This window comes from Pseudomonas sp. NEEL19, from assembly GCF_028751975.1.
GTDB lineage: Bacteria > Pseudomonadota > Gammaproteobacteria > Pseudomonadales > Pseudomonadaceae > Aquipseudomonas > Aquipseudomonas juntendi.
Window position 1 is genome coordinate 4332699 of record NZ_CP081491.1, and the last position, 54681, is coordinate 4387379.

The 54681-nt window shown below is 64.1% G+C and carries 57 protein-coding genes and 1 pseudogene (2 of these 58 running past the window's edge); 31 read left to right on the forward strand and 27 right to left on the reverse strand.

Annotated elements, in window-relative coordinates; all coding sequences use genetic code 11:
• The 5 genes in view from K4A76_RS19250 to K4A76_RS19270 are tightly spaced (at most 4 nt apart) and all read right to left on the reverse strand, a layout consistent with a single transcriptional unit that may run on beyond the window.
• A protein-coding gene (locus K4A76_RS19250; RefSeq protein ID WP_274410945.1) for a FecR family protein crosses the window boundary here: on the reverse strand, positions 1 to 609 show its 5' portion. The gene continues 375 nt to the left of window position 1, outside the view; 609 of the gene's 984 nt are visible here — the first part of the coding sequence; its start codon is at positions 607 to 609; its stop codon lies beyond the left edge, outside the window.
• Positions 606 to 1181, reverse strand: coding sequence for an RNA polymerase sigma factor (locus K4A76_RS19255; protein WP_110679666.1), 576 nt, complete (start codon positions 1179 to 1181; stop codon positions 606 to 608). Before K4A76_RS19255 ends, K4A76_RS19250 begins: the two co-directional genes overlap by 4 nt.
• Positions 1182 to 1185: 4 nt before the next feature.
• Positions 1186 to 1512, reverse strand: a complete 327-nt coding sequence (locus K4A76_RS19260) for a DUF3325 domain-containing protein (protein ID WP_110679667.1) — start codon at positions 1510 to 1512, stop codon at positions 1186 to 1188.
• A complete protein-coding gene (locus K4A76_RS19265) occupies positions 1512 to 3089 on the reverse strand; it encodes a PepSY-associated TM helix domain-containing protein (protein WP_274410946.1) in 1578 nt (525 codons plus the stop codon). The genes K4A76_RS19260 and K4A76_RS19265 overlap by 1 nt, the downstream gene beginning before the upstream one ends.
• The gene (locus tag K4A76_RS19270) at positions 3086 to 3391 is read right to left on the reverse strand and encodes a DUF3649 domain-containing protein (RefSeq protein WP_054913287.1); all 306 of its coding nucleotides are present in this window, start codon (positions 3389 to 3391) and stop codon (positions 3086 to 3088) included. The genes K4A76_RS19265 and K4A76_RS19270 overlap by 4 nt, the downstream gene beginning before the upstream one ends.
• Positions 3392 to 3625: 234 nt before the next feature.
• Here K4A76_RS19270 and K4A76_RS19275 point away from each other — a divergent pair, with 234 nt between their 5' ends.
• Positions 3626 to 3973 (forward strand): HPF/RaiA family ribosome-associated protein, encoded by a 348-nt coding sequence (locus K4A76_RS19275; protein WP_274410947.1) that lies wholly within the window; start codon positions 3626 to 3628, stop codon positions 3971 to 3973.
• 59 nt (positions 3974 to 4032) lie between these two features.
• Here K4A76_RS19275 and K4A76_RS19280 read toward each other — a convergent pair whose 3' ends face one another.
• On the reverse strand, positions 4033 to 4440 hold the full coding sequence (locus K4A76_RS19280; RefSeq protein ID WP_054905432.1) for a response regulator: 408 nt from the start codon (positions 4438 to 4440) through the stop codon (positions 4033 to 4035).
• A 22-nt stretch (positions 4441 to 4462) separates the two neighbouring features.
• Positions 4463 to 4633 carry a Flp family type IVb pilin gene (locus K4A76_RS19285; protein WP_054913291.1) on the reverse strand — a complete coding sequence of 57 codons (171 nt, stop codon included), beginning with the start codon at positions 4631 to 4633 and terminating at the stop codon, positions 4463 to 4465.
• Between the two features lie 294 nt (positions 4634 to 4927).
• Between K4A76_RS19285 and cpaB the strand changes: the two genes are divergently transcribed.
• The 8 genes from cpaB to K4A76_RS19325 are packed head-to-tail and all read left to right on the forward strand — an operon-like array spanning position 4928 to position 12373.
• Positions 4928 to 5881, forward strand: coding sequence for a Flp pilus assembly protein CpaB (gene cpaB / locus K4A76_RS19290; protein ID WP_274410948.1), 954 nt, complete (start codon positions 4928 to 4930; stop codon positions 5879 to 5881).
• 18 nt (positions 5882 to 5899) lie between these two features.
• Positions 5900 to 7174 (forward strand): type II and III secretion system protein family protein, encoded by a 1275-nt coding sequence (locus K4A76_RS19295; RefSeq protein WP_274410949.1) that lies wholly within the window; start codon positions 5900 to 5902, stop codon positions 7172 to 7174.
• Positions 7171 to 8361: a pilus assembly protein gene (locus tag K4A76_RS19300; RefSeq protein WP_274410950.1), complete on the forward strand. Its 1191-nt coding sequence runs from the start codon at positions 7171 to 7173 to the stop codon at positions 8359 to 8361. Before K4A76_RS19295 ends, K4A76_RS19300 begins: the two co-directional genes overlap by 4 nt.
• The gene (locus K4A76_RS19305) at positions 8358 to 9614 is read left to right on the forward strand and encodes a CpaF family protein (protein WP_274410951.1); all 1257 of its coding nucleotides are present in this window, start codon (positions 8358 to 8360) and stop codon (positions 9612 to 9614) included. The genes K4A76_RS19300 and K4A76_RS19305 overlap by 4 nt, the downstream gene beginning before the upstream one ends.
• Positions 9611 to 10492 (forward strand): type II secretion system F family protein, encoded by an 882-nt coding sequence (locus K4A76_RS19310; protein WP_274410952.1) that lies wholly within the window; start codon positions 9611 to 9613, stop codon positions 10490 to 10492. Before K4A76_RS19305 ends, K4A76_RS19310 begins: the two co-directional genes overlap by 4 nt.
• A gap of 2 nt (positions 10493 to 10494) precedes the next feature.
• Entirely contained in the window at positions 10495 to 11382 is an 888-nt protein-coding gene (locus K4A76_RS19315) for a type II secretion system F family protein (RefSeq protein ID WP_029885795.1), read from the forward strand.
• Positions 11383 to 11392: 10 nt separating this feature from the next.
• Positions 11393 to 12094, forward strand: a complete 702-nt coding sequence (locus tag K4A76_RS19320; protein WP_115294730.1) for a tetratricopeptide repeat protein — start codon at positions 11393 to 11395, stop codon at positions 12092 to 12094.
• Positions 12095 to 12109: 15 nt separating this feature from the next.
• Entirely contained in the window at positions 12110 to 12373 is a 264-nt protein-coding gene (locus K4A76_RS19325) for a DUF3613 domain-containing protein (RefSeq protein WP_236186222.1), read from the forward strand.
• 25 nt (positions 12374 to 12398) lie between these two features.
• On the opposite strand, the gene K4A76_RS19330 is transcribed toward K4A76_RS19325, so the two are convergent.
• On the reverse strand, positions 12399 to 12821 hold the full coding sequence (locus tag K4A76_RS19330; protein ID WP_274410953.1) for a prepilin peptidase: 423 nt from the start codon (positions 12819 to 12821) through the stop codon (positions 12399 to 12401).
• Positions 12822 to 12896: 75 nt separating this feature from the next.
• On the opposite strand from K4A76_RS19330, the gene K4A76_RS19335 reads away from it, so the two are divergent.
• On the forward strand, positions 12897 to 13340 hold the full coding sequence (locus K4A76_RS19335; RefSeq protein WP_054913939.1) for a TadE/TadG family type IV pilus assembly protein: 444 nt from the start codon (positions 12897 to 12899) through the stop codon (positions 13338 to 13340).
• Complete coding sequence (locus K4A76_RS19340) at positions 13337 to 15982, forward strand: PAS domain-containing sensor histidine kinase (protein ID WP_274410954.1); 2646 nt, start codon at positions 13337 to 13339, stop codon at positions 15980 to 15982. Before K4A76_RS19335 ends, K4A76_RS19340 begins: the two co-directional genes overlap by 4 nt.
• Here K4A76_RS19340 and K4A76_RS19345 read toward each other — a convergent pair.
• Positions 15967 to 17919, reverse strand: coding sequence for a pilus assembly protein TadG-related protein (locus K4A76_RS19345; protein ID WP_274410955.1), 1953 nt, complete (start codon positions 17917 to 17919; stop codon positions 15967 to 15969). The genes K4A76_RS19340 and K4A76_RS19345 overlap by 16 nt on opposite strands.
• A 141-nt stretch (positions 17920 to 18060) precedes the next feature.
• On the opposite strand from K4A76_RS19345, the gene K4A76_RS19350 reads away from it, so the two are divergent.
• Positions 18061 to 18351: a DUF3509 domain-containing protein gene (locus K4A76_RS19350; RefSeq protein WP_009684480.1), complete on the forward strand. Its 291-nt coding sequence runs from the start codon at positions 18061 to 18063 to the stop codon at positions 18349 to 18351.
• Between the two features lie 3 nt (positions 18352 to 18354).
• On the opposite strand, the gene K4A76_RS19355 is transcribed toward K4A76_RS19350, so the two are convergent.
• A complete protein-coding gene (locus K4A76_RS19355; protein WP_009681701.1) occupies positions 18355 to 18825 on the reverse strand; it encodes a phosphate-starvation-inducible protein PsiE in 471 nt (156 codons plus the stop codon).
• 538 nt (positions 18826 to 19363) lie between these two features.
• Here K4A76_RS19355 and K4A76_RS19360 point away from each other — a divergent pair.
• The 3 genes and pseudogenes from K4A76_RS19360 to K4A76_RS19370 form a co-directional block, all read left to right on the forward strand.
• A pseudogene (locus tag K4A76_RS19360) lies at positions 19364 to 19540 on the forward strand (DUF3077 domain-containing protein); the annotation flags it as partial.
• Between the two features lie 389 nt (positions 19541 to 19929).
• Positions 19930 to 20925, forward strand: a complete 996-nt coding sequence (locus K4A76_RS19365; protein ID WP_029887815.1) for an IS110 family transposase — start codon at positions 19930 to 19932, stop codon at positions 20923 to 20925.
• 334 nt (positions 20926 to 21259) lie between these two features.
• Complete coding sequence (locus K4A76_RS19370; protein WP_009681698.1) at positions 21260 to 21523, forward strand: YebG family protein; 264 nt, start codon at positions 21260 to 21262, stop codon at positions 21521 to 21523.
• Positions 21524 to 21588: 65 nt separating this feature from the next.
• Here K4A76_RS19370 and K4A76_RS19375 read toward each other — a convergent pair whose 3' ends face one another.
• A complete protein-coding gene (locus tag K4A76_RS19375; protein ID WP_009682681.1) occupies positions 21589 to 22608 on the reverse strand; it encodes a Leu/Phe/Val dehydrogenase in 1020 nt (339 codons plus the stop codon).
• Between the two features lie 123 nt (positions 22609 to 22731).
• Here K4A76_RS19375 and K4A76_RS19380 point away from each other — a divergent pair, with 123 nt between their 5' ends.
• Positions 22732 to 23538 carry a SirB1 family protein gene (locus K4A76_RS19380; RefSeq protein WP_274410956.1) on the forward strand — a complete coding sequence of 269 codons (807 nt, stop codon included), beginning with the start codon at positions 22732 to 22734 and terminating at the stop codon, positions 23536 to 23538.
• On the opposite strand, the gene maiA is transcribed toward K4A76_RS19380, so the two are convergent.
• The 3 genes from maiA to hmgA are packed head-to-tail and all read right to left on the reverse strand — an operon-like array spanning position 23532 to position 26773.
• Positions 23532 to 24164, reverse strand: a complete 633-nt coding sequence (gene maiA, locus K4A76_RS19385) for a maleylacetoacetate isomerase (RefSeq protein ID WP_274410957.1) — start codon at positions 24162 to 24164, stop codon at positions 23532 to 23534. The two genes, K4A76_RS19380 and maiA, sit on opposite strands and share 7 nt — an antisense overlap.
• Positions 24165 to 24175: 11 nt before the next feature.
• Positions 24176 to 25468 carry a fumarylacetoacetase gene (gene fahA / locus K4A76_RS19390; protein WP_274410958.1) on the reverse strand — a complete coding sequence of 431 codons (1293 nt, stop codon included), beginning with the start codon at positions 25466 to 25468 and terminating at the stop codon, positions 24176 to 24178.
• Positions 25469 to 25471: 3 nt separating this feature from the next.
• On the reverse strand, positions 25472 to 26773 hold the full coding sequence (hmgA, locus tag K4A76_RS19395; protein WP_274410959.1) for a homogentisate 1,2-dioxygenase: 1302 nt from the start codon (positions 26771 to 26773) through the stop codon (positions 25472 to 25474).
• Positions 26774 to 26946: 173 nt separating this feature from the next.
• On the opposite strand from hmgA, the gene K4A76_RS19400 reads away from it, so the two are divergent.
• Positions 26947 to 27729: an IclR family transcriptional regulator gene (locus tag K4A76_RS19400; RefSeq protein WP_161892857.1), complete on the forward strand. Its 783-nt coding sequence runs from the start codon at positions 26947 to 26949 to the stop codon at positions 27727 to 27729.
• Positions 27730 to 30070: 2341 nt separating this feature from the next.
• Here K4A76_RS19400 and K4A76_RS19405 read toward each other — a convergent pair.
• From K4A76_RS19405 to K4A76_RS19420, 4 genes are all read right to left on the reverse strand, one after another.
• Positions 30071 to 30982: an SDR family oxidoreductase gene (locus K4A76_RS19405; RefSeq protein ID WP_009682675.1), complete on the reverse strand. Its 912-nt coding sequence runs from the start codon at positions 30980 to 30982 to the stop codon at positions 30071 to 30073.
• A 114-nt stretch (positions 30983 to 31096) separates the two neighbouring features.
• The gene (locus tag K4A76_RS19410; protein WP_054913570.1) at positions 31097 to 32002 is read right to left on the reverse strand and encodes an alpha/beta fold hydrolase; all 906 of its coding nucleotides are present in this window, start codon (positions 32000 to 32002) and stop codon (positions 31097 to 31099) included.
• A gap of 176 nt (positions 32003 to 32178) precedes the next feature.
• Positions 32179 to 32865 (reverse strand): LrgB family protein, encoded by a 687-nt coding sequence (locus tag K4A76_RS19415; protein ID WP_054906051.1) that lies wholly within the window; start codon positions 32863 to 32865, stop codon positions 32179 to 32181.
• Positions 32855 to 33241, reverse strand: coding sequence for a CidA/LrgA family protein (locus K4A76_RS19420; protein WP_274410960.1), 387 nt, complete (start codon positions 33239 to 33241; stop codon positions 32855 to 32857). Before K4A76_RS19420 ends, K4A76_RS19415 begins: the two co-directional genes overlap by 11 nt.
• Positions 33242 to 33337: 96 nt before the next feature.
• Here K4A76_RS19420 and K4A76_RS19425 point away from each other — a divergent pair, with 96 nt between their 5' ends.
• Positions 33338 to 34234 (forward strand): LysR family transcriptional regulator, encoded by an 897-nt coding sequence (locus K4A76_RS19425; RefSeq protein ID WP_029886899.1) that lies wholly within the window; start codon positions 33338 to 33340, stop codon positions 34232 to 34234.
• A gap of 69 nt (positions 34235 to 34303) precedes the next feature.
• Here the strand turns inward: K4A76_RS19425 and K4A76_RS19430 are convergent, their stop codons facing one another.
• Entirely contained in the window at positions 34304 to 34759 is a 456-nt protein-coding gene (locus K4A76_RS19430) for a flavodoxin (RefSeq protein WP_274410961.1), read from the reverse strand.
• Positions 34760 to 34886: 127 nt separating this feature from the next.
• Between K4A76_RS19430 and K4A76_RS19435 the strand changes: the two genes are divergently transcribed.
• Both K4A76_RS19435 and K4A76_RS19440 read left to right on the forward strand, forming a co-directional pair.
• Positions 34887 to 35315 carry a PAS domain S-box protein gene (locus K4A76_RS19435; protein WP_009682668.1) on the forward strand — a complete coding sequence of 143 codons (429 nt, stop codon included), beginning with the start codon at positions 34887 to 34889 and terminating at the stop codon, positions 35313 to 35315.
• Between the two features lie 59 nt (positions 35316 to 35374).
• On the forward strand, positions 35375 to 35992 hold the full coding sequence (locus K4A76_RS19440; RefSeq protein ID WP_274410962.1) for a hypothetical protein: 618 nt from the start codon (positions 35375 to 35377) through the stop codon (positions 35990 to 35992).
• Here K4A76_RS19440 and K4A76_RS19445 read toward each other — a convergent pair.
• Positions 35977 to 36897, reverse strand: a complete 921-nt coding sequence (locus K4A76_RS19445; RefSeq protein WP_274410963.1) for a MerR family transcriptional regulator — start codon at positions 36895 to 36897, stop codon at positions 35977 to 35979. The genes K4A76_RS19440 and K4A76_RS19445 overlap by 16 nt on opposite strands.
• 215 nt (positions 36898 to 37112) lie before the next feature.
• Between K4A76_RS19445 and K4A76_RS19450 the strand changes: the two genes are divergently transcribed.
• Genes K4A76_RS19450 through K4A76_RS19465 form a run of 4 tightly spaced genes read left to right on the forward strand, consistent with a single transcriptional unit; the run spans position 37113 to position 39083 of the window.
• Positions 37113 to 37673: an antibiotic biosynthesis monooxygenase gene (locus K4A76_RS19450; RefSeq protein ID WP_274410964.1), complete on the forward strand. Its 561-nt coding sequence runs from the start codon at positions 37113 to 37115 to the stop codon at positions 37671 to 37673.
• A 33-nt stretch (positions 37674 to 37706) separates the two neighbouring features.
• Positions 37707 to 38444, forward strand: coding sequence for a dihydromonapterin reductase (gene folM / locus K4A76_RS19455; RefSeq protein ID WP_009682663.1), 738 nt, complete (start codon positions 37707 to 37709; stop codon positions 38442 to 38444).
• Between the two features lie 8 nt (positions 38445 to 38452).
• On the forward strand, positions 38453 to 38749 hold the full coding sequence (locus K4A76_RS19460) for a DUF1244 domain-containing protein (RefSeq protein ID WP_009682662.1): 297 nt from the start codon (positions 38453 to 38455) through the stop codon (positions 38747 to 38749).
• Positions 38742 to 39083, forward strand: coding sequence for a HopJ type III effector protein (locus tag K4A76_RS19465; protein ID WP_009682661.1), 342 nt, complete (start codon positions 38742 to 38744; stop codon positions 39081 to 39083). Before K4A76_RS19460 ends, K4A76_RS19465 begins: the two co-directional genes overlap by 8 nt.
• Before the next feature lie 118 nt (positions 39084 to 39201).
• Here K4A76_RS19465 and fabV read toward each other — a convergent pair whose 3' ends face one another.
• Positions 39202 to 40413, reverse strand: coding sequence for an enoyl-ACP reductase FabV (gene fabV / locus K4A76_RS19470; RefSeq protein ID WP_029886896.1), 1212 nt, complete (start codon positions 40411 to 40413; stop codon positions 39202 to 39204).
• 251 nt (positions 40414 to 40664) lie between these two features.
• On the opposite strand from fabV, the gene K4A76_RS19475 reads away from it, so the two are divergent.
• Positions 40665 to 41843 (forward strand): acetyl-CoA C-acetyltransferase, encoded by a 1179-nt coding sequence (locus tag K4A76_RS19475; protein WP_009682659.1) that lies wholly within the window; start codon positions 40665 to 40667, stop codon positions 41841 to 41843.
• A 133-nt stretch (positions 41844 to 41976) separates the two neighbouring features.
• Here K4A76_RS19475 and K4A76_RS19480 read toward each other — a convergent pair whose 3' ends face one another.
• A complete protein-coding gene (locus K4A76_RS19480; protein WP_274410965.1) occupies positions 41977 to 42801 on the reverse strand; it encodes a 5-methyltetrahydropteroyltriglutamate--homocysteine methyltransferase in 825 nt (274 codons plus the stop codon).
• A 224-nt stretch (positions 42802 to 43025) separates the two neighbouring features.
• On the opposite strand from K4A76_RS19480, the gene K4A76_RS19485 reads away from it, so the two are divergent.
• On the forward strand, positions 43026 to 44513 hold the full coding sequence (locus K4A76_RS19485; protein ID WP_054913842.1) for a methylenetetrahydrofolate reductase C-terminal domain-containing protein: 1488 nt from the start codon (positions 43026 to 43028) through the stop codon (positions 44511 to 44513).
• Here the strand turns inward: K4A76_RS19485 and yjiA are convergent.
• From yjiA to K4A76_RS19500, 3 genes are all read right to left on the reverse strand, one after another.
• Positions 44473 to 45450 (reverse strand): GTPase, encoded by a 978-nt coding sequence (gene yjiA, locus K4A76_RS19490; protein WP_054906238.1) that lies wholly within the window; start codon positions 45448 to 45450, stop codon positions 44473 to 44475. The genes K4A76_RS19485 and yjiA overlap by 41 nt on opposite strands.
• A 196-nt stretch (positions 45451 to 45646) precedes the next feature.
• Positions 45647 to 45844, reverse strand: coding sequence for a YbdD/YjiX family protein (locus tag K4A76_RS19495; RefSeq protein ID WP_009682654.1), 198 nt, complete (start codon positions 45842 to 45844; stop codon positions 45647 to 45649).
• 13 nt (positions 45845 to 45857) lie between these two features.
• Positions 45858 to 47924, reverse strand: coding sequence for a carbon starvation CstA family protein (locus K4A76_RS19500; protein WP_009682653.1), 2067 nt, complete (start codon positions 47922 to 47924; stop codon positions 45858 to 45860).
• Positions 47925 to 48090: 166 nt separating this feature from the next.
• Between K4A76_RS19500 and K4A76_RS19505 the strand changes: the two genes are divergently transcribed.
• On the forward strand, positions 48091 to 48474 hold the full coding sequence (locus K4A76_RS19505; RefSeq protein ID WP_274410966.1) for a PilZ domain-containing protein: 384 nt from the start codon (positions 48091 to 48093) through the stop codon (positions 48472 to 48474).
• 242 nt (positions 48475 to 48716) lie between these two features.
• The gene (locus K4A76_RS19510) at positions 48717 to 50237 is read left to right on the forward strand and encodes a nucleobase:cation symporter-2 family protein (RefSeq protein ID WP_274410967.1); all 1521 of its coding nucleotides are present in this window, start codon (positions 48717 to 48719) and stop codon (positions 50235 to 50237) included.
• A 192-nt stretch (positions 50238 to 50429) separates the two neighbouring features.
• On the opposite strand, the gene radA is transcribed toward K4A76_RS19510, so the two are convergent.
• Complete coding sequence (gene radA / locus K4A76_RS19515) at positions 50430 to 51800, reverse strand: DNA repair protein RadA (protein WP_009681282.1); 1371 nt, start codon at positions 51798 to 51800, stop codon at positions 50430 to 50432.
• Positions 51801 to 51976: 176 nt separating this feature from the next.
• Here radA and mscL point away from each other — a divergent pair, with 176 nt between their 5' ends.
• The gene (gene mscL / locus K4A76_RS19520) at positions 51977 to 52396 is read left to right on the forward strand and encodes a large-conductance mechanosensitive channel protein MscL (protein ID WP_029888025.1); all 420 of its coding nucleotides are present in this window, start codon (positions 51977 to 51979) and stop codon (positions 52394 to 52396) included.
• A gap of 195 nt (positions 52397 to 52591) precedes the next feature.
• Here mscL and K4A76_RS19525 read toward each other — a convergent pair whose 3' ends face one another.
• Complete coding sequence (locus tag K4A76_RS19525; protein ID WP_009681280.1) at positions 52592 to 53368, reverse strand: ferredoxin--NADP reductase; 777 nt, start codon at positions 53366 to 53368, stop codon at positions 52592 to 52594.
• Positions 53369 to 53580: 212 nt separating this feature from the next.
• On the opposite strand from K4A76_RS19525, the gene K4A76_RS19530 reads away from it, so the two are divergent.
• Positions 53581 to 54288, forward strand: a complete 708-nt coding sequence (locus K4A76_RS19530; protein ID WP_274410968.1) for an autoinducer binding domain-containing protein — start codon at positions 53581 to 53583, stop codon at positions 54286 to 54288.
• 96 nt (positions 54289 to 54384) lie between these two features.
• Positions 54385 to 54681 carry the start of a methyltransferase gene (locus K4A76_RS19535; RefSeq protein ID WP_274410969.1) on the forward strand. The gene runs 828 nt beyond the window's last position, so the window shows 297 of its 1125 coding nt (coding positions 1-297); its start codon is at positions 54385 to 54387; its stop codon lies beyond the right edge, outside the window.

The window sequence follows — 54681 nt, forward strand, 5'->3', positions numbered from 1 at the left end:
GCCGTCCCCCTGCTCACGCACCTCGAACTGGGTACCGAGTACCCGCACTTCACCGCCGTTGGCTTCGACCAGGAATGGCTCGCCGGTATGCGTGACCTGGAAGAACGCCGCGCCATGCAGCAAGCGCACGCGACGCTTGCCATGGGCAAAATCGACCGCAATTGCAGTGCCCGCATCCAGGGTCACCTGCGAGTTGTCCTGCAGGGTAACCTGGCGAATCTGCCCGGCACTGCTGTAGTCGGCCTGCAGGTCCTGCAGCCAGTAGCCTGGGTGCCAGCCCCCGGCGACCCCAATGGCCAGCACCAGGCAGGCCGCCAGCCCGATTGCCGCCAGGCGCGCGCGGCCGGGGCGCCTGGCAGCCGGGCGGGCCATGGCGGCCAGGTAGGGCTGCAGGCTGGCATGCTCTTCGGCAGCCAGCCGCGACGCCGCCACACCACTGTTGCGCCACAGCGCCTGGGCCTGTTCGTACGCGGCGCGGTGCCCGGGCTCGGCCAGCAGCCAGCGTTTGAACGAGGCCCCCTGGGCCACTGCAGGTTGCTCGCTGATGCGGCTGAGCCAGCGCAAAGCGGCCTGCGCCTGCGCCTCGGTGATCGGCGGTATAGGACTCATCGGCAGGCTCTCCCAGGCCGGCGCGGGGTGGACGCGGGCTCGGCAACACTTGCCTTGCACGCTTCCAGGGCGCGCATCATATGCTTTTCCACCGCGCTCTGGGACAGCTGCATGGCCTTGGCGATCTCGCCGTACTTGCAGCCGTGAATGCGGTTGAGCAGGAAGATCTGCCGGGTGCGCTCGGGCAAGGCGCGCAAGGCAGCCTCGATACGCTGCAGGTCGTGGTCCACTTCCACGGCCTGCTCCGGCGCATGCGTCATGCTCGCCTCGTCCACCGCCAGCGCGGCTTCGGCAATGCGTTCGCGGCTGCCCTCACTGCGCAGGTGGTCGATGGCCAGGTTGCCGGCACAGCGCAGCAGGTAAGTATCCAGCGCCTCGACTTTCACCTCGGGGCGACGCCAGAAGCGCAGGAACAACTCCTGGACCAGGTCCGACGCCGTGGCGCGGCAGCCCACGCGCCGGCTGACCAGTGCCTCCATGCGTGCACGCTGGGCCTGGAACACCTGGACAAAACGCGCACGCCCGCCTGCGCTGTCGGCATTCGGCCCGAGCGTATCGCCCTGCTCGCTCATGCTGTCACGCCGCCCAAACGGCCAGCACCGGGCCCAGCAGCACACTGCCGGCAGCCAGGCCCAGCAACAGCCGCGGTTGGTACGGCAGGGCGAAGACCCACACGGTGACCGCCGCCATCATCACCGCCACCCACTCCACCAGGCCATGGGCCCAGCCACGCAGGTGCACACTGAACACCAGCGAGAGCACCAGCAACGACCAGCCCGCCACGCGCAACAGGCGCAGTTGGCCGGGGTGCGGCTTGCGCCCGAGCAGGCCGGTAAAATGTTTGTCCATGGCCAGGCACAAGGCAACGAAGCCTGCGTAGGCGAGCAATGCGTTCCCCAGCATCAGCGTGCCTGCGCCGCTTCGGCGCGCGGCTTGTCTGCCGCCCGCGCCGCGCGCTTGGCCAGCGGCGCGGGGCTGCGCAGCATCTTGCCGGCCAGCCAGGCCAGGAACAGCCCGGTACCCAGCGCGGTCAGGTCCAGGCCTGCCATGGCCCAGTCACCTGCCGCCAGCGAATGGTTCAGCCCACGGTCGGTGGTCAGCCCATTGAGCAGCGGCAGCAAGGCGAAGGCCAATGCGCCCAGCGCCAGCTGCTCGCCCCAGGCCCGGCGCCCACTGCGCAGTACGGCATGGGCCAGGGACAGGCCCCAGACGATGAAGAAGACATTCACCTCCCAATCGGCACGGCCGGCGGCAGCGGCCGGGATCAGCCGGTTGGCCCAGAAGAAGCCCGCCACTGCCAGCAGCAGGCCGCTCATGCTGGCGATATTGAGCACCTCGACCAGGCGCAGCTCGCCGGGCATGTGCGCGCGCTGGGCATGTTTGAGCTGGCGCTTGCCCAGCCACATCACCAAGCCTGTGCCAATCACCGCAGTACCGGCAATGCCAAAGCAGAAATACAACCAGCGCAGCCAGGGCCCGGCAAAGTTGCCCATGTGCAGGCCGGCAAAGCTGAAGGACGTCATCATGGCCCCGCTCTCCGGCTTGCCCTGGCTCAGCAGCGTGCCGCTGGCGCCATCGAACGTCCAGTTGGCGCTGCGCCGGTAGGGCACATGGTCGGCCGCCGATTGGGTGAAGGTGACACGGGCATTGCGGTCGCCCGGGTTCTGCACCTGGATGTTGCCAATGCGTGCCTCGGGTTGCAGCGCCTGCACCTTGGCATACAGGCTGGGCAGCGCGACCAGCGGCGTGGCCACCTGGGCCGCCTTGGGTGCATCGTTGCGCCCGAACAGGTCATTGAAGTACTTGCCGGTGTCGTTGCCATAGCTGGCCATGATCCCCGCCGGCATCACCATGTACATGAACAGCACCAGGCTGCTGTAGCTGATCATCAGGTGGAACGGCAGCACCAGCACGCCGATCGCGTTGTGCCCATCCAGCCACGAGCGCTGGCCCTTGCCGGGGCGGAAGGTGAAGAACTCCTTGAAGAGCTTCTTGTGGGTAATGATGCCGGTGACCAGCCCCAGCAGCATGATGAAGGCGCAGAAGGTCGACAGCCAGCGGCCATAGGGGTACGGCATCTGCAGCTGGAAGTGGAAGCGGTAGAAGAACTCGCCACCGCGGCTGTCGCGTGCCTCTACCGGTTGCCCGGTCTGGGTATCGAGGGTCTTGCTGACAAAGCCGCGCGGCCCGCCGTTGGGGTCGCGATAGCCCACGCTCAAGCCCGCTTCGCGGGCGTTGGGCAAGCGGATGAACCAGGTGCCCGAATGCCCGGCATTGTCCTGCAGGTAACGCTGTGCCAGGGCCAGGCTATGGGCCGGGTCCAGTGCATGGCTGCGCACCTCAGGCTGCGACCAGTGGCTGATCTCTTCCTTGAAATACGACAGCGTGCCGGTAAGGAAAATGGCGAACAACAGCCAGCCGAAGATCAGGCCGGTCCAGGTATGCAACCAGGCCATGGCCTGGCGGAAGCCGTCTTTCATGAGGTTTTCATCCAGTAGGCAATGCCACTGATCACGCCCAGCAGCAGGCTTGGCGCCAGCACGCCCAGCCACGCGCGCCAGGCACTGCGGCAGGCGAAGCACCAGATGAACGCCAGCAGGTAGAAAACGAACGAGAGCATCAGGCCGATCAGCGTGGCGTCGACCTTGGGCAACGGTGCCACCACGGCGATGCAGACGCTGGCCGCAGACGCCAGCAGGTAGCCGCCCAGCAGCGCAGCCAGGCTGCGTGAGGCCACGGCCAGGCGGTAGCTGAGCGGAAGGCCGGCGGTTTTGCGCGTCATGGCGAAGGTCCGGGCGTGTTCGGGGCTGCAATACTAATGATTTCAATTCTCACAAGCAAAGCTTCAACGACAAGCTGCCGGTGCGCGCAGATATGCAACAAGAAATTTATTTTCCGAAAGGGCTTGAATTCATCCCGCGGTTGCCTGACCTTAAAGTCAAGAGGCGCAGAATTTCCAACGGTCTCAAGGACCTGGCCGCGCCTCCATGCGAGCAAGCTGAATAAGGATTGAATCATGCAAATCCAGGTCAACAGCAGCAACCATTTCGAAGGCAACGCCCGGCTCGACCAGTGGGTCCGCAGTACACTGGAAAGCTCACTTGAACGTTACGAGGACGACCTCACCCGCATCGAGGTGCACCTGCGCGACGAAAATGGCGCCAAGCCCGGACTGCATGACAAACGCTGCCAGATGGAGGCTCGCCCCAAAGGCCACCAACCGATTTCCGTAACCCACACGGCCGCTTCGCTGGACCAGGCAGTGGATGGTGCCGCCACCAAGTTGAACCACGCGCTGGAGCACTTCTACGGCAAGCTGCGCAGCAAGCGCGGCGCCCTGGAACTGAATGACCCCGACGCCTGATCGCAACAACCGAAACGCCCGGCCAAGTGCCGGGCGTTTTCGTTCCCGCCCGGGTCAATTCAATTGACGACGCGCAGGCGTGATACGGGGAACAGGTTGTCCAGGGTTTCCAGCAAACGGGCCTGGTAGATCGGCTTGCGGAAGAAGTCCAGTACCTGCAATTGAACCAGTTCGCTGACGTCATCCAGGTCGGCTTGTGCCGACATGACGATCACCGGCAAATGCAGGCGGGCGGTATGCTCGCGCAGGCGCTTGATCAAGCCGATGCCACTTTCGCCCGGCATGCGCACATCAGTGATCACCAAGGCTACGTCGGGGTGACAGGTCAGCTGGTGCAAGGCCGCCTTCACCGAGGTGGCGGTCAGGCAGGCGAAGCCTTCGTTTTCGAGCAGCTCCGCCAATTCCAGCAGAACGTCCTGCTCGTCATCCACCAGGAGGATCTGCTGACGCGCGCAAGCGTTCTGCATGCCGCTGGCTCCCTTTCAGGTCTCAAAGCGCATCCTTGATAGTCGTGAACGTTGCGTTCACGGCCGAGGAAATATCCCCGACGAAAGCCGCCAGCACCACTGCAACCATGGTTGCGATGACGGCGTATTCGATACCGGATGCACCGTCCTTGCGATGCAGGAAATTCATGCAGTGCAGAATGAACAGTTTCATGCTTCAGCTCCTTGCGGCATGGATGCCGGCGGCGGTGGTATCAAAATGACACCGATCTGCCATCAAAGAATTGCCAAGCCGGTGCGAACTGCAAATGTATTAAAGGGTTAATCAGAAAGTATTAGCCCGCCTTGGTTAACCACCCGCCACTCGCTAACTCTTTGTTTTCACGTGACCTGCTCGGCACCCTGAAAAAAACTGCCCGGGCTCATGGCAAATGGCGATGGCTGCGCTAACTTGCTATAGCGAAATAGTGACTTTTCGCCATCATCCAACGCGTGCAGGGAGGCCGAGATGAGCAGCCGCTTGACCCTATTCCTGGCCGCGTTTTTCTTGCTGGCGGCGCTGTTGGCAGGCTACTGGGGCGTGGTGCTCAGCCGTCCGCCGGTCGCCCCTGTCGCCGCCGCGCCTACCGTTGCACCGCCGAGCGTGGCCACAGCGCCAGCGCCCAGCGCGCCAGTGGAAGCGCCGCGCACGGCGGTAGTCGTGCTGCGCAAGGCCGTGCCAGCCAATACCCCACTCACTGAAGACGATGTGCTGGTCGAGCGCCTGCAGGTCGCCCCCGCCGGTGCTTATCAACAGGTCGCCCAGGTGATCGGCCGCAGCAGCGCCCGGCCCCTGGCGGCAGGCACCTGGCTGGAAGAAGCCAGCTTTCAGGCCGGCGGGCCGCTGGCACGGATGATCCGCGCGCACGAGCGGGCGGTGGCACTGGGCGTGGATGAAGTGGTCGGTGCCGCTGGCCAACTGCGCCCGGGTGACTACGTTGACGTGCTGCTGTTCCTGCGCGAAGAGCCCAACAACCCGCAAGCCTCGGCCCAGGTGGTACTGCCGGCCCTGCGTGTGCTGAGCGTCGGCGAGCAAACGGGGTTGGCCAACGATGGCCGCCCGGCGCAGAGCGCCGAGGAGCAAAAGGCCCGCCGCGACCAGAGCGGCCTGGGCAACGGCGCAGGCACCCGCACGGTGGCAGTGGCCGTGCCCGAGGCCATGGCCAGCCGCTTGATGCTGGCCGCCCAGGCCGGCACCTTGCGCCTGGCAGTGCGCAGCGCCGATGAACAGCGCCTGCCGCGCTACTGGAGCGAGGCCGATGCGATACCGCAAGTGGAGGCCGCCAACCGCGCGCTCTACCGCTTCAGCCAGCTGTCCCAGGCGCCGGTGGCCAGTGTGGCGAGCCCGGCGCCCAGCCATGCCGCGCCCGCCATGCACATCATCCGTGGTGCCACGGCTGAAGCAAGCGCCAACAACCCCTGAACCGGCAAGGATGCAGTGATGCGAAGTCCCTTCTTCAGACAAGCATGTTGGACCGGGATGCTGGCCGCGCTGTTGCCCCAGGCGCAGGCGGCACCCAAAGGCTGCGAAGCGTTCGACCAACTGCCTGCGATCATCGAGATCGACCAGGGCCTGCAGCAGGAACTGCGCTTGCCGGTGGCGATCGAGCGGGTTGCGGTCGGCGAGCCGAAGGTGGCCGATGTCCAGGCCAGCGGTGAGCGCGGTGTGGTGATTACCGCAGTGGGCCAGGGTAATACCAGCCTGATGATGTGGACAGCCTGCACGCCGTCACCGCACAAGGCGATGGTGTTCGTCCGCGGGCGGGCCAGCGCCGATATGGCCCAGGACAGCTTCCTGCCGTCGCAGGACACGCAACTGCCCAGCCAGGTGCAAGCCGATATCCGGTTTGTCGAAGTGCGCCGCAGCAAATACAAGGAGGCAGGGGCGCGGCTGTTTTTCAAGGGGTCGAACAATAGCCTGATTGGCTCGCCTGGTACGGTGCCAAATACCGTAGTGCGCCCTGATTATGTGCCTGGCGCCCAGACAGGTGAGAACCCTATCGCATATGCGGATGTGCGCCCCGGTATTCCACTCGACAATAGCGTCTTCAACATCGTCTGGGGCGGTGGCAGCAGCCGCTTCCTGGCCATGATCAATGCCTTGGAGAACAGCGGCTTCGCCTACACCCTGGCGCGCCCGAGCCTGACCGTGCTCAGTGGCCAGACGGCCAGCTTTCTGGCCGGTGGCGAAATTCCGATCCCTGTTCCCAGTGCCGGCAGTGACAACGTCTCGATCGAGTACAAGGAGTTCGGCGTACGCCTGGCACTGACCCCGACGGTTATCAGCCAAGGCCGGATCACCCTCAAGGTTGCCCCCGAAGTCAGCGAGCTGGACTACAGCAACGTGGTGACCATCGCCGGTACTCAGGTCCCGGGGCTGACGGTACGGCGCACCGACACCAGCATCGCCCTGGCCGATGGTGAAAGCTTCATCATCAGCGGCCTGGTCAGCAACAACACCCGTTCAGCGGTAGACCGGCTGCCCGGCCTGGGCAGCCTGCCGATACTGGGGGCGTTCTTCCGCAATTCGACCATGCGCCGCGACGAAACCGAACTGCTGATGATCGTCACCCCGCACCTGGTGCAACCCTTGGCGGTCAATGCAAAGCTGCCGCCCTTGCCGGGCGAGCACCTGCGCAACTACGACCCCAGCTGGGGCCGCCTGTTCTTCCTGGAGAACGGCAACTTCGATGGCAAGGGCGGGCTGTCGCAATGAACGAGAGCCTGAACCCGACCTTCCTCGCCATCACCCGCACCGAAGAGGACCTGCACTGGCTGCAGGGCGCCTTGGCTCCGCAAGGCCAGGTGATCGGTGCCAACGGTGGCAGCCTCGACGAGCTGCTGGCCCTGGTCAATGCCACCTTCAGCAACCTGATGTTCATCGGCCTGGACCGCGAGCAACTGATCAACCAGTGCGCCTTGATCGAGGGCGTGCTGGAGGCCAAGCCAATGCTGGCGATCGTCGCCCTCGGCGATGGCCTGGATAACCAGCTGGTGCTGCATGCCATGCGCGCTGGCGCCCGCGACTTCGTCGCCTATGGCTCGCGCGCCAGCGAAGTGGCCGGGCTGGTGCGGCGCCTGGGCAAACGCATGCCGGCGGTGGCCAGCAACCCCAGCCTGGGCGGGCTGACGGTGCTGTTCGGGGTGCAAAGCGGTGCCGACGGCGCATTGCTCACTACCCACCTTGCCCGTGTGGTGCAGCAGAGCGGCCAGCAAACCCTGCTGCTGGACCTGGGCCTGCCGCGTGGCGACAGCCTGACGCTGCTGGGCCTGGAGGCATCGTTCTACTTCGGTGACGCCCTGCGCCACCTGCGCCGCCTCGACACCACACTGATCGACAGCGCATTCACCCGCGACAACACAGGCCTGCGCCTGCTGACCTATGCCGAAACCGATGAGCCACTGCAACACACCAGCGCTGCCGAGTTGTACATGCTGCTCAGCGCCCTGCGCCAGCACTTCCAGCACATCATCGTCAACCTCGCCGGGCATGCCGACAGCGAAGCCCTGCGCACGTTGGTCAGCCACTGCGACAAACTGATCATCTACACCGACCAGAACATTCTCGAGTGCCGGCGCAACCTGGAGGTACTCGACCTGTGGCGTGATCATGGCATCAAGCTGGAACACGCCAGCCTGTTGGTGGACCGCTACCTGAGCAACGTTGCCCCCGACGCCGACACCTTGGCCAAGCGCTACGCGCTGCCTTTGCTCAGGGCCCTGCCCTACAGCCCTGAAGTGCGCCTGAACGTGAAAAACCAGGGCCTGAGCCTGTTCGAACTGGCCCCCCGTGAGCCGCTTACGCAAGCCTTGCGCAGCCTGGGCGAACGCCTGGCCCGGCGCTCGGAAAACCTCGCACCGCCGGCCGTCACCTGGCTGCGCCGGCTTTGGGGCAGCAAATGAACAACGATCAACCGTTTGGTGGCCCGCAACCAGCCGCGGGCGACCCCTACGCGCTCAAGCGCGCACTGCACCGCTTTGCCATCGATGCCATCGAGGACAGCGGCCGCAACCTGCTGGAGGGCGCACGGCCGGCGCTGACCCAGTTCGTGCTGGAGCAGGTTGGTGACTACGTTGCGCGCCTGCGCCTGGCGCTGTCGCGGTATGAAATGGAGCGGCTGGCCGAAGAGCTGGTGGACGAGTTGACCGGCTTCGGCCCGCTGGAAGTATTGCTGCGTGACCCCAGCGTCACCGAAATTCTGGTCAATGGCCCCCATCGGGTGTTCGTCGAGCGGGCCGGCCTGTTGCAGCAGACCGACCTGCGGTTCATCGACGCCCACCATGTAGAGCGGGTGATGCAACGCATCCTCGCCCCGCTCGGGCGACGCCTGGACGAGTCCTCGCCCATGGTCGACGCCCGCATGCCCGACGGCAGCCGGGTCAATGCGATCATTCCGCCCGTGGCGCTGGACGGCCCGTGCCTGTCGATCCGCAAATTCCGCCAGGACATGCTCAAGAGTGCCGACCTGCTGGCCACCCGCGCTATCGACCAGCCTATCTTCGACTTTTTCGAACGCGCCGTGGGCAAGCGCTGCAACATTCTGGTCAGCGGCGGCACCGGCACCGGCAAGACCACCCTGCTGAACATCCTCAGCCAGATGATCGCCCCTCGCGAGCGCCTGGTCACCATCGAAGACGTTGCCGAACTGCAACTGCACCACCCCCACGTGGTGCGCCTGGAAACCCGCCCGCCCAATGCCGAAGGGCACGGCGAGATCAAGGCCAGCGAGCTGATCCGCAACGCCCTGCGCATGCGCCCGGACCGCATTATCCTCGGCGAAATCCGCGGCAGCGAAGTGCTCGATGTGCTGACCGCAATGAACACGGGCCATGATGGCTCGATGAGTACCGTGCACGCCAACAGTGCACCGGACGCACTCTTGCGCCTGGAGACACTGGTCGGCCTGAGTGGCCGGCAAGTTGCCGAAAAGACCTTGCGGCAAATGGTCTGTGCAGCGCTGGACGTGGTGATCCAGCTGACCCGCCTGCCCGATGGCCGACGCTGCGTCAGCGAGGTGCTGGAGGTGGTTGGCGTGCGCGATGAGGTGTACGTCACCAACACCTTGTTCCGCCTGGACCGCCGGGGCGGTGACAGCTTCCTGCGCGAGGCGCTCCACCCGGCCGGCAGCAAGCTCAAGGCAGAGGGCCTGATGTGACCGGCCCGCTGCTGCTGGCGCTGTGCCCGCTGTTGCTGGGCCTGGCCCTGCTGCTGTTGCGCCGCGGCCTGTACAAGCGGCACGAAGAGCGCATCCTGCAACGCCTTGGGCGCGCGTTCAGCATTGTGCGCAATGGTGCGGCACGGCGCAGTTGGCTCGACCCGCTGCTGCAACGCGCCGGTTTGACGACTGTCGAGCTGCACCCCCAGCGCTGGCTGCTGGCCTGGCTGGGGCTGGTGCTGTTGGCGCTGGTCGCGCTTGGCTGGGTCGCTGCGCTGATGCTGCTGACCGGCCTGCCGGCCATTGCCTACCTGCTCATCAGCTGGCAGAGCCGTCGGCACATGCGGCACGTCGTCGAGCAACTGCCCGGCCTGCTGGACTACAGCGTGCGCAGCCTCAAGGCCGGGCGCACGCTCAATGACGCGGTACTGGGCGCTATCGACAGCAGCCGCGAGCCATTGCGCACTACGCTGGCGAGGGTCCGGCGCAATGTGCAACTGGGCGTGCCGCTGGAGGACGCCATGACCGAACTGGCCGAGTTGCACCAGCAAGACGAATTGCGGCTGTTCGCCCTGGGCTTGCGCATCAACCAGCGCCATGGCGGCAACGCCAGCGAACTGATGGAGAACCTCATCAAGCTGATCCGCGAGCGCGAGCAAGGGGCCCGCCAGCTCAAGGCCATGACCGGCGAAACGCGCATCACGGCCATCATTCTCGGGGCGTTGCCACTGGCGATGGTCGGTTACTTCCTGCTGGCCAACCCCCACTACCTGCTGGCCATGTGGCGTGACAGCAGCGGCCAACTGATGCTGTTGCTGGCCTTCGCCTTGCAGGTACTCGGCTGCCTGGTGTTGTGGCGCATGATGAGGAGCTTGTGAACATGGCCATGCTGATCTGCGCCCTGTGCCTGCTGATCGCCGCCGGCCTGTTTGCCCAGCAGGCCATTCGCCAATGGCGGGCCCGGGTGCTGGTGGCGCGAAGGCTACAGGGGCGCCTGGCCCGTGCCGAGCGCCTGGAGGGCTGGTTGCACTGGCTGGGCAGTAGCCCCTGGGGGCAGCGGCTGCAGAAGTTCGACGGTGAAAGCCAGGCCCTGCTCGAGCGCATCGGCTGGCGTCGCAGCCGCCAGCGCGCGCTGTTCGCCGCCGTGCAACTGGGCCTGCCACTGCTGGCGGTGGTACTGACCCTGCTGTTGCAGCAAGGCTTCAAAGGCGCTGCCGCCGCCCATTGGGTGGTCTGGCCATTGTGTGCCCTGGGCGCCGCTTACCTGCTGCCCAAGCGCCTGCTGGCCCTGGCTGCCGCCCGGCGCCAGCAGCGCATTGCCGCAGAGGTTGGCCTGATGATCCCCATGCTGCGAATCCTGTTCGAAACCGGGCTGACGGTCGAGCAGGCACTGCGCCTGCTGAGCCAGGAAGGACGAACGCTGATTCCGAACATCAGCGAGGAACTGCGCCAGGTACTGCAGCGGGTGGATTCGGGGCTGGGGCTGGGCCCGGAGCTGGACAAGGCCGCCCAGGTGCTGGCGGTGGACGAATTCACCGACACCTGCGTGATCCTGCGCCAGTTGCTGGCCCAGGGCAGCGGCGCAATGAAGTCGTTGCTGGCCCTGAAAGCCTTGCTCGATGACCGCCGCCTGACCCGCCTGCAAGAGCGGGTGTCGATGATGTCGGCAAAAATGTCGGCGGTAATGATGGTATTCCTGTTCCCGGCCCTGCTGATCGTGCTTGCCGGGCCAGGCTTCTCTGCATTGGCGCGGGCGTTGAGCCCCTGAGGAAAGCGGGATGAAGACAGTCGTGTTGTGCGCATGCCTGGTGTTGCTGAGTGGCTGCGCCGGGCAACAGCCGCAAGGCCTGCGCTCGTTGTTCACTGCCGCCGGTTGCAGCAAGCCGGACGCCGATCAGCAACTGGCCCTGAACCTGGCGGACGAGATGCTCAATGACGGCCGCCCGCATGCCAGCCTTGCGCACCTGCAGCAACTGCCGGACACCCTCGACCAGGTGCGCCTGCGCAAGGCCAAAGTGTCCCGGCTGCTTGGCCTTGGCGAGGCCGAACCCTTGTACCGCAGCCTGCTGGGCGGCTGCCTGGCTGCCGAAGGCGAGCATGGCCTGGGCCAACTGGCCGCGGCACGTGGCGACGACATCCAGGCCTTGCAGAACCTGCAGCGTGCTGTACGCCTGGCGCCTACCGATGAACGCGTACGCAATGACCTGGGCGTGGTCCTGATGAACCTGGGGCGCTATGAGCAGGCTCGCTTCGAGTTGCTGACGGCCATCGAGCTGAAAGACGACAACCCCCTGCCTGCGATCAACCTGGTGACCTTGGCGCTGCTCCAGGACAACTGGCAGCAGGCGACCGACCTGGTCGGCCGCTTGCAGCTCGAGCCCCGGCAGTTTGCCGCGGCCAAGGCGCGGGCCGGGCAGATCAAGGCCGGTGGCCGAGGCCCGGTCGCCTCGGCCCAGGCATCGCAGCCGATGGTCAATTGAAACTGGGAGGTGAACATGATCAGGTACGTGATGGTGCTGGCCTGCTGCGTGGGGAGCGCGGCGCTGCACGCCGAGCAATACCCGCGCCCGAGCCCTAAGGATGAAACGGCCACCGAGCGGCTGCTGCGCGTGCAGTCCAGCGGCGCACAGGCCTCGCGCCACCTGCAGGTACAAACGGCGCGGGAACGCGACCAGTCCATGCAGCGCTGGCTGGATACCTACAAGTACGAGATCCCCGACTTCTACCGCTGGACCAAGATGACCGAGCGCAACAATTAGCGGGGGCTTGCCGTGCCGTCAACGCTCAGCCCAGGCAGGCCAGTGAGATGGCAAAGCCTGCCAGCAGACAGGGCGCGAACGGCCTTTTTTGCCGCGGCTGTCGTGCACCTCGGCGGACCAACTGCCAGGCCACCAGCACCACACCCGCAGCAATGAAAGTGACCAGCACATGGGCAACGCTGCTGGCCAGCGCCAACGCACCGAGCAGCTTGACGTCACCGGCCCCGAACTGCCCCAGCGCGTAGCCCGGCAGCGTGAGCAGCAGCACAATGAACAACGCCAGCGCCGCATCACTGCCCTGGGCACCGAGCCAACTGCGCCCTGTGGCCAGCAACCAGGCCAGCGCAAGGGTTGCGGCACCCAGCGTCAGTACATTGGCTATCTGCCGTTCGCGGGCATCCTGCCCGGCGCACAACGCTAGCCAGACCAGCAATGCAAAGCTGTGCATGGGCAATTGGCCATCCCTGTTCGTCGATCGGTTCTATGCTGTTGTTCAGGACACATGGTCAGGGTAGACGCAATCATGAAAGCAGGCCCGGCAAAACGGCAGCACGGTGCGGCAGCCATCGAGTTCGCCGCGGTGTTCATGATCTTCTTCGCCGTGTTCTACGGCCTTGTCAGCTACTCCCTGCCCATGCTCATGCTGCAATCGTTCAACCAGGCCAGCGCCGAGGCGGTGCGCCGCTGCGTGGCGCTGGACCCGGACAGCCCCAGCTACACCAACGATGTGCAGAACCTCGCCCGCCAGGTCATCAGCCAGCAGTTGCAGTGGCTGCCTGCTGCCTTCGACTTCCAGCCGGCCAGCGACGCACAGGTCACCTTGGGCTCCGACAAGCTGCTGACGGTAGCCATCGATTATCCCAAGGCAAAACTCACTCATGTGCTGCCCATGCTGGTGCTGCCGTTGATTGGCGAGGTACCGCGCCTACCCGACCGGCTGCGTGCCGAAGCGAGCCTGCAACTGTGAACGGCCTGTTCGAGCGCTGGCTCGGCGGCCAGGCCCCGCTGCCGGCAGAACAGCACCCACCAGCCACCGGGTTGCAATTGTGGCTGGATGATCAAGGCCACGTGCTGCGCCTGGCCGGGCCGCTGCGCACGCTGCTGCCGGCAAGCCCGCACCACGCCGCGCGGGTGCATGACTACCTGCAACGGCATAGCTGGCTGGTACTCGAAGGCGCCCCGGCGGACTGGCAGGGGCAGCCGCTGGACCTGGACTTCGTGACCGTGCACGGCACTGCTCTGCATACGCGCGGCTGGCTCCTGCGCCAGGCTGACGGATGGCTGCTGCAGGTGTTCGATATCGGCGACCTGCTGGGTGAGCGCGAAAACCACGCCCATGACCTGGCCCAGCACCATCTGGCCTTGGCGCTTGGCCGCGCCATGCGTGACTGCGACGAACAGCACCTGCTGCCGACCACAACCGCTCAACTGCAACACTTGGCCGAGCACTGGCAGGCGGGGGCCCTGCGCCTGCTGCTGCCAGGTGACAGCGGCTGGTACAGCTACGCCAGCAGCGATGCCGTTTGGCCCTGGGCAGACGACGAGCGCCTGCGTGCCTGGCTGCATACGTTGCCAGCCGCCGCTCGGCAGCTGGCGGCCGAGCACCCGCTGCTGCAGTCGTCGGCTGCCGGCCTGCCGCTGGTCGCCCTGCCCTACCAGCACGGCCATTGTGTTCAGGCCTGGTTACTGTGTGCCGGGGCACCAAGGCCACCCACACCCCAAGCGCAGGCTACCCTGCTGCCCGCGCTGGTCGAGCCGCTGCTCAGCCGCCTGCGCCAGCAGCAGCTGCAGCAGCGCGCCTGCCACCTGGATGAACTGCAGCAGCAACTGGGCGCTGGCTGGTGGTCATGGCCCTTGCAGGGGCCACTGGCATTCGACCCGGCCCTGGCATCACGCCTGGGCCTGCCGCGCGATGCCACCTGCGAACAATGGTTCGGCCGTTTGCACCCGGCCGACCGCGAAGCTGCACGCATGGCGCTGGCGCAACTGCGCGACGGCATCGCCTTGAACCTGAACCTGCGCCTGTTGCCCGCCGACGACCTGGCGGGCCCACGCTGGCTGCAGTGGGTCGGCCAGCTGCGCGGGCGCCAGGTTCAGGGCTTCGTGCTCGATATCAGCGCCTTGAAAGCCCAGGAGCTACAGGCCGGGGCGGCCCGCGCCCGGCTGGAAAACCTGATCGCCAGCTCGCCAGCGGTGATCTACATCCAGCGCTACGCCGACGGGGCGCTGCACAGTGATTTTTTCAGCGCCAGCCTGACACCGCTACTGGGCTGGCCCAAAGACGGCGAATTGGCCCAGCAGCCCGGCCAGGCGGTGCACCCGAGCGACCGCACGCTATGGCTGGAACGTACGCGCACGCTACTGCGCGACGGCCAGGTTCGCAGCCGCTACCGCTTGCGTGATGAGCGCGGCGGCTATCACTGGATACTGGACGAGGCCCGCCTGCTACGTGACGACCTAGGGCAACCGGTGGAGGTCGTGGGCCTGTGGCTGGATGTCAGCGAGGCCACCGAGGCTGCCGAACGCGTGCGCCAGAGCGAAGAGCGCTACCGGGCGCTGGTGGAAGACTCGCCCGCGCTGATCTGCCGGTACACGCCTGCGCTGCAATTGCTGTTCGGCAATCGGCCGCTGGCCGAGCTGCTGGAGTGCCCGCCACAGCAACTCGGCGAAATGAACCTGGGCCAGTGGATGAGCGACAGCCAACGCACGGCGTTCGTGCAGCGCCTCGCCACGCTGAGCCCGCAGCAGCCGTTGAGCAGTGCCGAGGTCTGCCTGCAATTACCGGGGCGCCGCAACGCCTGGTGGGTGTGGGCCGAGCGTGGCCTGTTCGATGAGCACGGGCAACTGGTGGAGATCCAGGCAGTTGCCCGCGACAACACGGCAGTGCGCCATAGCCAGCAGCAACTGCTGCAGGCAGCCAAGATGGCCACCTTGGGCGAACTGGCAACGGGGCTGGTGCATGAACTCAACCAGCCGTTGACCACCATGCGCCTGGCGGTGGTCAACGGGCTGAAACGCCTGGAAAGCGGTGCCGCCGATGTTCCGTACCTGACAGGCAAGCTGCAGCGTATCGACAACCAGCTGGAGCGCGCCATTCGCCTGGTCGAGCATTTGCGCACCCATGGGCGGCGGTCCGAGGTCGAACAGCAGGTGTTCGCCGCCTGGGTGGCGGTGCTCGGTGCGCAGGGGCTGCTGGCCGAGGGTTTGTGCAGCAAAGGCGTGACGCTGGCCATCGAGGCGCCCGAGCGGTGCCCGCACGTGCTTGGCCATCAGGACCAGCTCGAGCAGGTGCTGATCAACCTGGTGGTCAATGCGCGGGACGCTTTGCTGGAACGGCGCGTTGCCCACCCACACATCCGCCTAGGCCAGCGCATCGAGCACGGGCAGTTGTGCCTGCTGGTGGAAGATAACGCCGGCGGTATCGACCCGCGCCTGCTCGAGCGCATTTTCGAGCCGTTCTTCACCACCAAGCCAGCAGGGGTCGGCACCGGGCTCGGTTTGTCGGTGAGCCACGGCATCGTCGATGCCATGGGCGGCAGGCTGGCGGTACACAACCGCAACGAAGGCGCCTGCTTCGAAGTGTGGTTGCCGATCTACAAGGCCAACTGAGCGCGGTTGGCACAGGTGAGGTTGGCGCCGACCTCGGCGTTGACCAGGTCGATGCCAAGGGCCTTGAGCAGCACGTTGAGCAGGGGGTCGAGCAGCGGGCTGAGCAGGTTCCTGATCAAGGGCTCGACGATACCTTTGACCGTGCCGAGCACGTTGCCAACCAGCACCAGCACATCGCCAAGGCCGCTGTTCACGGTGGGTTTGTAGGCTTCAAGCTGTATGCCCTGCAAGGTCTCGGCCAGGCTGCCGACGACCGTGCTGTTGGCGGTTTGCATGCTCTGGTAGGCAGGGCTGATGCCGATGTTGGGCGGCACGCTGTCGGGCGCCTGGAACACCAGTGGACGCTCAACGGCCCCGCTGCCCAAGACCTTGCTGCTGACGCGCACGCCCAGCCCGCCAGCGGCGAAAGGAACTCGCGCCTGGCAAGTGCCAATGCCCAGCAACTGGGTACACCGCTTGGTGCCGATGTCCACCAACGGCAATGCTTTGACCACCGTGGTGCCGCTCATGAAGAACGCATTGCTGGACTCGAAACGCCCCACCGCAACCTTGGCCGCCGAGCTTTGCGCCTGCGTGACAAGGCGCTTGGGTGAACAACTGAAGGTGCCTGGGGCCTGCGGGTCGAGGCGCGTGGTCGCTTCCGCCACCTCAAGGCCGATATCCAGCGACAGCTTGTCCGGGACCAGGATGATATCGGTGACAGTGCACGGCACGCCGACCAGGCACAGTACCGATTGCAAGGTACTGGCGAGGTTCAGGCTCAGCAGGTTGTTGAGCACATTGGTGATCGGCCCGACCAGGTCGAGTACCGCATTGAGCAAGCCGAACACCGAGTCGAGCAGCGGCAGGTCGAGCGAAATCATCGCCCGCACCTGCGCGGTATGCACCCGCAATTCATCGGTGCGCGGGTCACCCACCGCAGAAATCTGCTGCGGCTCGATCACTTTCAGGCGGACCCGGCCATTGACCAGCCCCAGCACGCTGACCGGCAAGTCCACCGTTGCCGCACTTTCACTGACCGCCAGCTGGATAACGCCCTGCACCAGTTGCAGCAACTGGATGCTGGCATCCAGCCCGGCCTGCGTGGTCCCGTTCTGGATGTCGAGCAAATCGCCCAGCTGCAGCAAGGTGCTGTTGCTGGCACCCAGTGCCAGCTTGCCCAGGTTGGTCACCACGTTGGCGGCCGCGCCGCTCTGCTGCAGTACTTTCACCGCCGCCTGCAGCAGTTGCGTAGCGGTAGCATCGGCGCTGAGCAGTTGCCGATAGTCACCGGCCTTGAGGTTGAGGTCGATGGCCAGTTGGTCCAGGTAGCGCAGCACGTTGAGCTGGGTGCTGGCAATGCCTTGCCAACCGGCCACATCAAGCTGCACGTTACCGCCCAAGGCACCAAGCAGGGCATTGAGCAACGCCGACTGTCGCGAATCGACGGTGGCCAGGGTGGTTCGGATACTCAGCATGGCCTGCGGTGGAACAGGCGACGATGCCACCGCATGGGCGTGCAAGCTGGTGGTCAGCGGCACCCCTGTGCCCTGTGCCAGGCTATACACCCCCGCCGCGACGCTGGTGGGGACCGTGTTGCTCACATCCACCCGGATCGCCTCGGTGCGGTTGTTGTCCGTGGTGAAGGTGCGCAGGCTGTTGGCGCCGGTCTGCAAGTAGCCGCAGCTGGCCGCCAGCGGGTTGCCGGGCGCATGGCCGTTGCGGGTGGCCGCCGCCCGGGCAACCACTGTGGCCTGCGGCCCGCTGCCGGTGCAAACGGCATACTGGCCGGCCGCCTCCAGCGCGGACATGTCGGCAATGCGTTGCAGCTTGCGCTGCTCCAGGTACAACCGGCCGCTGTCGATCACCAGCAGCATGAACAACAGCGCCAGGCCCAGCGTAAACACGGCCATGAGGCCGATTGCGCCACGCTGGCGGGCAGCGGATGAGGGAAGCACGGGCACTCCTTTGCCGGCCATTGGCCATGCGTCGCGGCTGCGATGCAAGGAGTGTAGTTGCGCTAATGGCCAATTGCCCTACTTGAACGAACCGGGTGCGGGCCGGTCAATTTCTGCAGTCCATCTTTGCAGGCTTCAGGCATGAACAATCCATTCGAGCAGATCAGCGCCGCCTTCGCCCCCGAATACCGGGTAAACCTGAGCATTGCCAACCTTGACGGCAGCATCATGCTGACCCTTTCCGATGACGCTGGCGTGGTTGCCAAGCGCCTGATCACCCGAGCCCAGCGCAACGACCCAGTGCGCCTGCAGCGGGTGATCGACAGCATACGCCTGGGCCTGGCCATCGAGCTGGGCCAGAACCCCTTGCAGGTGCTGGCTGCGCTGACCCGCGACGCCCGTCACGAGCCCCGTGCGTTCTTGGCCAATTGAGGGCTACTTGCCCTCTTCCACCTGCTTGCCGTTGGCATCCAGCACCTTGGTCGAGGGGTAGCGGTACGAGGCGTAGCGCACCACCAGAATCGAGAACGCCAGCAGCAGAATGCCCCCGCACAGGTACAGCAGCCCCTCATCCGGCGCCTTGTGGTGCGAAACATCGCCGATCAGCAGGCGGGTGAGCGCGGTGATTGCCACGTACAAGAGGAAGCGGATGGGCATATGGTTGGTCTTGAAGTAGATCCCGACCATGGCCCCCAGCTCCAGGTAGATGAACAGCAGCAGGATGTCATCGACGCTGATCCCGCCCTTGCCGAGCATGTCCAGGAAGGTGACCACCGCCGCATAGGCGGTGATGGCGCCGATGCCGAACAGGGCAAGGTAATGGAAGGCTTCGACGCACAGGTTGCCCAGCGAGTCGGCCGAGCCGTGCAGGCCCTTGCGCAGTTTTTCTGCCCATTTGATGTTCACGATGTTTCATTCCCCACTACGACTTTCAAGGATGATGCGCCACGGGTGTGACGTTTCTGCCATGCAGTTAAAGGGCCAGGCCCCTGCCATGGGAAGGCGGCCGATTGCCGCAAGGCACTTTGGCATGGCGCGCTGCAGAAAATGAAATGGCATTGCGCCAGCGGAAAATCAGATTTAAGCCCTTCCTTGTAGGGCATTTCCCAAAGATACTCCCTGCCATTGTGGTGTTCGGTGGTGCGCACTAGTCTCGGGCGGTCGTTGCCAATCAACGACCGGCTTTGACAGGCCGCCCTGAACTAACCACATGGCTTAGCCGCTATGGCAGCTGTCATGGGGCACCTCGTGTGCGCCGGCTTTTGGTTCTGTTCACCGGTCTGTCAACCCATGTACAGCTGCCGCCTTGATGTTTGACAGCAGAAGGTGGTGGACCCAATTTTGAACAGGCCTACATCATGCTGAGAGTTATCCCCGATCCACCCCGCTACATCCATTCCCTCGAGTACACCCTGATTCCAAAGGCACTTCAGGGGACTGACCAATGACCACAGAAGACACCCAGTTCACCGTCGGCAAGACCACTTTCTACCAGGGCGAAAACGGCACCCACCCGCTATTCCGCATCGAGCCCGGGATCCCGTGCAGGGATGCCCGCGAACAGTCTTCGGAGTTGATGGGGTATGTGCGCGAATTGACCATCACCGGGTTGATGGATGATGCCGAGCTGGGGATGAAGCAGTGAGGGTTTGGCACTAGGTTGCAGGAGGGCTGGCAGGGGGTTGTCGTAGCATTTTCAGCGCCTGGGAGATCGAGCGCCGCCCGCGCGGCGCTTCGCGGGTAAACCCGCTCCTTGTATGTTGTGACTGGCCTGGCGGGAGAAGTTATTCTCGTCAGGCTGAAGAAGCACTTCCGGGGAGGCCGATCGCTCCTGAAGGCAGGGTTTGCCCCTGACCTTGTACGTAGAGAGGCCCCCCGCCTCATTGCCCACCACGAAGAGTATCGAGAAGCCGACAAGTCGGACTTCGCATTACAAGGTTGCAGCGGCATGAAGTTCGAGGTCGGGGAACCGGAGGCCATTGTTACCTAATTCGCTTGGGAGAGGGAAGAATGAGTGTCTGGGTTGGCCTCGATATCGGCTCACGGACTTCGGTCGTTGGGGTGCGTAAAGATGGGCGCACTGCCGGTCAGTGGGATATCGCTCAAACCCCTGCCGGTCGCAAGGCTGCGGTGAAAAAGCTGCAGGCGCTCAAGCCTACGTCGATCGTGATGGAGGCGACCGGGATCTATTACCTGGACTTGGCCATTGAGCTGCACGCTGCTGACCTACCTGTTTCCGTGATCAACCCCAAGAGCTTCCACAACTTCGCCAAACTGATGCTGGTGAACAGCAAGACTGACGCAATAGATGCTCAGCTGCTGTCCGAGTACGGGGAGCGTATGACCCCGCGTTTGTGGACACCTCCAAGCACTGTACAGCTTGAACTCAGAGGCCTTGGCCGGCACATCAATCGTTTGGTGGGACACCGTATCAGGGCGAAGAACGAGCTGCATGCATTGCAGGCGACCGCCACGACTGCCTCGATGTTGATCGAGGATCAAGAAGAAGAGATTGCTTCACTAAGTAATCGAATCGAGCGCTTTCGTAAGGCAGGGCGCGAGTTAATCGCCCAGTGTCCAAGGCTAACTCGACAGTACGAGCAACTCCTCGCAGGCCCTGGGATTGGAGAGGTCTCGGCGCTGGCCGCCCTGGCTGAGCTGACCACGCTGCCCGAAACGCTCAAGTCCTCTCAGGTCGCTCGTCATGCTGGCCTTGATGTTCGACAGACACAGTCTGGAACAAGCATTGATAAACCTGGTCGGCTCGGCAAAAGCGGGAATGCCTATTTACGGGCAGCCATGTACATGCCTGCGCTGACGGCGGTGCGCTGCGATCCTTATGCGAAGGCTTTTTATGAGTCGCTGATCAGCAGGGGCAAGAAAAAAATGCAAGCGATCGCCGCTGTCATGCGCAAGTACCTGACAGGCATCTGGGCGTGCATGAGCGGAGATGAGCCATTTGATACGGCCAAGCTTTTCAGCTCTGAACACCTCAGAAAAGCTTGACCGCCAACAGAGTATCTACGTTTGTTTCGGGCCAGTATTGCCTGTGCCGGACGCGCGCGACCGCCTTGTCTGTACGACGCAATATCGTGGTGGGCGCCAGGGCGTTCGCGCGCAAATCCCACAGGCATAACTGGCCCGAAACAGATGTAGGAGCGGCCTTGCGTCGCGATGCGCCGCGCGGGCGGCGCTCGATCTCACAGGCGATAAAGATGTTGTGCCGGACGCCCCCGCAAAACACTCCACTACAATTTCTACTTGCGAACCAACCAACATCGCCATTACTGTATATAGATACAGTAAATTGCAAACCAGCAAAAAGGCACAGAGGTGATGAATGGCCGTCGAAGTGGTGTACCGCAGCAGCCGCGACCCGGAGCGCTTGTTCATGGATAAGGCAGAAGCCGACCGTCACGACAAAATGCTCGAACTGGCCGAGCGCCTGGCTGAAGTGCTGCATAAGGCAGTGCCGTCGCTGACCGAGCAGCAGGTTGAAGAAGCCGGTATCTACATGGCCAAGAACCGCGATGTGTTCGCCCGGGCGTTCAAGAGCCAGCCGGATGCGTTGGCCGAGTTGCTCGACGGGCAATCAGCCGAGTGATTACCTGCACCGGCCTCATCGCTGGCAAGCCAGCAATGAGGCCGGTGCATGCAACACAACCCCCGTCAGCCATACAACAACCGCTCCGCCAACATCTGTGCCACCCGCGCCGGCGAGCGTTTCTCTGCTTGGGCATGGCCGAACACTTCGGTCAGCCGCGATGGTATGCGTGCCAAGTGAGAGGTGATGGTGCCCAGGTCTTCGCCACGGTGGGTGAGCGCCACGTAAATCAAGCCACCGGCATTGATCACGTAATCGGGCGCATACAGTATCCCGCGGGTCTCCAGCTGGTCAGCCACCTGCAAGGTGGTCAGCTGGTTGTTCGCCGCCCCCGCCACTGCCGCGCAGCGCAGTTGCATCACGCTCTGCCCGTTCAGCACCGGCCCCACACCGCACGGGGCAAAGATGTCGCAGGGGGTGCTGATCAACGCATCGTGGGTCACCGGGTGGGCGTCGAGCTGCTCAACAGCCAGCCGTACCCGCCCTGTGTCCAGGTCGCTCACCAACAGTTCCGCCCCCGCCGCATGCAGTTGTTCGGCCAGGGCGTAGCCAACATTACCCAGCCCTTGCACCGCTACCCGCAGGCCTTCGAGGTTGTAGCTGCCTAAGCGGGCATAGGACGTGGCGCGGATGCCGGCGAATACCCCCATTGCCGCATGCGGTGAGGGATCACCCGAGGCCGTGGTACTGGTCACATGCGGCGTGCTCTGGGCGATGCAGTCCATGTCCAGGGTCGAGGTGCCACTGTCCACGGCAATGATGAAACGCCCTTGCAAGGTATCGACGAAGCGGCCGAAGGCCTCGAACAAAGCTGCGCGGTTTTCCACATGCGGGTTGCGCAAGATCACCGCCTTGCCGCCCCCCACGGGCAAGCCCGCCAGTGCCGCTTTGTAGCTCATGCCCTGGGCCAGGCGAATCGCGTCGGCCATGGCGCTTTCGTCATCGGCGTACGGCAGGTAGCGGCAGCCACCCAGCGCCGGCCCCAACTGCTGGCTGTGGATCGCCACCACCGCTTTCAGGCCCGTGGGCGGGTCGGTGAACAAGTGCAGTGACTGGGTACGGGTGCTTTGCATCAGCGCGAACATCGACAGGCTCCCCAACAGGTGCTGCACCCAGTATAAGCCCGGCCTCATGTTTGCAGCCGCCGCCAGACCACTGGACGAAACCCCGCACCGCAGCTAATACTCAAGCGAGTGCGGAGAAGCCCCATGAACCCACGTCAAGCCTGCCTGGCCTGCCTGGAACGCGAGCCCGTCGCCCTGCTGGAAGCCGCATTGTGGGTTGCCGCCGAGCACGACCCTAACGTCGCGCCTGCCGCCAGCCTTGCCACCGTGCACGACCTGCAGCGCGAAATCAGTGCCCACCTGCCCATGCTACCGTTGAGTGAACTGGCACAGCCTCTGCTGCGTCAACTCAATGCACTGGGGTTTGTGCAAGACGAATACCTGCCGTTGCGGCCACATGCCGCCATGCTGGACAAGGTGCTGCAACGCCGACGAGGCCAACCGCTGGCCCTGGCCATCCTCGCCCTCGAGCTGGCCAGGCGTTTGTGCATACCGCTGGAGGGCGTGGGTTTTCCCGGGCACTTCCTGTTGCGCGTGCCGGGTGCCGACCACCTGCTCGACCCCTGTGGCGGCAGGCGCCTATACCCTAGCGACTGTCGCGAGCTGCTGGCACGCCAGTTTGGCCCCGACCTGCCACTGACGGCAGAGCACCTGCGCACCGCCAGCGCGCAGCAGATGCTGCAGCGCCTGTCGCGCAACCTGCGCCAACTGCATATCAGCAATGACAACCACCTGGCGGCGTTGATCGACGCCGAACGGGTCATGCAATTAGGGCCGGTGCAGGTCGCAGACTACATGACCCGCGCCTCGCTTTACCAACACCTGGACTGCCCCCAAGCCGAACGCTACGACCTGGAGCATGCCCTGCTGCTGACGGAAGACCCGGTCCAGCGCCTGAAGCTGTGCGAGCGCATCCGCAAGCTTCCGGCGGCGAACCGCTCACTTCACTGAGCCGGGGTGTCCGGCTGCCGGGCCGGGTGGGCCTGGGCGAATGCCGGGTGCGCGGCTGCCAGTGCGGCAACCCGTTGAATGCGCGGGTAACCGCCAAGGTCGACAGCGAAACGCTCAGCCGCGTACAACTGCGGAATCAGGTACACATCGGCCAGCCCCGGCGTATCGCCGAAACAGAAACCTTCATCGCCAATCAACTGTTCCACGGCCGCCAGCCCCTGGCTGATCCAGTGTGCGATCCAGTCGTTCACCTGGCCCTCGTCCTGACCGCCCTGGCGCAGCCGGTTCAGCACGCTGACATTGTGCAGCGGGTGGATGTCGCAACCGATGATCGCCGCCACACCGCGCACTTTGGCCCGCCGTTCGGCATTGACCGGCAGCAGGGCGGGCTGTGGGTACACCTCTTCCAGGTACTCGATGATCGCCGGCGACTGCACCAGCACTTCACCGCCGTCACTGCGCAAGGCTGGCACGCGGCCCTGCGGGTTGACGGCCCTGTAGCCGGCGCCACACTGTTCACCTTGCAGCAGGTTCACCGGCAAGGCCTGGTAGGCCAGGCCCTTGAGTGCCAGCGCGATGCGCACCCGGTACGACGAGGTGGAACGGTAATAGGTGTACAGCTCCATGCCCTGCCCCCTCAGTTGGCCGCGACGACCGTGCCACGGCATTCGCCGAAGCCGATGCTGGCCACGCCGTCACGCTGGCAGCGGGCGCGCAGGATGATCTCGTCACCGTCTTCGAGGAACTTGCGCACCTCGCCACTGGCCAGTTCCACCGGCAGTTTGCCGCCTTCGGTGATTTCCAGCAGGCTGCCGTACGAGCCAGGGGTGGCACCGGAGAGGGTGCCCGAGCCGAACAGGTCGCCCGGCTGCAACTGGCAGCCGTTGACGCTGTGGTGGGCAACCAGTTGGGCCACGGTCCAGTACATGCTGCGGGTGTTGCTCAAGGTCAGGCGGTGCGGGGCAAGGCCCTGCTCACGCATGCGCGCGGTCAGCAACAGCACTTCCAGCTCGATATCGAACGCGCCCGCAGCCTGGTCGCGCTCGTCCAGCAGGTACGGCAGCGGCTGCGGGTCACCTTGCGGCCGGGCCGGCTGGGCGCAACGGAACGGCGCCAGCGCCTCGGCGGTGACCACCCACGGCGAAATACTGGTAATGAAGCTTTTCGACAAGAACGGCCCCAGCGGCTGGTATTCCCAGGCCTGGATGTCGCGCGCCGACCAGTCATTGAGCAGACACAGGCCGGCCACGTGTTCGGCAGCATCACCTACCGCAATCGCCTCACCCATGGCGTTGCCCTGGCCGACCCAGATACCCAGTTCCAGTTCGTAGTCCAGGCGCGCACAGGGGCCAAAGCTTGGCTCGGTGTGCCCGGCCGGCAGGGTCTGGCCCTTTGGCCGGCGCACTTCGGTACCCGAGGGGCGGATGGTCGAGGCACGGCCGTGATAACCGATCGGCACGTACTTGTAGTTGGGCAGCAACGGGTTGTCGGGGCGGAACAGCTTGCCGACGTTCTTGGCGTGCTCGATACCGACATAGAAGTCGGTGTAGTCACCGATCTGCGCCGGTACGTGCAACTGGCAGTCGCCGCTGTTGAGCAAGGCCGGCTTCAGCGCCGCCTGGTGTTCGCTGTGTTCACCCAGCAATGCCTGCAAGCGTTCGCGCAGGGCCACCCGCGCGCTGCGCCCCAATGCGAAGAATGCGTTCAGTGCCCCACCCCGGGTCGCCTCGACGGCAGCCTTGGCTGCGCCGTCGAACAGGCCGGCGGCCAGCACCGCCTCCAGGTCGAGGATTGCGTCGCCAATGGCCACGCCACAGCGCCTGGCTTCACCTGGCCGGCTGAAGATGCCCATTGGCAGGTTCTGCAGCGGGAAGTCGCTGTGCCCGTTGGCGTGCTCGACCCAGCTACGGGCAATGGCAGTGTGGTTCATGGGTTATCTCCGGTTCGGGTTGAAGGTGCTCGGCAAGGTGGCCCAGCAACTATCGTAGTCGGCCTGCAATTGCGGGCATTGCAGCGCTTGCACGCTCGGGCGCAGCACCTGGCTGGTCTCGAACATGAACGCCATGGTGTTATCGACCTTGTGCGGGGCCAACTCGGCGGCAATGGCTTTTTCGCAGGTTTCGGCATCGGGCCCATGGGCGCTCATCACCCCGTGCAACGACGCCCCACCCGGCAGGAAGCCCTCGGCCTTGGCATCGTAGGCACCCTGGATCAAGCCCATGAACTCGTTCATCAGGTTGCGGTGGAACCACGGTGGGCGGAAGGTGTTCTCGGCCACCATCCAGCGCGGCGGGAAGATCACGAAGTCCATGTTGGCCAAACCATGCACGCTGGTCGGCGAAGTCAGCACGGTGAAGATCGACGGGTCCGGGTGGTCGAAACTGACCGTACCCAACGTGTTGAAGCGGCGCAGGTCGTACTTGTACGGCACGTTGCTGCCATGCCAGGCAACCACGTCCAGCGGCGAATGCTGCAGTTCGCAGGCCCAGTGCTCACCCAGAAACTTCTGGACCAGCTGCTGCGGGCCGGTGGTTTCTTCGTAGTGCGCCACCGGAGTGAGGAAATCCCGCGGATTGGCCAGGCCATTGCTGCCGATCGGGCCCAGGTCCGGGAGGCGCAAGGGGGCGCCGTGGTTTTCGGCGATGTAGCCGCGGGCCTGGCCGTCGAGCAACTCGACACGGAACTTCATGCCACGCGGGATCACCGCAATCTCCAGCGGCTCGACCTGCAACACGCCCAGCTCGGTGGCAATGCGCAGGCGACCCTGTTCCGGCACCAGCAACAGTTCGCCATCGGCGTTGAAGAACACCCGCTCCATGGAGCGGTTGGCGCGGTAGATGTAGATGCTCACGCCGCTCGGTTTATCTGCCGTGGCGTTGGCCACCATCGGCAGCCAACCTTCGATGAAGTCGGTGGGTTCGGCGGGAATCGGCTGGGGGCTCCAGCGCAGGCGATTGGGGTTGATGCCCCCCAGCGGGCCCTGTAGCGGTTGGCGCGCCAGGCGCTCGAAACGTGGGTGCAAGGCAGACGGGCGGATACGGTACAACCAGGTCCGCCGCAGCTCGCTACGGGCCATGGTGAACGCCGTGCCGGACATCAGTTCGGCGTACAGCCCATAGGGCGCCTGCTGCGGCGAGTTCTGCCCGACCGGCAAGGCACCGGGCAGCGCTTCGCTGGCAAACTCGTTGCCAAAGCCGCTGAGGTAGTGAAGGTCGGGTGATGGATCGCGATTCATCGGTGCCTCCGGGCTCTGGCCGAGCCGTTGCGGGCAGTTGGCTGCAGGCCCTTGGGTGGGCGGCAGCGGGTCTGCATTGTTTTTATCGTAATCAGATTACGAATAACGTAATTTGCTCCGCGCATGGCGTCAAGCTATAAAGGCCCGACTGAAGAATCCGGAAGCAGCTGTCCATGGCCAAAGCCAGTACCACCGCCGACAACGGCAAGCAGAAAGTCCGCTCTGCGGAGGTCGGCACCGACATCCTCAAGGCCTTGGCTGAATTGGCCCCTTCCACCTCGTTGTCACACCTTGCCGAGCATGTACAGATGCCGGCGAGCAAGGTGCACCGCTACCTGCAGGCATTGATCGCCAGCGGGTTTGCCGAGCAGGATGCTGCCACCAACCATTACGGCCTGGGGCGTGAGGCATTGCGGGTGGGGCTGGCGGCGCTGGGCAGCATCGATGTGCTGAAAATTGCTGCACTGCCCCTGTCGCAACTGCGCGACGAACTGAACGAAAGCTGCTTCATCGCCGTGTGGGGTAACCAGGGCGCGACCGTGGTCAGCATCGAGCCCGCGGTGCGGGCGGTGACCGTGGTAACGCAGATCGGCTCGGTGCTGCCGCTGCTCAGCTCATCGACCGGGTTGGTGTTTGCTGCCTACCTGCCCGAGCGGGAAACGGTAGACCTGCGTGACCGTGAACTGGCCGCCCTGCAGCACTCTGCCGACGATTATCAAGCGCTACTGGCCGGCATACGCGAACGTGGCCTGCACCATGTACACGGCTTGTTGATGCCGGGCGTGGATGCATTGTCGGCCCCGGTATTCAATGCCCTGGGGCAGGTTGCGGCGGTGATGACCGTGGTCGGGCCTACATCGATCTTCCATGCCGACGAGCATGGCCCGGCGGCACAGCGGTTGCTGGCGGCAACGCGGGAAACCAGCTGGCGAATGGGCTACTCGCCCGCGGCCTGAACAGCTGCGCAACTGTTGCCCGAAACGTAAAGGTGAATGTCACAGGCGGCTATTTTTCCTACGGGATCAAGCGCTTATTCTTTACTTACTGGCCGGCCTGAAGGGCTCTCCCCCCCGCCTTTCAGGCCTGCGAGGTGCACTGACGTAGATTTTGAAGCTCCTTGATCTAACGTCTCGATTGGCCGCTGCGACTTGCAGCGGCTTTTTTTTGCGCTGAATAATGACGCCCGCGGATACCGGCAAAGCCTCAGGGCCACGCGACACCTGTAGGAGCGGCCTTGCGTCGCGAACGGGCTGCGAAGCAGCCCCTGCAATTTAGCCGCCAACGCTGAAATCCTGTGGCCGCTTCGCGCCCCTTTCGCGACGCAAGGCTCCTACAACAGGCGGGGTGGCCGGTAGCCCTGCGGGGCCGGGCCGGCATCATTGATCGATGTAGGAGCGGGTTCACCCGCGAATACGGTGGTGCCGGCAATGCACGATGCCTGGCAGAAACTGGCCCGCGGGCCTGGCCCTTTCGCGGGTAAACCCGCTCCTACAACGGGCTGGGGTGGCCGGTAGCCCTGCGGGGCCGGGCCGGCATCATTGATCGATGTGGAGCGGGTTCACCCGCGAATACCGTGGTGCCGGCAATGCACAATGCCTGGCAGAAACTGGCCCGCAGGACCGGCCCTTTCGCGGGTAAACCCGCTCCTACAACGGGCGGGGGTGGCCGGTAGCCCTGCGGGGGCCGGGCCGGTATCATCGATCGATGTAGGAGCGGGTTCACCCGCGAATACGGTGGTGCCGGCAATGCACAATGCCTGGCAGAAACTGGCCCGCAGGACCGGCCCTTTCGCGGGTAAACCCGCTCCTACAACGGGCGGGGGTGGCCGGTAGCCCTGCGGGGCCGGGCCGGTATCATCGATCGATGTAGGAGCGGGTTCACCCGCGAATACGGTGGTGCCGGCAATGCACAATGCCTGGCAGAAACTGGCCCGCAGGACCGGCCCTTTCGCGGGTAAACCCGCTCCTACAACGGGCTGGGGTGGCCGGTAGCCCTGCGGGGCCGGGCCGGCATCATCGATCGATGTAGGAGCGGGTTCACCCGCGAATACGGTGGCGCCGGCAATGCAAAATGCCAGGCAGAAATCGGTCCGCAGGCCCGGCCTTTTCGCGGGTGAACCCGCTCCTACAACGGGCGGGGATGGCCGGTAGCCCTGCGGCGCCGGGCCGGCATCATCGATCGATGTAGGAGCGGGTTCACCCGCGAATACGGTGGCGCCGGCAATGCACAATGCCTGGCAGAAATCGGTCCGCAGGCCCGGCCCTTTCGCGGGTGAACCCGCTCCTACAATGGGCGGGGATGGCCGGTAGTCCTGCGGGGCCGGGCCGGCATCATTGATCGATGTAGGAGCGGGTTCACCCGCGAATACGGTGGTGCCGGCAATGCACAATGCCTGGCAGAAATCGGTCCGCAGGCCCGGCCCTTTCGCGGGTGAACCCGCTCCTACAACGGGCAGGGGTGGCCGGTAGCCCTGCGGGGCCGGGCCGGCATCATTGATCGATGTAGGAGCGGGTTCACCCGCGAATACGGTGGTGCCGGCAATGCACAATGCCTGGCAGAAATCGGTCCGCAGGCCTGGCCCTTTCGCGGGTAAACCCGCTCCTACAACGGGCTGGGGTGGCCGGTAGCCCTGCGGGGCCGGGCCGGCATCATCGATTGATGTAGGAGCGGGTTCACCCGCGAATACGGTGGCGCCGGCAATGCACAATGCCTGGCAGAAATCGGTCCGCAGGCCCGGCCCTTTCGCGGGTGAACCCGCTCCTACAATGGGCGGGGATGGCCGGTAGTCCTGCGGGGCCGGGCCGGCATCATTGATCGATGTAGGAGCGGGTTCACCCGCGAATAAGGTGGCGCCGGCAATGCACAATGCCTGGCAGAAATCGGTCCGCAGGCCCGGCCCTTTCGCGGGTGAACCCGCTCCTACAATGGGCGGGGATGGCCGGTAGCCCTGCGGGGCCGGGCCGGCATCATCGATCGATGTAGGAGCGGGTTCACCCGCGAATACGGTGGTGCCGGCAATGCACAATGCCTGGCAGAAATCGGTCCGCAGGCCCGGCCCTTTCGCGGGTGAACCCGCTCCTACAACGGGCAGGGGTGGCCGGTAGCCCTGCGGGGCCGGGCCGGCATCATTGATCGATGTAGGAGCGGGTTCACCCGCGAATACGGTGGCGCTGGCAACGCACAATGCCTGGCAGAAACTGGCCCGCAGGCCTGGCCCTTTCGCGGGTAAACCCGCTCCTACAATGAATCGCGCAGGCTTCTCAAATTTTGAGAAAGACAGCTGCCCCTACAATGGCCTTACAACGGGTATTTCTGCAGGTTGGCCATCATCTGCTGCAGTGCCTGCAAGCTGTCCTGCGGGTGCACTGCCCCTTCGAAATCACCAATGTGCTCCCACTGCTGCGCGACCTGCTCGGGCGTGAAGCCTTCGCGCGGGTCGAAACCCACCCCCAGGCTACGCTCCCAGCGCACCTTGCCGATCCAGCCCCCGCCCACCTCGAACAGCTCGCCACTGCCCTGGCACTGCTCGCTGCCCAGGTACACCACCAAGGGGCTGACCAACTCCGGCTTGAGCCGTTCGAACACCTGCGGGGGAATCAGCCCTTCCGTCATGCGCGTACCGCCGGTTGGTGCAATGGCGTTGACCAGGATGCCGTGCTTGCGCCCTTCGATGGCCAAGGTACGGGTAAGCCCGTACAGGCCCAGCTTGGCCATGCCGTAATTGGCCTGGCCAAAATTACCGTAGATGCCAGAGGTGGATGCCGTGAATATCACCCGCCCCCAGTTCTGCTCACGCAGGTGTGGCCAGGCCGCGCGGGTAACTTTGTAGGCGCCTTCGACATGCACCTGGTAAACCTGCTCCCAGTCGCTGTCGTCCATCTTGTGGAAGGTCTTGTCACGCAGGATCCCGGCGTTGTTCACCACGACATCGACGCGGCCATAGCTGTCCAGGGCCTGCTCGACAATGCGGGCACCCTGGCTGACCGAGTCATGGTTGGCAACTGCACTGCCCCCGGCGGCGCGAATCTCCTGCACCACCCGATCAGCAGCGCTGGCGCTGGCGCCCTCCCCGTGGGTGGAACCGCCGAGGTCGTTGACCACCACCTTGGCCCCGCGGGCGGCGAACAGCAGCGCGTGGGCACGGCCCAGGCCGCCACCGGCGCCGGTAACGATCACCACACGATCTTGCAGAAGTACAGGCTCGCTCATGCCAAGGGCTCCAGGCAGGTTCAGGTCAGCCGAGTGTCTGCCGCCGGCGGCAAGCAGACAATCAAGCTCACGCAGGCTGAATGCCTGGTGATAACGCCGGGCCATGAGGCCCGCTCAGGACCACGCCACTTTCGCCTGGCAAAAGCTCAGCGGTTGCTCACGAAAGGCCAGGTAATGCCGCAGCACCTGCACCGGCGCCTCGGTGTGCGGGTAGTGGCCTATACCCTGCAGCTGCACGGTGTCTGGCTGTGGCACCAGTTGCCGGTAACGCTCAAGCATGTGCGCGCCGGACAATGGGTCGACCATGCCGTTGATCAGCCGCAGGGGCACACCTGGGCACTGCATGGCCGCAACCCAGCGCTCACGGTGCAGGCGGCGCTCCAGCAGGTAGCCCACCAGCTTATGCAGCACGCGCGTACCGCGGTTGGCGGCGATCAGGCTCCAGAAATCGTCCAGGGCACTCTCGCTCGGGTGGGTGCAGGGGCCATGGACCTGGGTCATGTTGCGCACCAGGTCGTCACGCCCGAAGGAGCGACCCACCAGCCAGCCGAAGCGGCTCAGCAGCAACTTCTGGATCAGCAGCAGGTGACAGCTTTCGGCGAACAGGCCACTGTTGAGAAATACGCAGCTGGCTACCTCGGCGCGCTGCTCATGGTGCCGCGCCAGCAACTCCTGAGCGACGCTGCCGCCATAGTCGTGAGCCAGCAGGTGCACCGGTTGGTCCACCTGCAAGTGGGCGAGCAGCGCCTGCTGCAGGTCGGCTTGCTCGATCAGGCTGTAGGCGTGGTCGACCGGTTTGGCCGAATCGCCAAAACCGAGCATGTCGCAGGCAATCACCCGAAAGCGCTGCGTCAAAGGCCCCCACAGGTAATGCCAGTCCCAACTGGCGGTGGGGAAGCCGTGTAAAAGAAGCAGGGGCTCTCCTTGCCCTGCGGTCCAGTAGCGGATGCTCTGGCCCCGGAATGTGAAGCTCTGTCCCCGGGTACGCCAGACGCACAATGGAATTTCGGCCAAAGGCATCAGAAGTAACCCGGTTAAGTGGTGTGGACTGGATAGGGCAAGGCTGCGGTCATTGCATGTCACCTCGGCACTTTCATGTGCTCTCTATGTCGAGGGTGAGTCTAGCCAGCCCTACCAGGGGTGGAACTTGCGTTGCCAGCCAGCTTGATGACTGAGCGAGTCAGTGGCACGAACGGTCAGAGCAACATGGCCAGCAGCGGTGCCGCGAACAGGTTCAGCAGCCCGGTCAGGACCATGACCAGGCCGGCCACCGAGCCTTCCTCGCGGCCCACTTCCTGGGCCCGGCTGACCCCGGCACCGTGCGCGCCCACGCCGAACAATGCCCCCCGGGCCAACGGCGTGCGCAGCGGCAACCAACGCAGCAGCACGCCACCGAACATGGCACCGAGCACCCCGGTGAACATCACGAACACTGCCGTCAGCTCGGGCACACCGCCCAGGTCATGGGCCAAGGGCATGGCGAAGGGCGTGGTGATGGAACGCGGCACCAGCGACAGGCTGGTCGCACTGTCCAGCGCCAGCAGGTGCGCCAACCCCCAGGAACTGGCGATGGAGGCACTGCTGCCCGCCAGCATGCCGACCAGCAACGCCGGCCAATGCCGGGCGAGCATGGCCCGCTGCTGCCAGATCGGCACGGCAAAGGCCACGGTCACCGGGCCGAGCACGCCCATCAGCCAGTGGGTATTGCGCGCGTACTCGGCATAGGCGGTGTGCAGCGGCACAGCCACCGCCAGCAGCAATACCGGCACCAGAATCAGCGGCGACAGCAGGTAGCGCTTGCTGCGCCGGTACAGCCAGCGGCTGCCCAGGTAAGCCAGCAACGTCAGCGCCAGCCAGAACAACGGCATGGGTTCAAGGCTCATGGCGCATGCTCCAGCGGCACACAAGTTCGACGGTCAGGGCCGTCACCACCATCACCATCAGCGTGCTCACGGCGATCACCAGCAGGATGCGCCAGCCCTCGTCCCGGATCAGCGCGCCGTAGTCCAGCAGGCTCATCAGTGCAGGAATGAAGAACAGCAGCATTTCGGCCATCAACCAACCGGCGCCCAGTTGCAGCATGGCTGGCTTCAGTGCCCCCACGGCGAACAACAGCAACAGCAGCGCCAGGCCCATGACCCCGCCGGGAATAGGCCAGCCCAGCCAAGTGGCCAGCTGGCCACCCAGTGCAAACAGGGCATACAGGGTCGCCAGCTCGGCAAGCAGGCGCAGCAGTTTTTTCAGTAACGCGGGTATCATGGCGGTGTTCCTCGACAGGCCCTCATTTTAAGTTTTGGCTGCCTAGGCCAGAAGCGAATTGTTAGACTGGCTACCATTCCATAATGGAATTGGCACATGGAATTCAAACAGCTGCGCAGCTTTATCGAAGTGGTGCACCGAGGCGGCTTTACCCAAGCCGCACAGACCCTGCACATCAGTCAGTCGGCCGTCAGCAAGCAAGTGGCGCAGCTAGAGCAAGATGTGGGCCAGCCGCTGCTGGAACGCCAGGCATCACACCTGCACCTGACCGCCGCCGGGCGCATCGTGCTTGAGCGCGGCGAGGCCCTGCTGCGCCAACGCCAGGCGCTGCTCAACGAATTGGACGATCTGAGCCAGATGGAGCGTGGCGAACTGCGCCTGGGCTTGCCGATGCTGGGCAGCGATGCGCTGTTCGCCGGTTTGTTCGCCGAATACCGGCGGCGCCACCCGAACATCGCCATCCAGTTGGTGGAGGGCGGCAGCCGCAGCATCGAGCAGGCCGTCAGAAGTGGCGAGCTGGAGCTCGGTGGCAGCCTTACGCCCAGCGACGACGGGTTCGAATACCAGCCGTTCTGCAATGAGCCGCTGGATGCCCTGCTACCGGCGGGGCATGCGTTGGCAGGCCTGGGCGGGGTGCACCTGAAGCAGTTGGCCGCAACGCCGTTCCTGCTCTACCAGCGCAGTTTCGTGCTCAATGACCGTTTGGTGAAAGCCTGCCAGCAGCAGGGCTTCACCCCGACGGAAGGCGGGCGCAGTGGCCAGGCGGATTTCCTGGCAGCGCTGGTCGCGGCAGGCCAGGGCGTGGTGCTGCTGCCCCGGGTGGTGGCAAAAGCCCTGGAACGCCCTGGTGTGGTGCGTATGCCCCTGCGCTCACCGGGAGACCTGCGCTGGGACATTGCCTTCATCTGGCGGCGTGGCGCGTATTTGTCGCGGGCCGCGCAAGCGTGGTTGGCGCTGCTGCGCGAATGGCCGGTACCCGGCAGCGAAGCATAAATCGGGGTCTGGCTGGCAGGTCTGCCCGGGCACTCCCTGCGGCAGGCCCATACTTGCTAAACCTGACCGTCAGCCTTTCAAGGCATCAGCCAACTTGGCCAGCCACGGCTCGGCATCCGTTTCAGGGGTCACCGTCTCGCTGGCATCCAGTTGAAGCATCGGCTGCACCTCGCGCACGCCCAGCTCGGCAAACAGCTCGCGCAGCTGTTCGCCACCCCCGCAGTAGGTATCGCCATAGCTGGAATCGCCCAGCGCAATCACTGCACCCGGCAGGCCACGGAAGGCCGCTGGCAGGCTGTCACGCAGGCTGCTGTACAAGGGCATGAGGTTGTCCGGCAGCTCACCCATACCGGTAGTCGATGTCACGGCCAGCAGGGCCTGCGGGGCAAAACCTTCAAGGTCCTGCAAAGTGGCACGTGCGGCGTGCCAGGCTTTGTAGCCGGCGGCGTTGAGCTTCGTTTCTGCATGACGGGCGACTTCTTCGGCGGTGCCATAGACCGATCCGGAAATAATGGCGACTTTCATCGGGTAGAGGATTCCGAAACTGAGTGAAAACGTAGGATACTAGCATTCAGCGCTGGCAAAAGGCCGCCTCTGCCAAAGCCGCCTGCTACAGCACGTCCGTTTTTACTGCCTGCCGTATGGCCTGAACATGATCAACGCAAAACTGCTGCAATCGATGGTCGACGCATCCCATGACGGGATCGTGGTTGCCGAACAGGAAGGCGACGACACCATCCTCATCTACGTCAACGCCGCGTTCGAACGCCTGACCGGCTACAGCCGGGACGAAATACTCTACCAGGATTGCCGCTTCCTGCAGGCTGACGACCGTGACCAGCTCGCGCGTGCGCGCATTCGCAAAGCCTTGGCCGAACGCCGCCCGTGCCGGGAAGTGATGCGCAACTACCGCAAGGATGGCACTGCCTTCTGGAACGAGCTGTCGATCACGGCGGTAAGGAACGACGCCGAGCGACGTACCTACTTCATCGGCATTCAGAAGGACGTCACCCGCCAGGTGGAAATGGAGCGAGAGCTGGCCGAACTGCGCGCTCGTCTGAAAGCCGACGAACGCACCTGAACCAAGCCCCCCGGTTACGGTCAACTACGTTGAAGAAATCGCCACCACCGAGTTCGATCATGCAAGCAGACGCCCTTCTTACCCAGGACGAGCTGGATTTCATTCAGAGCATGCAGCATTCGCCCAACCTGAACCTGGCCGACTCGATGTCGAGCCTGCAGGTCAATGGCGACCGCCGCATCCAGAGCTTGCTCACCCGCCTGGTGGCCAATGAACAAGTGACCTTGCAGGCGCAATTCAACAACCAGCAAATCAGCTTCCCGCTGCAACTGGTGGAAGACGAATTCCACGCTTTGCACCTGCAAGTCGGCTCCCCGGAAATCTACGAGGACGGCCCCATGCTGCGGCCATGGCGCCTGTCGCTGGAGCAGCCCAGCGCCCTGCTCGACGGCCGTGGCGCGCCTGGCGGGCTGTGGGTACGGGAAATTTCCTTCAAAGGCGTGCTGGTGGAGCTGCGTGGCCTGCCAAGCGCGCCGGCACGTTTCGACCTGCGCTTCGCCCCCGGCAACATCCAGCCGATCGAACTGCAGGGTGTGCTGGGCCGGCGTATTGGCCCGGACCTGGCAGCGTACGACCTTGGCCAAAGCCCAGCGGAAGAAATCGAACGCCTGCGCGACTACATCCTGCAGGCCCATTGCCGCGCCCACCCCGAACTGCACACTCAGGTGTCCAGCTGACCTGCCAGGCACTGGCGCAGACGCTGACGCATCACCCCGCCCTGTGCCCCCAGGCAAACCAGGGCGCCGCTGGCCTGGTCCGTTGCCTCTCCCGCCAGCAATAACGCGCAGCCCAGCACCGACGCCAGCCGCTTCAGATAGCGGCTGACCTCTGCAGTGAGCGGCTGGTGGGAAAACAGCACGAGGGCGTCTGGTTTCATGCGTTCGCAGACCAGCGCCAGCTCTTGCAGGGGCTGCCCACACACCAACGGCGTCACGCCAACCTCGTCACTGCCCAGCAGCAGGCTGGTGACCAGCAGTTCAAGCTCATGGCATTGCCCCGGCAAGGGCACCAGCAGCACGTTGTGGCGACGCGGCGCAACCGCCAGCTGCAAACGCGTGAACACCCGCCCGCGCAAAAACTGGTCAAAAAACAGCCACTCGCTGGTCTGGCCGTAGCCGCCATGGCGCACGGCCAAGTCGTGCCACACCGGCATGAAAACCTCAGCGAAAACCTGATCGAGCGTGCTGGCGGCAAACACCTCCTCATAAAGGCGGCCCAGCCCTGGCAGGTCAAAGCGTTGCACTGCCACGCGCACCTGCTGCTGCCAGCCTAGCGAGCTGTCCACTGCGCGCGCGGCCTGCCCGGCAAGCGCCTGGCTGCGGGCAAGGATGCTGCCCACCTTGCTGACCGCCACGCCGCGCTCCAGCCAGCCGAGGATACTGCGGATATCGTCGATGTCGCCCTGGGAATACAGGCGGTGGCCGCTGTCGGTGCGGATGGGCTGGATCAGACCGTAACGGCGCTCCCAGGCGCGCAGGGTTACCGCATTGACGCCAGTCAGGCGGGAGACTTCACGGATCGGAAACAGCACTTGCTGCTCGAAGCTCGCATCGCCCCCCGGCTTGCGTCCCAGTTCGCTCATCTGCACGGCATCCTGTGTGCTGGAATAGAGGGCCTAGTCTACTACGACAGCGCCGGGCACAGGTTGCGACCATTTGCCGGCTGACAGTTGCCACACAGCACAACTGCGCGATAATCCGCGCCCGATTCTTGCATGTTCGCCTGCGTCGCCCACCACCCCGGGCCACGCAGCCAAGGGGCCGGCTACCCGCCAGCCCCGTTGCCAGGAGATACACAATGTCTACCCCACCCGTTACCCTGATGGTGTCGCGCCGCGCCGCAGATGGCCGCTACCAGGACCTGTTGGCCTGGCTGCATGAGGGCGAACAGCTGGCCACTGACTTCCCCGGCTACCTGGGCTCGGGCATTCTCGCCCCACCCCACGATGGCGACGAATTCCAGATCATTTTCCGCTTCAGCGATGAGCCCACCCTGCATGCCTGGGAGCATTCCGCCTCGCGGAGGGCCTGGTTGCAGCGCGGCAATGGCCTGTTCGAGCGCCCCAAAGAGGCGCGCGTCAGTGGCATTGACGATTGGTTTGGCGCCAGTGCGGTGCAGAAACCGCCGCGCTGGAAACAGGCCGTGGCCATTTGGCTGGCGTTCTTCCCAGTGTCGTTGGCGTTCAACACGGCGTTCGGCCACTGGCTGGCCGCACTCGACCTGGTACCACGGGTACTGCTCAGCACCCTGGCCCTCACGCCACTGATGGTGTACCTGTTCATCCCGTTGTCCACCCGCCTGCTGGCCGGTTGGCTACAGCCCTCTTCGGCCACCGCGGGCGCCCTGCGCAGCCGCTGAGGCCAGGCCGTACAATGGGCAAACAGTTCGGGTATGCTGGGCGGCAACCACAGGACAGACAAGTTGACCGCCCCGAACATGAACAGCCCAATTCTCGTTACCGGAGCCAGCCAGCGCGTCGGGCTGGCCCTGGCCCTTGAACTGGCACAGGCCGGCCATACGGTGGTCAGTGCCAGCCGTACCGTACAGCCACAGGCGGCCCACCCGAACATCGTGCAGTTCCAGGCAGACCTGTGCCGGGCAGACGACCGCCAGGCGCTGATCGACTACCTGGTCGAGCATTACGACGGCCTGCGCGCCATCATCCATAACGCGTCGTTGTGGCTGGACGATGGCCTGGACAACCTCGAGACCATGTTCCGCCTGCATGTAGAGGCGCCCTACCACCTCAACCTGGCCTTGGGCGAAATGCTGGCCAAGCAGGACAAGGCCGACATCATTCACATCTGCGACGAAACGTCGTCGCGCGGCAGCAAGAGCCACATTGGCTATGCCGCCACCAAGGCTGCGCTGCAGAACATGGTGCTGTCGTTCGCTGAAAAATATGCGCCCAAGGTGCATGTGAACGGTATCCTTCCAGGGCTGCTGATCCTCAAGGAAGGGGGTGACGAAGCCTACCGCCAGCACACCTTGAAAAAGGCCCTGCTGGAGTTCGAACCCGGCGCCGGGCCACTGATCGAGACGGTCAAGTACCTGCTCGCCAGCCAGTACAGCACCGGCAGCCAGGTGGTCATCAATGGTGGCCGCCACCTGAAGAACCGCATGACGTGAGAGCCCACATGACCCCACAGCAACAGCTTGAACTCGAAGCCGCCGCGTTCCGGCGCCTGGTCGACCATTTGCAGAAACGCACCGACGTGCAGAACATCGACCTGATGAACCTGTCCGGCTTCTGCCGCAACTGCCTGTCCAAGTGGTACAAGGCTGCGGCTGACGAGCGTGAGCTCGACCTGAGCCTGGATGACGCCCGCGAAGCGGTGTACGGCATGCCTTATGCCCAGTGGAAAGCCCAATACCAGAAAGAAGCCAGCGCCGAGCAGCAAGCGGCGTTCGAAAAAGGAAAACCTCGTGACTGATCTAGATACCCTGCGCGCCAGCCTGGCCAGCGGCCAACATGCCTTTGCCGACACCCTGGCGTTCATTGCCGAGCACTACAGCTATCAGCCGCAGGCGTTCAACAATGGGGGTGTCGAGAATGCCGCCGGGCAGAACGAAGGTTCGTGCAAAACCTTGGGCCTGGCAGTGCTTGAAGGGCTGAGCGATCAGGAAGCGTTGCTGGCTTTCGGCGAGCACTACCGGGATGTGCTGGCCACGCCTGAGGGCAGTGACCATGGCAATATCCGGGCGCTGATCAAGCACGGCCTGGCCGGTGTGACGTTTGCTGCGCCGCCACTGTCGCGCAAGGCTTGAGATTGCCGGGGCTGCTTTGCAGCCCATCGCCGGCAAGCCAGCCCCGACACAGGCCTTGAAGGCACCGCTGTCGAAATGGGAGCTGGCGTGCCAGCGATGAGGCCAGCACGGTGTGAAATTACAGCTCGACGCAGTCGAACTTCACATCGGTGGCTACGTCTTCGTCGTAGTTGACGTCAGCGCGCTCAAAGCCGAACAGGTTGAGGAACTGCTTCTTGTAACCGGCGTAGTCGGTCAGCTGGAACAGGTTCTCGGTGGTCACCTGCGGCCACATGGCCTTGCAGGCATCCTGCACGTCGTCGCGCAGTTCCCAGTCGTCCAGGCGCAGGCGGGCCTTCTCGTCCACTTCGGCCGGGGCGCCATCGGCACGGTACATGCGGTCGCGGAACATGCGGTCCAGTTGGTCCTGGGTACCCTCGTGCACACCCTTTTCCTGCATGATCTTGAAGACCATCGACAGGTACAGCGGCATCACCGGAATGGCCGAGCTGGCCTGGGTCACCACCGACTTCAACACCGCCACGTTGGCGCCGCCCTTCACTTCAGCGGCCAGCTTCTTGTCCAGGCGCAGCGCGGTTTCATCCAGGTCCTGCTTGGCCTGGCCCAGGGCCCCGTGCCAGTAGATTGGCCAGGTGATCTCGGTGCCGATGTAGCTGAAGGCAACGGTACGGGCACCCTCGGCCAGTACGTCGGCGCCCGCCAGGGCGTCGATCCACAGTTGCCAGTCCTGGCCACCCATGACGGTAACGGTATCGGCGATTTCCTGCTCGGTGGCCGGCTCGATGCTGGCCTCGATGATGGTGTCCTTGTTGGTGTCGATGGCAGTCGACTTGTACGGCTGGCCGATCGGCTTGAGTGCCGAGCGGATCACTTCACCGGTCTGCGGCAGCTTGCGCACCGGCGAGGCCAGCGAGTAGATGACCAGGTCGACCTTGCCACCCATTTCGTTCTTGATCAGCTCAATGACCTTGGCGCGGGCTTCGTCGGAGAAGGCGTCACCGTTGATCGACTTGCTGTACAGGCCCTCGGCCTTGGCGAACTTGTCGAAAGCCGCAGCGTTATACCAGCCAGCGGTGCCGGCCTTGGTTTCGGTGCCTGGCTTTTCGAAGAATACGCCCAGGGTGTCAGCCTTGAAGCCGAACGCTGCAGTAATGCGTGCTGCCAGGCCATAGCCACTGGAAGCACCGATGACCAGGACCTTCTTCGGACCATCCTCGCGCACGCCCAGCTTGCGGGTGGCTTCGATCTGGTCACGGACGTTGAGCTCGCAGCCCTTCGGGTGAGTCGTGGTGCAGATGAAACCGCGAACCTTAGGATGAATGATGGCCAATGTCTGTACCTCGTCAGGTTTATGCTGGGGAAGCGCCACATGGGCGTTTCCTGTTGATCAGAGGGTGAGACTACCCCCGCAGGTTATCCGACACATATTACGGGGTGATCCGGACGATGCAAAACCGGGGTGGACCGCTGCGCGGCCATTCATTTGCTTTTCACATCAATCTCAAAGAAAAACAAACTTAACAAATGAGCCCAGGGCACCGATGCTTGAAGCCCTACGCCCACCGCACGGAGAACAACAACATGAACGACGTGGTCATCGTCGCCGCAACCCGTACCGCCATTGGCAGCTTCCAGGGTGCCCTGGCCAGCGTGCCTGCGGTCGACCTCGGCGCCGCCGTGATCAAGCGCCTGCTGGAGCAGACCGGGCTGGACCCGGCGCAGGTCGACGAAGTCATCCTCGGCCAGGTGCTGACCGCCGGCGCCGGGCAGAACCCGGCGCGCCAGGCCGCGATCAAGGCCGGCCTGCCCTTCAGCGTACCGGCGCTGACCCTGAACAAGGTATGCGGCTCGGGCCTGAAAGCCCTGCACCTGGCGGCCCAGGCCATCCGCTGCGGTGACGCCGAGGTGGTGATTGCCGGGGGCCAGGAGAACATGAGCCTGGCCCCCTATGTGATGCCCTCGGCCCGCACCGGCCAGCGCATGGGCCATGGCCAGCTGATCGACAGCATGATCACCGATGGACTGTGGGATGCCTTCAACGACTACCACATGGGCATCACTGCCGAAAATCTGGTGGACGAGTACGGCCTCAGCCGTGAACAGCAGGATGCCTTTGCCGCCGAGTCGCAACGCAAGGCACTCGCTGCCATCGAGGCCGGCCGCTTCGATGCGGAGATCACCCCTGTCGTGCTGCCGCAGAAGAAGGGCGAGCCGAAAGTGTTCGCCCGTGATGAGCAGCCGCGCCCGGACACCACTGCCGAGTCGCTGGGCAAGCTGCGCGCAGCGTTCAAGAAAGACGGTAGCGTCACCGCTGGCAATGCCTCCAGCCTGAACGACGGCGCTGCCGCCGTACTGCTGATGAGCGCCACCAAAGCCGAGGCCCTGGGCCTGCCGGTGCTGGCGAAGATCGCCGCTTATGCCAGTGCCGGGGTAGACCCGGCGATCATGGGCATCGGCCCGGTTGCGGCGACGCGGCGCTGCCTGGACAAGGCCGGCTGGCAGTTGAGCGAACTGGACCTGATCGAAGCCAACGAAGCCTTTGCTGCACAGGCACTGGCCGTGGGCAAGGCGCTGGAGTGGGATGCGGCACGGGTCAATGTAAACGGTGGGGCGATTGCCCTGGGCCACCCGATTGGAGCGTCCGGCTGCCGGGTGTTGGTGACCTTGTTGCACGAGATGATCAAGCGCGATGCCCACAAAGGCCTGGCGACCTTGTGCATTGGCGGTGGCCAAGGTGTTGCACTGGCTATCGAACGTTGAGCGGCGTTTGAGTTGAGCAGGCCCGGCCTGTTCGCGGGCTTGCCCGCTCCCACGGTAGCGCAGGTTTCAAAACATGCGCTGTACCTGTGGGAGCGGGCAAGCCCGCGAACAGGCCGGCACAAGCAGCAGATGATCAAGCCGCGACTCGGTACTGCTCCAGCGAGGCGGCCAGCGCAGCCACTTCGCGGCACTTCTGCACAGCCACCTCTAAGGTGCCATGCGCCAACGAACAGGCCGGCGCCAGCCACAGCCGCGCCCCCAGGCGCTCATGGGCGTCTTGCAACAGCCCCAGGGCATTGTCCAGTTCGCAAGGCGCGCCATCGCGGCCATCAACCAGCCCCAGCGACAGCACTTTGTAGGCCGGCAGGCGGTCAAGGATGGCCTGGTACTGTGCGGGCGCCTGCACCAGATCGATGTGCAGGCCATCGACTGGCAGGTTGGCGGCCAGGCCAAGGTTGCCATCCAGGCCACCGGCGTACGTGGCAATCAACTTCTTCAATGGTGCACGCTGCAGGATGTTGTAGACGCGCTCGAAGGCGTTTTTCCAGTCCTGTGGCAGGTCGTGGGCGAGGATCGGTTCGTCGATCTGGACCCATTCGGCGCCCAGCGCAGCCAAGCGGTTGAGGGCCTGATCATACAAGGGCAGCAAGCGATCGAGCAGTTCCAGCTTGTCGAAGTCGGCGTTGCGGGCCTGGCCCTGCCACAGGTAGGTCAACGGGCCAATCACGACAGGCTTGATGGCATGGCCCAGCGCGTTGGCATGCTCCACCTCTTCGAACAAGGGTTCCCAGTTGAGGGCAAACGGCTGGTCATCGGTGCCCGGCAGGTGGCCATATTGGCTGGTTTCGCCGACGGGCAGCAGTGCGATACCGGCGTCCTTCTGCACTTGCCAGTGGCGGGCCCGCAGTTCGCGGTCGCCGCCAATGTGTGGAAAGCCCAGGTTGTGTGCCAGTGCCATGTGTCGCCCCTCAGCATGCTCAAATTGATGAGGGGATTTTCCAGTGGATCGTGGGGTTGAGACAAACTCATAAAATTTGAGATGAACCCAAGAAATTCTCATGATCCTGAGGGCGCAGGGGCCGACCCATGTCTTGTTCAGAGCACCAGCCTGCGCATCCGGACATGACCTCCTGCCCCTTCTGCCGCACAATGCCACCCTGACCACACCAGGTGCCCGGCCTCATGAGCCTGCTGAAAACCGCGCTGCGTGAACACCATTTCGTCTGTGTCATGGAGTTTGTGCCCAAAGCCTCTGCAGAACGCTTCGCTGCGATGCAAGCGATCATGGACCGTGCGCAGCTGTGCGGCTGGCCAATGACCGTGGCCATCGGCGACCGCGTCGGCAGCCCGCTGGACATGTCGCCGCTGGACGCCCTGGCCTCGTTCGACCGCCCGGTGCCGGCCCTGCCGCATTTCTCCGGCAAGGACCGCGAACGCCACCACTTGCTCGCGCAATTGCAGCGCATGGAGGCGGCCGGCCTCGACCAGTTGCTGCTGCTGACCGGTGACCGTTTGCCTGGGCATGAACCCGGCCAGCGCCCGGTGCGCTACCTGGAGTCGGTGGCCGCGCTGCAGATTGCCCGCCAGGCCTGCCCGCACTGGTTGCTGGGCGCGGCGCTGAACCCATTCAAGTACCACGAGGAAGAAGGCGGCGCGCAGTACTTCAAGGCCGAGAAAAAACTGGCTGCGGGGGCCGACTTCCTCACCTTGCAACTGGGCTTCGACGCAGCCAAACACCAGGAAGCCATGCACTGGATGCGCCGCCAGGCCGCGCCCAAACCCATGCTGGCCTGCCTGATGAGCCTCACCCATGGCCGTGCAGCGATGCTCGACCACGTCGCCGGCGTGACCGTTACCCCCTCCATGCGCGAAATGCTCGAAGCAGAAATGGCGCAGTCCAAGGCTTTTGCCCAGGCGCGCAGCGTTGACCGCCTTGCCTTGCAGATCATCGGAACGAAGCTGATGGGTTACGCGGGCGTGCACCTGTCGGGCATTCATGACCTGAAGCAGCTGCTTGCCCTTGAAGCGCGACTGGCGTACTGGCAAACGCACGTCCACACCCTGGAGCAATGGGCGCCGGCCTGGCAAGCCAGTTGGCAAATGCCGGGGCTGCCGGCAGTCACCTTCCATCCCCCCCAGGCCAACTGGCGCCAGGGCGAATCAAGGGTCGATGCCTCGTTCAAGGAAAAAGCCCGCTACCACCTGATGCATGGCATGCATGGGCTGCTGTTCAGCCGCCGCAACAGCCTGAGCAAGGCGTTTGGCTGGGCGGTGCGCCAGCCACTGTGGACCACCCGCCTTGGCGCACAGGTGCTGCACACCCTGGAGCGCAGTGTTAAGCGCCCGTTGGTTGGCTGTGATACCTGCGGCCGCTGCCGCCTGGAAGACACCTTGTACACCTGCCCGGAAACCTGCCCCAAGGGCCTGGCCAATGGCCCCTGTGGGGGCACCGCGCTCAACCGCTGCGAGTTCGGCGACCGCGAGTGCATCCACAGCATCAAGTACCGCACGGCCAAGGCCGTGGGGCAAACCGCTGTGCTGAGGGAGCGGCTGATCCCCTGCATCGAGGAGCAAACGCGCCACCGCAGCTCGTGGCCGCAGTGGTTCGCGCCACCCTCGCCGCGCCGGGTCAGCCCTCAGCCAGCGCCTCGAACCCAGCCCGAATCGTAGCCTCGGGCAGGTCATCGGCAATGAAGACCATCACGCTTTCGCGGGTTTCGCCTTCGGCCCACTCGGCGTCCCAGTCGAAGCCATACAGCTTGAGCACACCCTGGAACACCAGCTTGCGGTCCTCGCCGGCAATGTTCAGCACGCCCTTGTAACGCAGCAGCTGTTTGCCATGGGTTTCCAGCAGGTCGTTCATGAAGCCGCTGAGGCGGTCGATATCCAGCGCGGCTTCGGTACGCAGCACCAGGGTGCCGATACGGTCGGGGGTGGCTGGCTTGAGCACCGGGCGCAGCGAGGGTTTCAGGTTTGCGCCCAGGTCGGGGTTGAGGTTGAAGCCGCGCACGTCCAGCAACTCTGCCAGGTCGATGCAACCGTGCTCGACCACACGGATCGCCGCCCGCCCGTTGATACGGGCCAGGCGTTCGCGTAGGGCCTGGACCGCAGCCGGCTCGACGAGGTCGGTCTTGCTCAGCAACAGGCGATCGGCAAAGCCGACCTGGGCCTGGGCGATGGTCTGGGTCAGATGCAACTCGGCATGCTTGGCATCGACCAGGGTGATGATGCCGTCGAGGATGTAGCGCTCGCGCAGTTCCTCGTCGATGAAGAAGGTTTGCGCCACCGGCGCCGGGTCGGCCAGGCCGGTGCATTCGATCACCAGGCGGTCGAAGGCGATTTCGCCGGCATCCAGGCGCTCGAGCAGCAGGTACAAGGCGCGGGTCAGGTCGCCGTGAATGCTGCAGCACACACAGCCGTTGGCCAGGGTCATCACCTGCACCGGCTGGTCGCCCAGCAACTGGCTGTCGATGCCGGCGTCGCTGAATTCGTTTTCGATCACCGCCAGCTTCAGGCCGTGCTCGGCCTTGAGCATGTGTTTGAGCAAGGTGGTCTTACCGGCGCCGAGGAAGCCGGTGAGGATGGTTACGGGAATGGGCGTCTGCACGCAGAACATCTCCTGTGCGGAAAAAACACTGGCCCCATCGCCGGCAAGCCAGCTCCCACAGGTACCGCGCAAACCTTGACGCCTGGGCAGTACCTGAAAGAGCGCCCCAAAGGCACCGCACAAACCTGGAGGTCTGTGAGTGCCTGTGGGAGCTGGCTTGCCAGCGATGAGGCCGGTACAGGTTAACGCTTGAGACTCAACAGCACTTGGGCCCGGACTTGCCGCCATAACGTGCTTCCTGACGTTCGCGGAAGAACTGCTCATACGTCATGACCGGCTTGTCCGGGTGTGTCTTGTGCATGTGCTCGACATAGTTGTCGTAGTCGGGCATGCCGACCATCAGGCGGGCGGCCTGCCCCAGGTACTTACCCAGTCGACCCAGGTCGTTGAACATGACAGCGGTCCTCTCAAGCGTCAGGCAGGGCCTGGAACGGGGTTTCCTTGTCGCTGCGCTCCTTGCGGCCAAGGGCGGCGTAGCCGACCTTGATGGCAAAGAACAGCACACTGAACACCACCAGCAGGAACAGAATGGTCAGCCCGGCGTTGGTGTAGGCGTTGAAGATCACGTGTTGCATCTGCCCGATGTCCTTGGCCGGGGCCAGAACCTGGCCGGCGTCCAGGGCGGTGCTGTATTTCTTGGCCAGGGCCAGGAAACCTACAGCCGGGTTCGGGTCGAACAGCTTGATCAGGCCCGCCGCCGTGGTGCAGATCAGCAGCCAGGCCGCCGGTAGCAGGGTGACCCAGATGTAGCGCTCGCGCTTCATCTTGATCAGGACCACGGTGCCCAGCATCAGGGCAATACCCGCCAGCATCTGGTTGGAGATACCGAACAGTGGCCACAGGGTGTTGATGCCGCCCAGCGGGTCGATCACGCCCTGGTACAGCAGGTAACCCCACAACGCTACACAACCACCGGTGGCCAACAGGTTGGCACCCCACGACTCGGTGCGTTTCAGGGCTGGCACGAAGCTGCCCAGCAGGTCTTGCAGCATGAAGCGCCCGGCACGGGTACCGGCGTCGACTGCAGTGAGGATGAACAGCGCCTCGAACAGGATCGCGAAGTGGTACCAGAACGCCATGGTGTTTTCACCCGGCAGCACCTGGTGCAGGATTTGCGCGATACCTACCGCCAGCGTGGGTGCACCCCCGGCACGGGCCAGGATGGTGTGCTCGCCAATGTCGCGGGCCACCGCCTCCAGTTGCTCGGGCGTTATCAGGAAGCCCCAGCTGCTCACGGTCTGCGCGACCGACGCCACGTCGGCGCCGACCACGGCTGCCGGGCTGTTCATGGCGAAGTACACGCCTGGTTCGATCACCGACGCAGCCACCATGGCCATGATGGCCACGAACGACTCCATCAGCATGCCGCCGTAGCCGATGTAGCGGGCGTTGGTTTCGTTATCCAGCAGCTTGGGCGTAGTGCCCGAGGAGATCAGCGCGTGGAAGCCAGACACCGCACCACAGGCAATGGTGATGAACAGGAACGGGAACAGGGTGCCCTTCCATACCGGGCCGGTGCCATCGGTGAACTGGGTCAGCGCCGGCATTTTCAGCTCGGGCATGGTCACCAGGATGCCGATGGCCAGGGCGATGATGGTACCGATCTTGAGGAAGGTCGACAGGTAGTCGCGCGGCGCCAGCACCAGCCACACCGGCAGCACCGCAGCCACGAAACCGTAACCGACCAGCATCCAGGTGATCTGCACACCGGTGAAGGTGAACGCCGGGCCCCATACCGGATCGGCCGCAATCTGGCCCCCCAGCCAGATCGAGGCCAACAGCAGCACCACGCCGATGATCGAGATTTCACCAATGTGGCCCGGGCGGATGTAGCGCATGTAAATGCCCATGAACATCGCGATCGGGATGGTCGCCATTACCGTGAACATGCCCCATGGGCTTTCGGCCAGGGCCTTGACCACGATCAGCGCCAGCACCGCCAGGATGATGATCATGATCAGGAAGCAGCCGAACAGGGCGATGGTGCCAGGAATGCGGCCCATTTCCTCGCGCACCATGTCGCCCAGCGAGCGGCCGTTGCGGCGGGTGGACAGGAACAGGACCATGAAGTCCTGCACTGCACCGGCCAGCACCACACCGGCAATGAGCCACAGCGTGCCGGGCAGGTAGCCCATTTGCGCGGCGAGCACCGGGCCCACCAGTGGGCCAGCGCCGGCGATGGCGGCGAAGTGATGGCCGAACAGAATGTGTTTGTTGGTCGGAACGTAGTCCAGGCCGTCGTTGTTGAGCACCGCCGGGGTGGCACGGCGCGGGTCGAGTTGCATCACTTTGGTGGCGATGAACAGGCTGTAGTAGCGATAGGCGACCAGGTAGATGGCCACTGCCGCGACCACGATCCACAAGGCATTGATCGCCTCACCGCGACGCAGGGCAACGACACCCAGCGCGCAGGCCCCTATGACTGCCAGCGCCAGCCACGGTATGTGGCGTAGCAGGCTATTATTGTTGTTCATGGTTAGCTTCCAGCTGTTGGATTGGAAAGACCGCCCACCGAGTCTAGGGCGAGTCAGGCGGCATTGCCACACTTGCTTTGGTCTAGAGCCTCTGCGGCCAGATTGCAGCACCTGATGCACAAACCCTTAATCACCCTGATCAGGATGCCACCCGAGGGCCTTACCCATGAGCGATCACGACGAACGTAGGCGTTTCCAGCGAATCTGCTTCGACGCCCCTACCGAACTTCACCAAGGCTCCCGATGCTGGTCGCCCAAGCTGCTGGACATTTCGCTCAAGGGGCTGCTGGTGGAACGCCCGCAGCAATGGGATGCCGACCTGAGCCAGAACTTCGACGCAATCATCACGCTGGACGAGCAAACGCAGGTGACCATGCAGGTCGAACTGCGCCACGAGGAACCGGCCCGGCTAGGTTTCATCTGCCTGTACATCGATGTCGAATCGATGACCCATCTGCACCGTCTTGTGGAATTGAACCTGGGTAACAGCACCAGAATGATGCGTGAGCTGCGCGAATTGATCGAAGAATGGAATCTCTTAGCTAGCTAAGGGCCTTCCCACTTTCTGTTTCCTGTCTACTCAGACAGCTTTAGGCCTGGGTAGCAGGACTTTGTACACACCCCTCTAGTACAGCTTTAGACAAGTTGGTACGGCTCATGCATTGGGTTTTAACACACCCTGATGCCGCACTTGTGCGCGCTCCGATCAAAATATTGTATACAATTCTTGTGGCAATCAATCACGGGAAGTGTCTACAGTAGCGCCACAACAATAAACAGAGAGCCTGCTCCATGACTACGTCCCCTAGCACGTCTCCCGCTCAACGCCCCGAGGACGAAAACCTCGGGCTGGGCGCCAACCTGGCCTATGGTCTGCAACACGTGTTGACCATGTACGGGGGGATCGTCGCGGTGCCCCTGATCCTGGGGCAAGCCGCTGGCCTGAACGGTGGCGAAATCGGCATGCTCATCGCCGCCTCGCTGTTTGCCGGTGGCCTGGCGACCCTGCTGCAGACGCTGGGGCTGCCGTTCTTCGGCTGCCAGCTACCGCTGGTGCAGGGCGTGTCGTTCGCCGGCGTGGCGACCATGGGCGCCATTCTCAGCAGCGAAGGTGGCGGTGGCTTGCCGGGGGTGCTCGGTGCGGTCATGGCGGCATCGCTGATCGGCTTTCTGATCACCCCGGTGTTCTCACGCATTACCAAGTTCTTCCCGCCCCTGGTGACCGGTATCGTCATCACCACCATCGGCCTGACCCTGATGCCGGTCGCCGCGCGCTGGGTAATGGGCGGCAACAGCGCTTCGCCCGAGTTCGGCAGCGTGGCCAATATCGGCCTGGCGGCGCTGACCTTTGCCATTGTGCTGCTGCTGAGCAAACTGGGTAGCGCGAGCATCTCGCGGCTGTCGATCCTGCTGGCCATGGTGGTCGGCACATTGATCGCCTGGGCGCTGGGCATGGCCGACTTCAGCAAGGTCACCGAAGGCCCGATGTTCGCCTTCCCCACGCCGTTCCATTTCGGCATGCCCGAGTTTCACATCGCCGCCATCCTGTCGATGTGCATCGTCATCATGGTGACCCTGGTGGAAACCTCGGCCGACATCCTTGCCGTGGGTGAGATCATCGACACCAAGGTCGACTCCAAGCGCCTGGGCAACGGCCTGCGTGCCGACATGGCGTCGAGCATTCTGGCGCCGATCTTCGGCTCGTTCACGCAAAGCGCGTTCGCCCAGAACGTCGGCCTGGTGGCCGTTACCGGCGTCAAGAGCCGTTATGTGGTGGCTACCGGTGGCCTGATCCTGGTGGTTCTCGGCCTGCTGCCGATCATGGGCCGGGTCATTGCCGCTGTCCCTACCCCGGTACTGGGCGGTGCAGGGATCGTGCTGTTCGGCACCGTGGCAGCCAGTGGTATCCGCACTTTGTCCAAGGTCAGCTACAAGAACAACGTGAACCTGATCATCGTCGCGGCATCGCTGGGCTTCGGCATGATCCCGATCGCCGCGCCGACCTTCTACCACCAATTCCCGAACTGGTTCGAGACCATTTTCCACTCGGGCATCAGCTCGGCGGCGATCATGGCCATCCTGCTGAACCTGATCTTCAACCACTTCACCACCGGCAACTCGGAAAACCAGTCGGTGTTCGCTGCGGCCTACGAGCGCACCATCCAGTATTCGGACATTTCTGCACTGCGCGATGGCGACTACTTCAAGGATGGCAAGTTGTTCGATGCCGAGGGTAACGAGGTGCCGATGCTGGAGCTGGATGAGCATGGCAACGAAAAGGTCAAACGCCCTGCGGCGGTGGCCGAGCATTGAGGGTTGCCTGAGCGGTGAGGTGGGGGGGCCGATGCGCATCATCGGCCCCCTTTTTCGTTTGCCTGGGCTGACACTATCGCCGGCAAGCCAGCGCCCACAGGGCTCGCATCAGGGCTCACAGCTGCTTGCCACAAGATGGGCAGAACCTGTGGGAGCTGGCTTGCCGGCGATAGGGCCAGAACAGGCTACGAATTATTCGAACAATGCATCCAGGGCCTGCTCCAGCCGGGTCACGGCAATGACCTGCAGCCCCGCTGGCGGCTCCTTCGGTGCATTGCCCTTGGGCACGATCGCCCGCTTGAAGCCGTGCTTGGCCGCTTCCTTCAAGCGCTCCTGCCCGCTTGGCACCGGGCGTACCTCGCCCGACAAGCCGATCTCGCCGAACACCAGCAGGCCATGGGCCAGTGGGCGATTGCGCAGGCTGGACATCACCGCCGCCAGCAGCGCCAGGTCCGAAGCGGTTTCCAGCACCTTGACCCCGCCCACCACATTGAGGAACACGTCCTGGTCGTGGGTGGGTATACCGCCGTGGCGGTGCAGTACCGCCAGCAGCATGGCCAGGCGGTTCTGGTCCAGGCCCAGGGTTACCCGGCGCGGGTTGGCCAGGTGGCTGTCGTCCACCAGCGCCTGCACCTCGACCAGCATGGGCCGGGTGCCTTCCCAGGTGGCCATCACCACGCTGCCCGGCACTTCCTCCTGGGTACGGTTGAGGAAGATCGCCGACGGGTTGGAGACCTCTTTCAAGCCGCGGTCGGTCATGCCGAACACGCCCAGCTCGTTGACGGCGCCGAAGCGGTTCTTCACCGCCCGCAGCAAGCGCAGGCGGCCGTCGGACTCGCCCTCGAAATACAACACGGTATCGACCATGTGCTCCAGCACCCGCGGGCCGGCCAGCGAGCCCTCCTTGGTGACATGCCCGACCAGGAAGATGGCCGTGCCGCTCTGCTTGGCATAACGCACCAGCAACGCCGTGCTTTCACGCACCTGGGCAACGCCACCAGGGGCTGACTGCAACTGCTCGGTGAAGATGGTCTGGATGGAGTCGATCACCATTACCCGCGGTTTTTCGACACGTGCCGTGGCAATGATCGTCTCGATGCAGGTTTCGGTCATGACCTTGAGCTTGTCCTGGGGCAGGCCCAGCCGGCGCGAGCGCATGGCCACCTGTTGCTGCGATTCCTCGCCAGTGACATACAGTGCCGGCATGCCCACGGCGATGTTGCACAGGGTCTGCAACAGGATGGTCGACTTGCCGATGCCAGGGTCGCCACCAATCAGCACCACCGAGCCGTCTACCAGGCCGCCACCCAACACACGGTCCAGCTCGGTGCTGCTGGTGGTGAAACGGGGGATCTCCTCGACGCTGACTTCTGCCAGGGTCTTGATCTGTGCCTGCTGCCCGGTCCAACCGGCGCGGCCACTGCTGGGCGCAGCGGCACCGCCGCTTTCGATCATGGTTTCGACCAGGGTGTTCCAGGCCCCGCACTCACCACACTGGCCGGCCCATTTGGGGAAGGTCGCGCCGCACTCGGTGCAGCCATACATGCGCTTGGCCTTGGCCATGGGTTGGGGTCTCCTGGAAAAATCGCCATGATAGCCGAGCCGCACGTGCCTCGAGCGCTTCGGGATGCGACAAAACTATTCGTTCTAACCGCAGTCAGTTGCCCTGAACACAACGCATGAAGCGTTCAAGTGGCTTACACTGCGTTTACCTCACCTTTTGTTACAAGGATCTAAACATGGGCATGCTCAATGAGTTCAAGGCCTTCGCGGTCAAAGGCAACGTCGTCGACATGGCGGTTGGTATCATCATCGGCGCAGCCTTCGGCAAGATCGTCTCGTCCTTCGTCGGCGACGTGATCATGCCTCCGCTGGGCCTGTTGATTGGTGGTGTGGATTTCAGCGATCTGGCCATTACCCTGAAAGCCGCTCAAGGTGACGTACCGGCGGTGGTGCTGGCCTATGGCAAGTTCATCCAGACCGTGATCGACTTCCTGATCGTGGCCTTCGCCATTTTCATGGGTGTGAAAGCCATCAACCGGCTCAAGCGTGAAGAGGCCGTGGCACCGACTGCCCCGCCAGTGCCTACCCCCCAGGAAACCCTGCTGACCGAGATTCGCGATTTGCTCAAGACGCAGAACCAGAACCGCCTGCCTTGAGGTTGCCGGGCAGTCCAAGTTGGATGTAGGAGCGGGTTTACCCGCGAATGCGGTGGCGGCTGCAGTAGTGAACGGCCAGGAAATCTTGGTCAACGGGCCGGGCCTCTTCGCGGGTGAACCCGCTCCTACAACGGGCCGTGACGATCCGCTGATGGGGGCACAACACCAGCAGCGCCGGTGCCCAGGCCCGGCGCCTTACCAGTAATTCTCGACCGCCACCTGGCCGGGGCGCTTGCTCAGGCTCAACTGCAGGTCGCGTGCCTTGAGCACCTTGCGTGTCTCGTCGATCATCTCCGGGTTGCCGCACAGCATCACCCGCGAATGCTCGGGGGACAGTTCCAGCCCCGCCGCCCTCTCCAACTCACCGCTCTCGATCAGCGTGGTAATGCGCTGGTTCAGCGCACCAGGGTGCTGCTCGCGGGTGACCACCGGAATGAACTGCAACTTGCCAGCAAACTCGGCCAGATAATCGCGCTGTTCCAGCCCGGCAATTTCATCCACATAAGCCAGCTCTCTGGCCTCGCGTACCGAATACACCAGCTTGATGCTGTCGAACCGCTCCCAGGCCTCGAAGTCCTGCAGGATCGACATGAACGGCGCAATGCCGGTACCGGTAGCCAGCAGCCACAGGTCGCGGCCGCCGACGAAGCGGTCGAGGGTGAGGAAGCCAAACGCCTGGCGGTCTATCAGCAAGGTATCGCCTGCCCCCAGGCGGCTCAGCTCACTGGTGAACTCGCCGCCCGGCACCACGATGGAGAAGAAATCCAGGTGCTCGTCATGGGGCGCACTGACCATGGAATAGGCGCGCCATACCACGCTGCCATCGGCCTTGGTCACGCCCAGCCGGGCGAACTGGCCGGAACGGAATCGGAACCCGGCATCGCGCGTAACCCGCAGGCTGAAGAGGTTCGGCGTCAGCGGCTGAACATCGAGCAGGGTCTGGCGGGTGAACTTTTCGGCGCTAGCGGTCATATCGGGCTCCAGGGTTGGCGTGTGCACAGTGTCGCCTAAAGTGCTCGGGATAAAAACCACCGCTTTGTAGGGCCTCACGCCGGGTGCCGGTATGAAAGTCGCAGAGAATGCGGTTGGCTATAGCGAAAAATCCCAACACAACGGTAGGTCTTTTCCTACACTAGTCCTGATTCTCAAAAGGATTGGATCCCGCGCCCCAAGGAGTGTTTCAGATGCTTCACTGGAAACCTGAACATCTTGATGCGTTCGTCAGCGAGCGCAGCCCAAAGAAGCTGTTCAACATCGCAGTGCATCTGGCGCAGGACCTGGCCATGGAGTACCTGGGGCTGAACCTGCGCATTCAGATCGCGACGCAGACGCCCAGGCTCTACCTGTACAGCAACTATCCCGATGAATGGATCAGTCGCTATCAGCGCGACGACTTCTACAAGCAGGACTGCGCCGCCCACCTCAGCCACCAGTCGACCCTGCCGGTGCTGTGGACTGACGAGCTCTATCATGAGGCCCCGCACTTTCGCGAAGCAGCCTGCCAACATGGCCTGCGTCACGGTTGGACGCAGTCGCTGCACGACCTGCAACACAACGAAAGCCAGATCAGCGTGGCCCGCCCGGCGGGCAGCATCGACATCACCGAACTCTACGAGAAGGCCGGCAGTGTGCAGTGGCTGTGCCACACGCTGCATGCCGTGCTCGGCGAACACCACCTGAACGCGTTATGCCCGCCACAACCGAAGATGAGCGCGCGTGAGCTGGAAGTGCTGAAATGGTCCGCCGCTGGCAAGACCGCTGCCGACGTTGCCTGCATTCTGTCGTTGTCGCAAAGCACGGTGAATTTCCATATCCGCAGCGTGATCACCAAGACCAATGCCGCCAACAAGGCTGGCGCCATCGCCATTGCCGCGTTGCGCGGCTGGATCTGACCTTCAGACCTGCGACCCGGGGCAAAGCCCTGTAGAATCGCCTGGCAAAGCCCGGGGCGAACCGCAACGGGCAGTTTCATACCCGAGCCAGACGCCATGCCCCTGTTGACCACCCCTTACGCCGAACTCGACCTGATCCGCCAGCCCGAACAGGCCAACGACCCTTTGCAGGCTTTCGATGCCGCCGACGAATACCTGCTCGCGCAGTTGCACGCGCAGGCACCTGACGCCAACTGCCGGGTGCTGGTGCTCAACGACAGCTTCGGGGCCGTGGCCGCCAGCCTGGCTGGCAAGGTGCAGGTGACCAGCAGCGGCGACTCCCACCTGGCCCACATGGCCCTGGAAAAGAACCTGGCGCGCAATGGCCTGCCGTTCGACAGCGTGCCGTTCGTG

What these genes read in the sequence shown, in the direction of transcription:
- K4A76_RS19255 (WP_110679666.1), bottom strand. Translation starts at nt 1,181, where the DNA reads ATGAGCGAGCAGGGCGATACGCTCGGGCCGAATGCCGACAGCGCAGGC.
- K4A76_RS19260 (WP_110679667.1), bottom strand. Translation starts at nt 1,512, where the DNA reads ATGCTGGGGAACGCATTGCTCGCCTACGCAGGCTTCGTTGCCTTGTGC.
- K4A76_RS19265 (WP_274410946.1), bottom strand. Translation starts at nt 3,089, where the DNA reads ATGAAAGACGGCTTCCGCCAGGCCATGGCCTGGTTGCATACCTGGACC.
- K4A76_RS19270 (WP_054913287.1), bottom strand. Translation starts at nt 3,391, where the DNA reads ATGACGCGCAAAACCGCCGGCCTTCCGCTCAGCTACCGCCTGGCCGTG.
- K4A76_RS19275 (WP_274410947.1), top strand. Translation starts at nt 3,626, where the DNA reads ATGCAAATCCAGGTCAACAGCAGCAACCATTTCGAAGGCAACGCCCGG.
- K4A76_RS19280 (WP_054905432.1), bottom strand. Translation starts at nt 4,440, where the DNA reads ATGCAGAACGCTTGCGCGCGTCAGCAGATCCTCCTGGTGGATGACGAG.
- K4A76_RS19285 (WP_054913291.1), bottom strand. Translation starts at nt 4,633, where the DNA reads ATGAAACTGTTCATTCTGCACTGCATGAATTTCCTGCATCGCAAGGAC.
- cpaB (WP_274410948.1), top strand. Translation starts at nt 4,928, where the DNA reads ATGAGCAGCCGCTTGACCCTATTCCTGGCCGCGTTTTTCTTGCTGGCG.
- K4A76_RS19295 (WP_274410949.1), top strand. Translation starts at nt 5,900, where the DNA reads ATGCGAAGTCCCTTCTTCAGACAAGCATGTTGGACCGGGATGCTGGCC.
- K4A76_RS19300 (WP_274410950.1), top strand. Translation starts at nt 7,171, where the DNA reads ATGAACGAGAGCCTGAACCCGACCTTCCTCGCCATCACCCGCACCGAA.
- K4A76_RS19305 (WP_274410951.1), top strand. Translation starts at nt 8,358, where the DNA reads ATGAACAACGATCAACCGTTTGGTGGCCCGCAACCAGCCGCGGGCGAC.
- K4A76_RS19315 (WP_029885795.1), top strand. Translation starts at nt 10,495, where the DNA reads ATGGCCATGCTGATCTGCGCCCTGTGCCTGCTGATCGCCGCCGGCCTG.
- K4A76_RS19320 (WP_115294730.1), top strand. Translation starts at nt 11,393, where the DNA reads ATGAAGACAGTCGTGTTGTGCGCATGCCTGGTGTTGCTGAGTGGCTGC.
- K4A76_RS19325 (WP_236186222.1), top strand. Translation starts at nt 12,110, where the DNA reads ATGATCAGGTACGTGATGGTGCTGGCCTGCTGCGTGGGGAGCGCGGCG.
- K4A76_RS19330 (WP_274410953.1), bottom strand. Translation starts at nt 12,821, where the DNA reads ATGCACAGCTTTGCATTGCTGGTCTGGCTAGCGTTGTGCGCCGGGCAG.
- K4A76_RS19335 (WP_054913939.1), top strand. Translation starts at nt 12,897, where the DNA reads ATGAAAGCAGGCCCGGCAAAACGGCAGCACGGTGCGGCAGCCATCGAG.
- K4A76_RS19350 (WP_009684480.1), top strand. Translation starts at nt 18,061, where the DNA reads ATGAACAATCCATTCGAGCAGATCAGCGCCGCCTTCGCCCCCGAATAC.
- K4A76_RS19365 (WP_029887815.1), top strand. Translation starts at nt 19,930, where the DNA reads ATGAGTGTCTGGGTTGGCCTCGATATCGGCTCACGGACTTCGGTCGTT.
- K4A76_RS19370 (WP_009681698.1), top strand. Translation starts at nt 21,260, where the DNA reads ATGGCCGTCGAAGTGGTGTACCGCAGCAGCCGCGACCCGGAGCGCTTG.
- K4A76_RS19375 (WP_009682681.1), bottom strand. Translation starts at nt 22,608, where the DNA reads ATGTTCGCGCTGATGCAAAGCACCCGTACCCAGTCACTGCACTTGTTC.
- K4A76_RS19380 (WP_274410956.1), top strand. Translation starts at nt 22,732, where the DNA reads ATGAACCCACGTCAAGCCTGCCTGGCCTGCCTGGAACGCGAGCCCGTC.
- maiA (WP_274410957.1), bottom strand. Translation starts at nt 24,164, where the DNA reads ATGGAGCTGTACACCTATTACCGTTCCACCTCGTCGTACCGGGTGCGC.
- fahA (WP_274410958.1), bottom strand. Translation starts at nt 25,468, where the DNA reads ATGAACCACACTGCCATTGCCCGTAGCTGGGTCGAGCACGCCAACGGG.
- hmgA (WP_274410959.1), bottom strand. Translation starts at nt 26,773, where the DNA reads ATGAATCGCGATCCATCACCCGACCTTCACTACCTCAGCGGCTTTGGC.
- K4A76_RS19400 (WP_161892857.1), top strand. Translation starts at nt 26,947, where the DNA reads ATGGCCAAAGCCAGTACCACCGCCGACAACGGCAAGCAGAAAGTCCGC.
- K4A76_RS19405 (WP_009682675.1), bottom strand. Translation starts at nt 30,982, where the DNA reads ATGAGCGAGCCTGTACTTCTGCAAGATCGTGTGGTGATCGTTACCGGC.
- K4A76_RS19410 (WP_054913570.1), bottom strand. Translation starts at nt 32,002, where the DNA reads ATGCCTTTGGCCGAAATTCCATTGTGCGTCTGGCGTACCCGGGGACAG.
- K4A76_RS19415 (WP_054906051.1), bottom strand. Translation starts at nt 32,865, where the DNA reads ATGAGCCTTGAACCCATGCCGTTGTTCTGGCTGGCGCTGACGTTGCTG.
- K4A76_RS19420 (WP_274410960.1), bottom strand. Translation starts at nt 33,241, where the DNA reads ATGATACCCGCGTTACTGAAAAAACTGCTGCGCCTGCTTGCCGAGCTG.
- K4A76_RS19425 (WP_029886899.1), top strand. Translation starts at nt 33,338, where the DNA reads ATGGAATTCAAACAGCTGCGCAGCTTTATCGAAGTGGTGCACCGAGGC.
- K4A76_RS19430 (WP_274410961.1), bottom strand. Translation starts at nt 34,759, where the DNA reads ATGAAAGTCGCCATTATTTCCGGATCGGTCTATGGCACCGCCGAAGAA.
- K4A76_RS19435 (WP_009682668.1), top strand. Translation starts at nt 34,887, where the DNA reads ATGATCAACGCAAAACTGCTGCAATCGATGGTCGACGCATCCCATGAC.
- K4A76_RS19440 (WP_274410962.1), top strand. Translation starts at nt 35,375, where the DNA reads ATGCAAGCAGACGCCCTTCTTACCCAGGACGAGCTGGATTTCATTCAG.
- K4A76_RS19445 (WP_274410963.1), bottom strand. Translation starts at nt 36,897, where the DNA reads ATGAGCGAACTGGGACGCAAGCCGGGGGGCGATGCGAGCTTCGAGCAG.
- K4A76_RS19450 (WP_274410964.1), top strand. Translation starts at nt 37,113, where the DNA reads ATGTCTACCCCACCCGTTACCCTGATGGTGTCGCGCCGCGCCGCAGAT.
- folM (WP_009682663.1), top strand. Translation starts at nt 37,707, where the DNA reads ATGCTGGGCGGCAACCACAGGACAGACAAGTTGACCGCCCCGAACATG.
- K4A76_RS19460 (WP_009682662.1), top strand. Translation starts at nt 38,453, where the DNA reads ATGACCCCACAGCAACAGCTTGAACTCGAAGCCGCCGCGTTCCGGCGC.
- K4A76_RS19475 (WP_009682659.1), top strand. Translation starts at nt 40,665, where the DNA reads ATGAACGACGTGGTCATCGTCGCCGCAACCCGTACCGCCATTGGCAGC.
- K4A76_RS19480 (WP_274410965.1), bottom strand. Translation starts at nt 42,801, where the DNA reads ATGGCACTGGCACACAACCTGGGCTTTCCACACATTGGCGGCGACCGC.
- K4A76_RS19485 (WP_054913842.1), top strand. Translation starts at nt 43,026, where the DNA reads ATGAGCCTGCTGAAAACCGCGCTGCGTGAACACCATTTCGTCTGTGTC.
- K4A76_RS19495 (WP_009682654.1), bottom strand. Translation starts at nt 45,844, where the DNA reads ATGTTCAACGACCTGGGTCGACTGGGTAAGTACCTGGGGCAGGCCGCC.
- K4A76_RS19500 (WP_009682653.1), bottom strand. Translation starts at nt 47,924, where the DNA reads ATGAACAACAATAATAGCCTGCTACGCCACATACCGTGGCTGGCGCTG.
- K4A76_RS19505 (WP_274410966.1), top strand. Translation starts at nt 48,091, where the DNA reads ATGAGCGATCACGACGAACGTAGGCGTTTCCAGCGAATCTGCTTCGAC.
- K4A76_RS19510 (WP_274410967.1), top strand. Translation starts at nt 48,717, where the DNA reads ATGACTACGTCCCCTAGCACGTCTCCCGCTCAACGCCCCGAGGACGAA.
- radA (WP_009681282.1), bottom strand. Translation starts at nt 51,800, where the DNA reads ATGGCCAAGGCCAAGCGCATGTATGGCTGCACCGAGTGCGGCGCGACC.
- mscL (WP_029888025.1), top strand. Translation starts at nt 51,977, where the DNA reads ATGGGCATGCTCAATGAGTTCAAGGCCTTCGCGGTCAAAGGCAACGTC.
- K4A76_RS19525 (WP_009681280.1), bottom strand. Translation starts at nt 53,368, where the DNA reads ATGACCGCTAGCGCCGAAAAGTTCACCCGCCAGACCCTGCTCGATGTT.
- K4A76_RS19530 (WP_274410968.1), top strand. Translation starts at nt 53,581, where the DNA reads ATGCTTCACTGGAAACCTGAACATCTTGATGCGTTCGTCAGCGAGCGC.